At 65.9% G+C, this 55,876-nt stretch carries 54 protein-coding genes (2 of these 54 cut by a window edge); 24 read left to right on the top strand and 30 right to left on the bottom strand.

Annotated elements, in window-relative coordinates; genetic code table 11:
• The 5 genes from AC5P7S_RS02865 to AC5P7S_RS02845 all read left to right on the top strand — a co-directional run.
• Nucleotides 1-660: the 3' portion of an amidohydrolase family protein gene (locus AC5P7S_RS02865; RefSeq protein WP_095377938.1), read on the top strand. The gene continues 603 nt to the left of window position 1, outside the view; only the last 660 of its 1,263 coding nucleotides appear in the window; the start codon falls outside the window, past its left edge; its stop codon occupies nt 658-660.
• Nucleotides 661-685: 25 nt separating this feature from the next.
• Complete coding sequence (locus tag AC5P7S_RS02860) at nt 686-1,318, top strand: 2-hydroxychromene-2-carboxylate isomerase (RefSeq protein WP_065185376.1); 633 nt, start codon at nt 686-688, stop codon at nt 1,316-1,318.
• A gap of 95 nt (nt 1,319-1,413) precedes the next feature.
• Nucleotides 1,414-2,355, top strand: coding sequence for a DegV family protein (locus tag AC5P7S_RS02855; RefSeq protein ID WP_053501128.1), 942 nt, complete (start codon nt 1,414-1,416; stop codon nt 2,353-2,355).
• Nucleotides 2,356-2,432: 77 nt separating this feature from the next.
• The gene (locus AC5P7S_RS02850; protein WP_006469105.1) at nt 2,433-2,771 is read left to right on the top strand and encodes a hypothetical protein; all 339 of its coding nucleotides are present in this window, start codon (nt 2,433-2,435) and stop codon (nt 2,769-2,771) included.
• Nucleotides 2,772-3,016: 245 nt separating this feature from the next.
• A complete protein-coding gene (locus AC5P7S_RS02845; protein WP_095377937.1) occupies nt 3,017-3,583 on the top strand; it encodes a DUF3916 domain-containing protein in 567 nt (188 codons plus the stop codon).
• Between the two features lie 277 nt (nt 3,584-3,860).
• Here AC5P7S_RS02845 and AC5P7S_RS02840 read toward each other — a convergent pair whose 3' ends face one another.
• The 5 genes from AC5P7S_RS02840 to frmR all read right to left on the bottom strand — a co-directional run bounded on the left by AC5P7S_RS02840 (nt 3,861) and on the right by frmR (nt 8,142).
• The gene (locus AC5P7S_RS02840) at nt 3,861-5,306 is read right to left on the bottom strand and encodes a GGDEF domain-containing protein (RefSeq protein ID WP_095377936.1); all 1,446 of its coding nucleotides are present in this window, start codon (nt 5,304-5,306) and stop codon (nt 3,861-3,863) included.
• 186 nt (nt 5,307-5,492) lie between these two features.
• Nucleotides 5,493-6,323, bottom strand: a complete 831-nt coding sequence (fghA, locus tag AC5P7S_RS02835; RefSeq protein WP_095377935.1) for an S-formylglutathione hydrolase — start codon at nt 6,321-6,323, stop codon at nt 5,493-5,495.
• 22 nt (nt 6,324-6,345) lie between these two features.
• A complete protein-coding gene (locus AC5P7S_RS02830) occupies nt 6,346-6,690 on the bottom strand; it encodes a YqcC family protein (RefSeq protein WP_005419244.1) in 345 nt (114 codons plus the stop codon).
• Between the two features lie 8 nt (nt 6,691-6,698).
• Entirely contained in the window at nt 6,699-7,808 is a 1,110-nt protein-coding gene (locus AC5P7S_RS02825) for an S-(hydroxymethyl)glutathione dehydrogenase/class III alcohol dehydrogenase (protein ID WP_095377934.1), read from the bottom strand.
• A gap of 58 nt (nt 7,809-7,866) precedes the next feature.
• Nucleotides 7,867-8,142 carry a formaldehyde-responsive transcriptional repressor FrmR gene (gene frmR / locus AC5P7S_RS02820; protein WP_005411009.1) on the bottom strand — a complete coding sequence of 92 codons (276 nt, stop codon included), beginning with the start codon at nt 8,140-8,142 and terminating at the stop codon, nt 7,867-7,869.
• A 186-nt stretch (nt 8,143-8,328) separates the two neighbouring features.
• Here frmR and AC5P7S_RS02815 point away from each other — a divergent pair, with 186 nt between their 5' ends.
• The gene (locus AC5P7S_RS02815; protein WP_005419247.1) at nt 8,329-8,748 is read left to right on the top strand and encodes an Imm70 family immunity protein; all 420 of its coding nucleotides are present in this window, start codon (nt 8,329-8,331) and stop codon (nt 8,746-8,748) included.
• Nucleotides 8,749-8,757: 9 nt separating this feature from the next.
• Here the strand turns inward: AC5P7S_RS02815 and AC5P7S_RS02810 are convergent, their stop codons facing one another.
• Nucleotides 8,758-9,663, bottom strand: a complete 906-nt coding sequence (locus tag AC5P7S_RS02810) for a LysR family transcriptional regulator (RefSeq protein ID WP_005419250.1) — start codon at nt 9,661-9,663, stop codon at nt 8,758-8,760.
• A 128-nt stretch (nt 9,664-9,791) separates the two neighbouring features.
• On the opposite strand from AC5P7S_RS02810, the gene AC5P7S_RS02805 reads away from it, so the two are divergent.
• Complete coding sequence (locus AC5P7S_RS02805) at nt 9,792-10,895, top strand: alkene reductase (RefSeq protein ID WP_032954523.1); 1,104 nt, start codon at nt 9,792-9,794, stop codon at nt 10,893-10,895.
• A gap of 59 nt (nt 10,896-10,954) precedes the next feature.
• Nucleotides 10,955-11,371, top strand: coding sequence for a VOC family protein (locus AC5P7S_RS02800; protein ID WP_095377933.1), 417 nt, complete (start codon nt 10,955-10,957; stop codon nt 11,369-11,371).
• 12 nt (nt 11,372-11,383) lie between these two features.
• On the opposite strand, the gene AC5P7S_RS02795 is transcribed toward AC5P7S_RS02800, so the two are convergent.
• Entirely contained in the window at nt 11,384-12,079 is a 696-nt protein-coding gene (locus AC5P7S_RS02795; protein WP_005419258.1) for a DAPG hydrolase family protein, read from the bottom strand.
• 74 nt (nt 12,080-12,153) lie between these two features.
• On the opposite strand from AC5P7S_RS02795, the gene AC5P7S_RS02790 reads away from it, so the two are divergent.
• Entirely contained in the window at nt 12,154-12,816 is a 663-nt protein-coding gene (locus tag AC5P7S_RS02790) for a TetR/AcrR family transcriptional regulator (protein ID WP_032954519.1), read from the top strand.
• Between the two features lie 471 nt (nt 12,817-13,287).
• Here the strand turns inward: AC5P7S_RS02790 and AC5P7S_RS02785 are convergent, their stop codons facing one another.
• From AC5P7S_RS02785 to AC5P7S_RS02760, 6 genes are all read right to left on the bottom strand, one after another.
• Nucleotides 13,288-13,959 (bottom strand): DUF6624 domain-containing protein, encoded by a 672-nt coding sequence (locus tag AC5P7S_RS02785; protein ID WP_005419262.1) that lies wholly within the window; start codon nt 13,957-13,959, stop codon nt 13,288-13,290.
• Entirely contained in the window at nt 13,956-15,077 is a 1,122-nt protein-coding gene (locus tag AC5P7S_RS02780) for an MvdC/MvdD family ATP grasp protein (RefSeq protein WP_032954524.1), read from the bottom strand. The genes AC5P7S_RS02785 and AC5P7S_RS02780 overlap by 4 nt, the downstream gene beginning before the upstream one ends.
• 79 nt (nt 15,078-15,156) lie before the next feature.
• On the bottom strand, nt 15,157-15,339 hold the full coding sequence (locus AC5P7S_RS02775) for a hypothetical protein (RefSeq protein ID WP_495213594.1): 183 nt from the start codon (nt 15,337-15,339) through the stop codon (nt 15,157-15,159).
• 72 nt (nt 15,340-15,411) lie between these two features.
• Nucleotides 15,412-17,541 (bottom strand): peptidase domain-containing ABC transporter, encoded by a 2,130-nt coding sequence (locus tag AC5P7S_RS02770; RefSeq protein WP_197599284.1) that lies wholly within the window; start codon nt 17,539-17,541, stop codon nt 15,412-15,414.
• Nucleotides 17,538-18,818, bottom strand: a complete 1,281-nt coding sequence (locus AC5P7S_RS02765) for an HlyD family secretion protein (protein ID WP_005419270.1) — start codon at nt 18,816-18,818, stop codon at nt 17,538-17,540. The genes AC5P7S_RS02770 and AC5P7S_RS02765 overlap by 4 nt, the downstream gene beginning before the upstream one ends.
• Nucleotides 18,819-19,272: 454 nt before the next feature.
• Nucleotides 19,273-20,157, bottom strand: coding sequence for a LysR family transcriptional regulator (locus AC5P7S_RS02760; RefSeq protein WP_005419273.1), 885 nt, complete (start codon nt 20,155-20,157; stop codon nt 19,273-19,275).
• A 107-nt stretch (nt 20,158-20,264) separates the two neighbouring features.
• Here AC5P7S_RS02760 and AC5P7S_RS02755 point away from each other — a divergent pair, with 107 nt between their 5' ends.
• A complete protein-coding gene (locus AC5P7S_RS02755; RefSeq protein WP_005419275.1) occupies nt 20,265-21,323 on the top strand; it encodes an NAD(P)-dependent alcohol dehydrogenase in 1,059 nt (352 codons plus the stop codon).
• Between the two features lie 89 nt (nt 21,324-21,412).
• Here AC5P7S_RS02755 and AC5P7S_RS02750 read toward each other — a convergent pair whose 3' ends face one another.
• Nucleotides 21,413-22,777 (bottom strand): glutamate--cysteine ligase, encoded by a 1,365-nt coding sequence (locus tag AC5P7S_RS02750; protein ID WP_005419277.1) that lies wholly within the window; start codon nt 22,775-22,777, stop codon nt 21,413-21,415.
• A gap of 152 nt (nt 22,778-22,929) precedes the next feature.
• On the opposite strand from AC5P7S_RS02750, the gene AC5P7S_RS02745 reads away from it, so the two are divergent.
• From AC5P7S_RS02745 to AC5P7S_RS02735, 3 genes are all read left to right on the top strand, one after another.
• The gene (locus AC5P7S_RS02745; RefSeq protein WP_005419279.1) at nt 22,930-23,634 is read left to right on the top strand and encodes a VIT1/CCC1 transporter family protein; all 705 of its coding nucleotides are present in this window, start codon (nt 22,930-22,932) and stop codon (nt 23,632-23,634) included.
• Nucleotides 23,631-24,455 carry a helix-turn-helix transcriptional regulator gene (locus AC5P7S_RS02740; protein ID WP_065185384.1) on the top strand — a complete coding sequence of 275 codons (825 nt, stop codon included), beginning with the start codon at nt 23,631-23,633 and terminating at the stop codon, nt 24,453-24,455. Before AC5P7S_RS02745 ends, AC5P7S_RS02740 begins: the two co-directional genes overlap by 4 nt.
• Before the next feature lie 618 nt (nt 24,456-25,073).
• Entirely contained in the window at nt 25,074-26,045 is a 972-nt protein-coding gene (locus AC5P7S_RS02735; protein ID WP_095377932.1) for an MBL fold metallo-hydrolase, read from the top strand.
• A 73-nt stretch (nt 26,046-26,118) separates the two neighbouring features.
• Here AC5P7S_RS02735 and yihA read toward each other — a convergent pair whose 3' ends face one another.
• Nucleotides 26,119-26,721: a ribosome biogenesis GTP-binding protein YihA/YsxC gene (gene yihA / locus AC5P7S_RS02730; RefSeq protein ID WP_095377931.1), complete on the bottom strand. Its 603-nt coding sequence runs from the start codon at nt 26,719-26,721 to the stop codon at nt 26,119-26,121.
• A 156-nt stretch (nt 26,722-26,877) separates the two neighbouring features.
• Between yihA and AC5P7S_RS02725 the strand changes: the two genes are divergently transcribed.
• From AC5P7S_RS02725 to AC5P7S_RS02710, 4 genes are all read left to right on the top strand, one after another.
• Nucleotides 26,878-27,678 carry a c-type cytochrome gene (locus AC5P7S_RS02725; RefSeq protein ID WP_095377930.1) on the top strand — a complete coding sequence of 267 codons (801 nt, stop codon included), beginning with the start codon at nt 26,878-26,880 and terminating at the stop codon, nt 27,676-27,678.
• A 106-nt stretch (nt 27,679-27,784) separates the two neighbouring features.
• Nucleotides 27,785-28,435, top strand: coding sequence for a thiol:disulfide interchange protein DsbA/DsbL (locus tag AC5P7S_RS02720; protein WP_005419285.1), 651 nt, complete (start codon nt 27,785-27,787; stop codon nt 28,433-28,435).
• 106 nt (nt 28,436-28,541) lie between these two features.
• A complete protein-coding gene (locus AC5P7S_RS02715) occupies nt 28,542-29,378 on the top strand; it encodes a thiol:disulfide interchange protein DsbA/DsbL (RefSeq protein ID WP_095377929.1) in 837 nt (278 codons plus the stop codon).
• A gap of 53 nt (nt 29,379-29,431) precedes the next feature.
• Nucleotides 29,432-30,169, top strand: a complete 738-nt coding sequence (locus AC5P7S_RS02710; protein ID WP_005419292.1) for an endonuclease/exonuclease/phosphatase family protein — start codon at nt 29,432-29,434, stop codon at nt 30,167-30,169.
• Between the two features lie 82 nt (nt 30,170-30,251).
• On the opposite strand, the gene AC5P7S_RS02705 is transcribed toward AC5P7S_RS02710, so the two are convergent.
• Nucleotides 30,252-31,127: an EamA family transporter gene (locus AC5P7S_RS02705; RefSeq protein ID WP_080104349.1), complete on the bottom strand. Its 876-nt coding sequence runs from the start codon at nt 31,125-31,127 to the stop codon at nt 30,252-30,254.
• 72 nt (nt 31,128-31,199) lie between these two features.
• On the opposite strand from AC5P7S_RS02705, the gene AC5P7S_RS02700 reads away from it, so the two are divergent.
• The 3 genes from AC5P7S_RS02700 (at nt 31,200) to fhuE (ending at nt 34,656) form a co-directional block, all read left to right on the top strand.
• Nucleotides 31,200-31,682, top strand: coding sequence for an Lrp/AsnC family transcriptional regulator (locus tag AC5P7S_RS02700; protein ID WP_032954522.1), 483 nt, complete (start codon nt 31,200-31,202; stop codon nt 31,680-31,682).
• A 77-nt stretch (nt 31,683-31,759) separates the two neighbouring features.
• Nucleotides 31,760-32,311, top strand: a complete 552-nt coding sequence (locus AC5P7S_RS02695; protein ID WP_095377928.1) for a M23 family metallopeptidase — start codon at nt 31,760-31,762, stop codon at nt 32,309-32,311.
• A gap of 185 nt (nt 32,312-32,496) precedes the next feature.
• Entirely contained in the window at nt 32,497-34,656 is a 2,160-nt protein-coding gene (gene fhuE / locus AC5P7S_RS02690) for a ferric-rhodotorulic acid/ferric-coprogen receptor FhuE (RefSeq protein WP_095377927.1), read from the top strand.
• A 132-nt stretch (nt 34,657-34,788) separates the two neighbouring features.
• Here the strand turns inward: fhuE and AC5P7S_RS02685 are convergent, their stop codons facing one another.
• From AC5P7S_RS02685 to AC5P7S_RS02675, 3 genes are all read right to left on the bottom strand, one after another.
• Entirely contained in the window at nt 34,789-37,599 is a 2,811-nt protein-coding gene (locus AC5P7S_RS02685; protein WP_425520252.1) for a TonB-dependent receptor, read from the bottom strand.
• Between the two features lie 322 nt (nt 37,600-37,921).
• Nucleotides 37,922-38,089: a hypothetical protein gene (locus AC5P7S_RS02680; RefSeq protein WP_242441353.1), complete on the bottom strand. Its 168-nt coding sequence runs from the start codon at nt 38,087-38,089 to the stop codon at nt 37,922-37,924.
• A gap of 90 nt (nt 38,090-38,179) precedes the next feature.
• Nucleotides 38,180-38,587, bottom strand: a complete 408-nt coding sequence (locus AC5P7S_RS02675) for an ExbD/TolR family protein (protein WP_095377925.1) — start codon at nt 38,585-38,587, stop codon at nt 38,180-38,182.
• Nucleotides 38,588-38,737: 150 nt separating this feature from the next.
• On the opposite strand from AC5P7S_RS02675, the gene AC5P7S_RS02670 reads away from it, so the two are divergent.
• Together AC5P7S_RS02670 and AC5P7S_RS02665 are read left to right on the top strand one after the other, a co-directional pair.
• Nucleotides 38,738-40,723, top strand: coding sequence for a transglycosylase SLT domain-containing protein (locus AC5P7S_RS02670; protein WP_095377924.1), 1,986 nt, complete (start codon nt 38,738-38,740; stop codon nt 40,721-40,723).
• Nucleotides 40,724-40,849: 126 nt separating this feature from the next.
• Entirely contained in the window at nt 40,850-42,070 is a 1,221-nt protein-coding gene (locus AC5P7S_RS02665; RefSeq protein WP_005419308.1) for a multifunctional CCA addition/repair protein, read from the top strand.
• A 53-nt stretch (nt 42,071-42,123) separates the two neighbouring features.
• Here AC5P7S_RS02665 and AC5P7S_RS02660 read toward each other — a convergent pair whose 3' ends face one another.
• From AC5P7S_RS02660 to AC5P7S_RS02640, 5 genes are all read right to left on the bottom strand, one after another.
• The gene (locus AC5P7S_RS02660; RefSeq protein ID WP_005419309.1) at nt 42,124-42,558 is read right to left on the bottom strand and encodes an SseB family protein; all 435 of its coding nucleotides are present in this window, start codon (nt 42,556-42,558) and stop codon (nt 42,124-42,126) included.
• A gap of 87 nt (nt 42,559-42,645) precedes the next feature.
• The gene (locus tag AC5P7S_RS02655; protein ID WP_069139190.1) at nt 42,646-43,005 is read right to left on the bottom strand and encodes a helix-turn-helix domain-containing protein; all 360 of its coding nucleotides are present in this window, start codon (nt 43,003-43,005) and stop codon (nt 42,646-42,648) included.
• Entirely contained in the window at nt 43,002-43,304 is a 303-nt protein-coding gene (locus tag AC5P7S_RS02650) for a type II toxin-antitoxin system HigB family toxin (protein WP_065178056.1), read from the bottom strand. Before AC5P7S_RS02650 ends, AC5P7S_RS02655 begins: the two co-directional genes overlap by 4 nt.
• A 49-nt stretch (nt 43,305-43,353) precedes the next feature.
• A complete protein-coding gene (locus tag AC5P7S_RS02645; protein WP_069139188.1) occupies nt 43,354-43,692 on the bottom strand; it encodes a hypothetical protein in 339 nt (112 codons plus the stop codon).
• Nucleotides 43,689-44,732, bottom strand: a complete 1,044-nt coding sequence (locus AC5P7S_RS02640; protein WP_095377923.1) for a S41 family peptidase — start codon at nt 44,730-44,732, stop codon at nt 43,689-43,691. Before AC5P7S_RS02640 ends, AC5P7S_RS02645 begins: the two co-directional genes overlap by 4 nt.
• A 415-nt stretch (nt 44,733-45,147) precedes the next feature.
• On the opposite strand from AC5P7S_RS02640, the gene AC5P7S_RS02635 reads away from it, so the two are divergent.
• Nucleotides 45,148-45,582, top strand: a complete 435-nt coding sequence (locus AC5P7S_RS02635) for a hypothetical protein (RefSeq protein WP_005419314.1) — start codon at nt 45,148-45,150, stop codon at nt 45,580-45,582.
• 156 nt (nt 45,583-45,738) lie between these two features.
• Here the strand turns inward: AC5P7S_RS02635 and AC5P7S_RS02630 are convergent, their stop codons facing one another.
• The 6 genes from AC5P7S_RS02630 to AC5P7S_RS02605 form a co-directional block, all read right to left on the bottom strand.
• Nucleotides 45,739-48,765 carry an autotransporter family protein gene (locus AC5P7S_RS02630; RefSeq protein ID WP_495213593.1) on the bottom strand — a complete coding sequence of 1,009 codons (3,027 nt, stop codon included), beginning with the start codon at nt 48,763-48,765 and terminating at the stop codon, nt 45,739-45,741.
• 298 nt (nt 48,766-49,063) lie between these two features.
• Complete coding sequence (locus AC5P7S_RS02625; RefSeq protein WP_005419327.1) at nt 49,064-50,131, bottom strand: acyltransferase family protein; 1,068 nt, start codon at nt 50,129-50,131, stop codon at nt 49,064-49,066.
• Nucleotides 50,131-51,279 (bottom strand): N-acetylglucosamine-6-phosphate deacetylase, encoded by a 1,149-nt coding sequence (nagA, locus tag AC5P7S_RS02620; protein ID WP_095378298.1) that lies wholly within the window; start codon nt 51,277-51,279, stop codon nt 50,131-50,133. The genes AC5P7S_RS02625 and nagA overlap by 1 nt, the downstream gene beginning before the upstream one ends.
• A complete protein-coding gene (locus AC5P7S_RS02615; protein ID WP_005419331.1) occupies nt 51,279-52,307 on the bottom strand; it encodes an SIS domain-containing protein in 1,029 nt (342 codons plus the stop codon). The genes nagA and AC5P7S_RS02615 overlap by 1 nt, the downstream gene beginning before the upstream one ends.
• A gap of 7 nt (nt 52,308-52,314) precedes the next feature.
• The gene (locus AC5P7S_RS02610; RefSeq protein WP_005411045.1) at nt 52,315-53,382 is read right to left on the bottom strand and encodes a LacI family DNA-binding transcriptional regulator; all 1,068 of its coding nucleotides are present in this window, start codon (nt 53,380-53,382) and stop codon (nt 52,315-52,317) included.
• A gap of 39 nt (nt 53,383-53,421) precedes the next feature.
• On the bottom strand, nt 53,422-54,714 hold the full coding sequence (locus AC5P7S_RS02605) for a sugar MFS transporter (RefSeq protein ID WP_095378297.1): 1,293 nt from the start codon (nt 54,712-54,714) through the stop codon (nt 53,422-53,424).
• A 375-nt stretch (nt 54,715-55,089) separates the two neighbouring features.
• Between AC5P7S_RS02605 and AC5P7S_RS02600 the strand changes: the two genes are divergently transcribed.
• On the top strand, nt 55,090-55,876 hold the 5' portion of the coding sequence (locus tag AC5P7S_RS02600) for a glucokinase family protein (RefSeq protein ID WP_095378296.1). It continues 230 nt past the right edge of the window; the window shows 787 of its 1,017 coding nt (coding positions 1-787); it begins with the start codon at nt 55,090-55,092; its stop codon lies off the right edge, out of view.

Below are 55,876 nucleotides of genomic sequence, written 5' to 3'. Positions count from 1 at the left end.
ATGGTGGACGAGGCACGCGGCCAGGTCGCCGCGGACTCGCCGCATGCGCTGCTGACCCCGGCCGGGCGCCGCACGCTGGGCCGCTACCTGGCCGGCCAGGGCCGCATCGTGGTGGAGGTGGACCGCGCGGCGGACATCCGCCAGCTGCTGCGCTGGGCCGCCCGCGAGCAAGTGAAGATCGCCATCGCCGGAGGCACCGAAGCCTGGCAGCTGGCGCCGGAGCTGGCCGCCGCACAGGTACCGGTGTTCGTCGATGTGTTGTCCAACCTGCCGGCCAGCTTCGACCAGATCGGTGCCACGCTGGAAAATGCGGCACGCCTGCAGCGTTCCGGCGTGGCGGTCTCGTTCGTGCAGCGAGGCGACGCCTCGCACAACGCCCGCAAGATGCGCCAGCTGGCCGGCAATGCCGTGGCCAACGGTTTGCCCTGGGCCGACGGCCTGGCCGGCCTGACCCGGGTGCCGGCGCAGGCGTTCGGCGTGGCCGACCAGATCGGCAGCATCGAGCCGGGCAAGCGTGCCGACCTGGTGCTGTGGGAGGGCGACCCGCTGGACGTGGCGCACTATGCCGAACAGGTCTGGCTGGGCGGCCGGGCGATGCCAATGCGCTCGCGCCAGACCGAACTGCGCGACCGCTACCTGCAGCGCAACGCGCAGCCCTGACCTCCAGTTATCCAAGGAAACCCGCATGGCCACCCTGCGCTGGTACTTCGACTTCGTCTCGCCCTATTCCTACCTGCACTGGCAGAAGCTGAAGCAGCTGCCCCAGTTCGCACGGATCCAGACCGTGCCGATCGCCTTCGGTGCCGTGCTGCATCACCTGGGCAACCTCGGGCCGGCCGAGATTCCGGCCAAGCGCCGCTTCATGTACCGCCAGCTGCTGTGGACTGCGCAGGCCGAAGGAACACCGCTGCGGTTCCCGCCGGGCCACCCGTTCAACCCGTTGTCTGCCCTGCGGCTGTGCCTGGCCGCCGGTGGCAGCGTGCAGGCGGTAGACGTGCTGTTCGACTGGATCTGGCGCGACGGCAATGCCGCCGATAGCGCCGAGGCCCTGCGCGAACCGGCTGCGCGGCTGGGGATCGAGGATGTCGCCAGCGCCACCGCGGCCCCCGCGGTCAAGGAGCAGCTGCGGAGGAACACCGAGGCCGCCATTGCTGCCGGCGTGTTCGGCGTACCGACCCTGGCCATCGATGACGAACTGTTCTGGGGCAACGACGCCCATCCGTTGATGGCCGCCGTGCTGGCCGATCCCGCCCTGCTGCAGCAGCCCGAATGGCAGCGCCTGGCCGAACTTCCGGTGGCCGTGCAGCGCAGTCGCTGAACAGGGCCTGGCGCGCTTCCCTCGCGCGCCACGCCAGAATTTGAGATAGATTTCACGTTTCCGAACCTACAACCGCCCTGGAGGGGGAGCCGCGGATGCGCATCGGAATCGTCGTCGACTCGGCCTGCGACCTGCCGCAGGACTTCATTGCCGAGCACAACATCGTGCTGCTGCCGATCACCGTACGAATCGGTGAAGCGGTTCTGGCCGATCATCGCGATGAGCAGGCCACGCTGAGTTTCCTGCATGCACACGTGGCCGAGCACGGTGCCGAGGCGGAGACCATCCCCTTCAGTGTCAACCAGATCCGCGACCTGTTCCTGCAGCAGCTGGTGATCGATTACGACCACGTGTTCTGCATGACCATCACCAAGACCCGCAGCCCGATCCACGACAATGCGCTGCAGGCCAGCTTCGCCATCCTCAACGATTACAAGCCGGTGCGGCAGGCAGCGGGCTACAACTCGCCGTTCGCGCTGCGCGTGCTCGATACCCAGAACCTGTTCGCTGCGCAGGCCGTGACCGCAGTGGAGGCGGTTCGCCTGCGTGACAGTGGTGCCAGCGTGCAGCAGATCCGCGAACGGCTGGAAGAACTGGCCGGCAATGTGCACGGCTACATGATCACCCGCGACCTGTACTACATGCGCGCGCGTGCACGACACAAGGGTGACCGCAGCGTCGGCCTGCTCAGCGCCGCACTGGGCAGCGCGCTGGACATCAAGCCGGTGCTGCACGGCTACCGTGGCCAGACCGGGCCGGTGGCCAAGATCAAGGGCTTCGACAGTGCCGTGCAGAAGCTGTTCGCGGTGGTCAGCCAGCGCGTGCGTGCCGGGCTGATGACGCCGACGGTATGCGTCAGCTACGGCGGTGAGCTGGATGAGCTGCGCAGCCTGCCCGGCTACGCACAGATGAAGGAGGTCTGCGCCGGCCATGGCGTGACCGTGTACGAATCGGTGATGAGCCTGACCGGCATGGTCAATGTCGGCAAGGGCGCGGTCACGGTGGGTTTCGCCGATGGGCCACATCGGTTCGAGTGATGCCCCGACGCGGCGCGAATCTGCACACCGATTCCACCGTGGTTGTGCCAGCCTTGCCGCACTTCAAGGAGAACTTCATGCCTGCGCAGTACCACATCAGCCTGCCCGACCCGTCCAAGGCCCGCGGCAACGACCCTGACCTGTCCTTCCATTCGCAGGGCGCCGCCGGTTTCGCCGAAGAGCTGCAGGACGCCCTGCGCAGCGGCACGCTGTTCGAGCGCTGGAAAGCCAAGCAACCCGACCCGGATGCGGTGGAACCGCAGTGGGGCGTGACCGATCCGGACGCCACCGTGACCGGCGAGCAGAAGGACCTGCGCATCAACCTGGTCGCCACCACCCGTATCGACAGTGACGTGTTCAAGCAGCGCCTGCGCCTGCTGGCCGGCCACCACTGGGAACTGCGCGACGTGCGTTGAGGCACCCGCCCGCCGGGCATGGCCCGGCGCTACCGTGCCCGTGTCGTGATCGACCCGGTGCCGATGACCATGCTCTGGTAGACGCCACCCTTGGTTGGCGCTTGCACAAACGGCTGCCAACCAAGGTTGGCCACTACTGACGCGCCGCCGGACATGGCCCGGCGCTTCCGAGGGCTGCTCCGGTAGATGCCAACCCTGGTTGGCGCTTTCCAACCCGCCGCGCATGTGGCTGGCACACTGTGGGAATGAGAAACAGAGATGCCATCACCCGGCCGGGTACGCGCGGCGAGAAGAAGCTGCGCGATGCCCCACGCCGACTACGCGACCTGCAGCATTGGGCTGACTGCTTCAGTGGTGCATTTCCCTCGCCAGAGGAGTTGGGCAGTCAAGCTCGCTACTGGAACTACAAGGTTCCGACCCGAGCCGGTCTGATCGAAGGCCCGGCCACCACCCTGAGAATCCAGCGTGCCTGCGCCCAATCGCTCATCAGCGCCTGCGCAAATCTGATCCAGTCGCGGCCCGCTTCACAAGCTACTGTGCGGGTAACCTGCTGCATCGCCCAGCCAGGGATGTTCTCCAGCGAGATTTGCCTTTACCTGGACGAAGCGTACTTCCAGGGCCACGTCGCCTCGACAGCGGATGGCCAGGTCACCGCCATCACCTCGCGCAGTCTTTCCGCCGAATGGCAGCTCGTCCTACCCCAAGGCGTTGAGGAGCGAGGTGTGCAGGTCAGCATTCCTCCCACCGACCACGATGACGGTCTGGAACAGGAATACTGGTTCTACGGCGAGGTCGCCGACAGGCGTTGGTGAACGAGGACGCAAGCTCGTTCGGCGCTTCCGGGAGGCGCTGCCAACCAAGGTTGGCAACTACCGAACCGCCGGGTAGTGCCCGCCGCTACCCAGCGCGCGGTACAGCGCCATGCGCACGATCGCAGCCCCGGCCTGACTGTACAGCGCGATGTCCTTGGATGGCCGGAACCCCCAACAGGCTGGTCCTGTAGGACCAGCGGCGAGCTGGATTGGCCTGGCCGAACAGGATGAGGCGGTTTTGCGGCAATGGGCAGCAGCGCGTGACGGGCGGGTCTGCTCAGCAGTCCATCGTTCCGTGCGTGCTGCCCTCGTCGTCCAGCACGTGCGCATGCAGGATCACCTGATTGCGGCCGGCACGCTTGGCGGCATACAGGCCGGCATCGGCGTCTGCCAGCAACTGATCGGCACTGGCCAGCGCCGGCGGATGCAGGTAACCCACGCCGACGCTGATGCTGACCGGGCCTTCCGGCAATGGCAGCGCTTCGACCGCTTCGCGCAGGCGCTCGGCCAGCGCCAGCACGCCCGACAGTGGGCTTCCAGGCACGATGACAGCGAATTCTTCACCGCCATAACGCGCAACGCTGTCACTGCCGCGACCTGCGACGCCCTTCAGCACCCCGGCCACCGCCTGCAGGCAACGATCACCGGCCGGATGGCCGTGCCGGTCGTTGAAGGCCTTGAAGTGGTCAATATCCACCAGCAGCAGGCCCAGCTCGGTGCCGCTGCGCCGCGCGCGATTCCACTCGGAGGTCAGCCGCGCGTCGAACTCGCGGCGATTGGCCACGCCGGTGAGGCCATCCTGCCGCGCCAGTTGATCCAGCGCCGCCTGACGCTCCAGCAGATCGGTCTGCAGCAGGACGCTGCGCAGGCCGAAACCAAGGGTGGCTACGACGAAGCCCGCGACGGCCAACGGCCGCGCATGATCGACCACCAGCGTGCCGACCACCAGCAGCAGCAACGGCAGGATGATCGGACCGGCGGCCTGCACCGTCCTCGCCAGCCGCGGGTGTGCCGTGGTGCCTGTGTCCGGCGCCGTGTCCAGCGCCATGCAGGCGATCAGCAGAAAAGGTACGTCGATCAGCAGGTCGTTGAACGCACCGAATGCATCATCGGAGGTGTAGTGGTTGATGTAGTAGGCCACCAGCAGATAGGCCAGTGCGTACAACGCCAGTGCACGGAAGAACCTGCGCCGTTCGGGCACGTCGCCGGCCAGCCATCGCACCACGGCGAACGCGGCGATACACAGGTTCTGGATGTCGAACATGCGCTGCATGTTGGACATGGCATGGGCGTCGACCTCGACACGGGCGGCGAACGATGCGGTGTGCACGAAGAACAGCACACCCAGCAGCGCCGCCATCGCCGCATCGATCAGGCTGATGCTCGGGCGCTCGCGGCGTGCCCGGGCCAGGATGAACACCAGCGGCACGCCATACAGCACGTACAACAACAGGCTGACGCGTGGGGTGAAGTCAGCCCGGCCGGCGCCCAGCGCATCCACCATGTTGAACGTCATGCCACCGGCCCACAGCAGCAGTGCCATCGCGGTAGAACGCCAGCCCAGAGCGGCGCGGTCACGTTGCGCCCGCACCAGGCACGCGGCGGCGGCCAGCAGCGGTGCGCCGGTCAGGAACAGGAAAGAGCCCACGCCCGCCGGGCTCGGCCAGAACGCCACGGCCAGCCCATGGCAGAGCACGTACAGCAGCGCCAGCACTACCGGCATGCATCCCCCCGATCCGCAAGGCCGTCTGAGCGCACGATAGCGCGCCGGCACGCCACAGCGGCGTGATCCACTGCGGCAAAACGACACTCCGCGTGCATCACCATGGTAGTGCCGGCCGCTGGCCGACAATCCCAGGGAATTGCGGCTGCGGGTTGCCGGCCAGCGGCCGGCACTACCGGAAAGCCCTCAGGCGTGCAGGGCGCGAGCGTGGTGGGCGACGTGCTCGCCGATGAAGCTGGCGATGAAATAGTAGCTGTGGTCGTAGCCCGGCTGCAGGCGCAGGGTCAGCGGATGGCCGGCTGCGGCGCAGGCCTCCTGCAGGCGCTGCGGCTGCAGCTGGGTCTGCAGGAACTCGTCCGCCTCGCCCTGGTCGACCAGCAACGGCAGGCGCTCGCTGGCCGTCGCCAGCAACGCACACGCGTCCCACTGCGCCCAGTCGGCTGGGTTGTCGCCCAGATAAGCCGTGAACGCCTTCTGCCCCCACGGTACGTGGCTGGGCGCGACGATCGGCGAGAACGCCGACACACTGCGGTAGCGCCCCGGGTTGCGCAGCGCGATCACCAGCGCACCATGGCCACCCATCGAGTGGCCGCTGATGCCACGCGCCCCGGTGACCGGGAAGTTCGCCTCGATCAGCGCCGGCAGTTCCTGCGCCACATAGTCATGCATGCGGTAGTGCTTCGCCCACGGTGCACGGGTGGCGTTGAGGTAGAACCCCGCCCCCTTGCCCAGGTCATAGCCCTCGGCATCGGCCACGTCATCACCGCGCGGGCTGGTATCCGGCGCGACGATGATTACGCCGTGCTCGGCTGCATAGCGCTGCGCACCGGCCTTGGTGATGAAATTCTGCTCGGTGCAGGTCAGCCCGCTCAGCCAATACAGCACCGGCAGCTTCTGCGTTTCCGCCTGCGGCGGCAGGTACACGGCGAACTGCATGTCGCAGCCCAGCGTGGTCGAACGATGGCGGTAAACATCCTGCCAACCGCCGAAACAGGCGCGGTGTTCAATAAGTTCCATGGAACTCTCCTGCGTGCCGGCGTCAGCCGTCACGTGTGTTGATCAACTCATCCAGCTGCGACAGCAGGCGCAGCAGCGGTTCGACACCAGGCTGGCCGTCCAGGTTGCGGTACGCTGCGACCGCCACGTCACTGCGCGGTGGCCATTGGCCATCGGCGCGGGCTTCGTGCAGGCGCGGCAGGAACACCTGCGCCAGCCAGTGCTCGAACGGCATTTCATCAATGCCGAAGGGTGAGTCCACTGCGCGCGGCGGACCCACGACGCCTTCGACCCAACCCAGCACGCGCAACGCCTGCTCGATCGGATCAACCAGGGCCGCGCGCGGATCTTCCGCACGCGGCCTGCGCAAGGCATCGAACCAGCCCACGCTGCGGCTCAGTAATGGACCACCGAACGGATCGACTTGCCTTCATGCATCAGGTCGAAGGCATCGTTGATCTTGTCCAGGCCCATGGTGTGGGTGACGAACGGGGCCAGTTCGATGTCGCCCTTCATCGCATCCTCGACCATGCCCGGCAGCTGGCTGCGGCCCTTCACGCCACCGAAGGCGGTGCCCATCCACTTGCGGCCGGTCACCAGCTGGAACGGACGGGTGGAGATCTCCTGGCCCGAACCGGCCACGCCGATCACCACGCTCTGGCCCCAGCCACGGTGCGCGCATTCCAGCGCCGCGCGCATCACGTTGACGTTGCCGATGCACTCGAAGCTGTGGTCCACGCCCCAGGTGGTCATTTCCACGATGACCTGCTGGATCGGCTTGTCGAAATCCTTCGGATTGATGCAGTCGGTGGCACCGAACTCGCGCGCCAGCTCAAACTTGGACGGGTTGGTGTCCACCGCGATGATGCGGCCGGCCTTGGCCTGGCGCGCACCCTGGATCACCGCCAGGCCGATGCCACCCAGGCCGAACACCGCCACGCTGTCGCCTTCCTGCACCTTGGCGGTGTTGTGCACCGCGCCGATGCCGGTGGTGACACCGCAGCCGAGCAGGCAGACGTGTTCCGGGTTGGCGTCCGGATTGATCTTCGCCAGCGAGACTTCGGCCACAACGGTGTATTCGCTGAAGGTCGAGCAGCCCATGTAGTGGTACAGCGGCTCGCCGTTGTAGCTGAAGCGGCTGGTGCCGTCGGGCATCACGCCCTTGCCCTGGGTGGCGCGCACCGACACGCACAGGTTGGTCTTGCCGCTCTTGCAGAACAGGCACTCGCCGCACTCGGCGGTGTACAGCGGAATCACGTGGTCGCCCGGCTTGACGCTGGTCACGCCCTCGCCCACCTCCACCACGATGCCGGCGCCTTCATGGCCCAGCACCACCGGGAACAGGCCTTCCGGATCATCGCCGGACAGGGTGAACGCATCGGTGTGGCAGACACCGGTATGAGTGATCTTCACCAGCACTTCGCCCTTCTTCGGCGGGGCGACGTCGATCTCGACGATCTGCAGCGGCTGGCCGGGACCAAAGGCGACGGCGGCACGGGACTTCATGATGGCTTCTCCAGGGACAGGCAATGACAGGATGGGCGGCGCCATGTTGCGCCGTCGTTTATTTCAGGTACGAGCGGATCAACGCGCTCATGTCGCGCACGCGTTCGGCGCGTTGCTCGTCGGAGGCAGCGGGCTGGCCGAATTCCTCGCGCAGATGGGCCTCCATCACCTCGGACATCAGGCCGTTCACCGCGCCACGGATGGCGGCGATCTGCTGCAGCACCGGCCCGCAGTCGGCGCCGGCTTCCAGCGCGCGGTCAAGCGCATCGCACTGGCCGCGGATGCGGCGCACGCGGGCCAGGACCTTCTTTTTCTCTTCGGGGGAGTGCGGCATGGCGGAGCCACCTCGGAACTATACTGGGGGATAGTATACACAGAATCTTCAAAGTGACGGGAATGGCCCCTTTTGCTTCCGCAAGCGTTGCACTCAATCTATTGATATCAAACACTTACATTTCTTCAGTGTCAGCCACTGCCATCTCGGCCAAGCTCCAGGGTCGGCAGAATCAGGAACCAGGCAATGGGCATTGGCATCCAGCTCGGGCGCATCACCGATGAGATCGGTACCGGGGCATTTCTCTATGCCTTTTTCTCGACCATCGCCGGAAACCTGGAACCGGATGGCTGGGGAAGTCGCTTCCCAATCCTCATGAAGCAGCTATACGCCGGGGGCTTGCTGCAATCAGATGCTGCCGACGCGCTGGCCGAACTGCATATCGTCCGCCGCGAGCTGGCCGAGATTCCGCCGGCCCGTGTCATCTGGTCGTTCGAGGATCGAACCCAGCACCCACCTTGGGGAGACGATATCGCTCCCGATATCGACAGCCTGGCGACCTACTTCGTCACCGCACATGGGCGCGATCTGATCGTGCTTCTGGCTGAGGTGTTTGAAGCACTGCAGGAAGGCGAAGACACGTCCTTCCGGATCGTCAACTATTGATGCCTCGGCTCAATCAAACAGACCTTCTTCCGCCAACCGGGTCAACTCATCCACCACATAGCGCACCTTCGGCCGCAGGTGGCGGGTCGGTGGCCACAGCGCATGGATGTCGATATGCCGCTGCATGTCTGCGTCCAGCACCGAGTGCAGCGCGCCGGATTCCAGATGTCGGCGCACCAGTGAAATGGGCATCTGGCAGATACCCAGCCCGGCGATGGCCGCGTCGATCACCGCGTCACCGTCGTTGAGCTGGTAGGCCGCATTTGGAATGAAGGTTCCTTCCGCATCATCACTGCCGATCCGCCACGCCACCGGCTGGCCGTGGCGGAAGCCGACGATGCTGCGGTGCTGTGCCAGTTCCTCAACGGTGTGCGGGGTGCCATGTGCCTGCAGGTACGCTGGCGATGCACAGGTGACCAGCCGCTGGCGCCCCAGCCGGCGTGCCACCAGATGCTCGGCCTGGTGCAGCCCACCGAAGCGGATCAGCAGGTCGATGCCTTCCTCGACCGGATCGATGAAGTGATCGGTGAAGGTCATCGTCAACTGCAGGTCCGGGTACTCCCGGCACAGCCGCAGCAGCACCGGCAGCACCACCAGCCGCCCGAACGAGGACGGCATGTCGATGCGCAGCCGCCCGCTGGGCAGCCCGGCCGACCCCAGGCAGGCCTCGGCCGCGGAAATCTCTTCCAGAGCCGCCGCGCAGGAGGCGTAGTACGCCTCGCCATCGCTGGTCAGCGCAATGCGCCGCGTGGTGCGATGGAACAGGCGCACGCCCAGTCGCGCTTCGAGCCGCGCGATGGCCTTGCCCACCGCCGAGCGCGAAATGCCCAGCGCATCGGCGGCTTCGGTGAAGCTGCCCGAGCGTGCCGTGGTGACGAAGGTCACCAGGCCATTCAAGGATTCCAGTGGCAACATCTTTACACGCTCCATTGGGGACAAATAGTCCCGCTCAATGGGAAATCGAAGCGCTTTATGCACCCGCATGTCAACGCCATCCTGTGTCCATCGCGCCGCTGGCGCCTCCCCGCACCGAGATGACCGACATGACCGCCGCCCTCTTCCACCCCTTCGACCTGTCAGGCACCGCCCTGCGCAACCGCATCGCGATGGCCCCGATGACCCGTGCCCGCAACCCCGGTTCGGTCGCCAATGAGCTCACCGCGCAGTACTACCGGCAACGTGCCAGCGCCGGCCTGATCATCAGCGAAGGCACGCCGGTCTCGCCGCAGGGCCAGGGTTACATCGACGTGCCGGGTATCTGGTCGGCCGAACAGGTGGCCGGTTGGACGCTGGTCACCGAGGCGGTGCATGCCGCTCAGGGCACGATCTTTGCCCAGCTCTGGCACGTGGGCCGCATGTCGCATTCCTCGCTGCAGCCCGATGGTGGGCAACCGGTCAGCGCCGGCACGCGCCCGGTGGCCAGCGCACCGAAGAACACCTCGTTCGTCTATCTGGAAGACGGCAGCCGCGGCCACGCAGATCCCACCCCGGCACGTACGCTGGCCACCGACGAAATCCCCGGCATCATTGCTGACTTCGCACGGGGCGCCGACAACGCGATCGCCGCCGGCTTCGACGGCATCGAGCTGCATGCCGCCAATGGCTACCTGTTCGAACAGTTCCTCAACCCGCTCATCAACCAGCGCGACGACCGCTACGGCGGCTCACTGCCCAACCGTGCGCGGCTGATCCTGGAGACGGTCGATGCGATGGCCGAACGCATCGGTGCACACCGCATCGGCGTGCGCCTGGCGCCGAACAACCTCACCTTCGACATGCCGTTCTACCCCGACAACGAGGCCACCTATCTGTACCTGGCTGAAGAACTGGGCAAGCGCGGGCTGGCCTACCTGCACCTCAACGACAACCTGCAGCAGGGTGAATCGGTGCTGGGCAGCGCGTTCCTGAAGCAGTTCAAGCAGGCCTACGGTGGCACCGTGATCCTGGCCGGTGGCATGACCCGCGAACGCGCCCTTGAACTGGTCGAAGCGGGCACCATCGACCTGGCCGCGTTCGGCCAGCCCTTCATCGCCAACCCGGATCTGGTCGAACGCCTTCGGCACGACGTCGCGCTGGCCACGCCTGACCGCAGCACCTATTACGGTGGCGGTGAGGCGGGCTACCTCGATTACCCACGCGCACAGTAGATCCACGCCATGCGTGGATGGGGGCATACACTGCCCACCCGCATCCACCGGATCTGATCATGGACACGCCCACCGCAGCGTTCATCGTCAACCTCGACGTCCCCGACCTCGCCGCTGCCGAAGACTTCTACATGCGAGCCTTCGGCCTGCGCATCGGCCGCCGCCTCGGCCCGGACGCCGTGGAACTGCTCGGTGGACCCACGCCGCTGTATCTGCTGCAGAACGAGGCCGGCAGCGCCGCCACCGAGGACGGTGACGTGCGCGACTACGAGCGCCACTGGACGCCGCTGCACCTGGACTGGGTCGTGGATGACATCCAGGCCGCACTGGCCCGTGCGGTTGCGGCCGGGGCCACGCTCGAACAATCCGTGCGCGAACGTCGCTGGGGCAGCATTGCCGTGCTGGACGATCCATTCGGCCACGGCTTCTGCCTGATCCAGTTCAGTGCTGAAGGCTACGACGCGCTGGTCGAATGACCGGCGCGTCGTTCACCATGGCAGTGGCACCGCCTCGCCATTGGCGCGTTCGCCGTAGTACAGCGATGGCAGCAGACGCGAAAGGAAGCTGAACTCCGTATAGCAGTGCTTGAGCAGGCCAAGGCCGACCTCATCGCTGGCATCGCGGTGCGGATCGGCGCTGTCCAGGCCGAGCACAAAGCGGCTGCGCAGCACGCAGCCAAACGGCGTATCGCGCGCCACGTGCAGCATCTGCCCATCGCAGGGATCACCGTTTGCATCCAGGCGCACGTGGTCACCGAAGCCGATGCGCGCGGCGATCACCGCCGACAGGTCACCTGCATCCTGCGCCGCCTGCAGGCGCTCGGGCACCAGCAACGTGCGCGGGTCATGGAACTTCAGGCGTGCCGCCACCGGCGGGATGTCAGCCAGCGATTCCACCGCATGGATGCTGGCGCCGTGGTAGCTGCGCCCTCGCTGCCAGGCCGCGTCCCAGCCGCGGTGCTCGACATGATCGACCGGATGCCACCAGCGGATGTGCTGGGTGGTTTCGAAGAAGGTGAACCACCAGTCCAGCATGCGGCCCTTGCAGCCGTGCAGGTCGGTGCGCACCGCCACCAGCAGGGTGCCGTCTTCGCGACGCTGGATACCCGTCTCCAAGTGCATCGGTGCCGGGTCCAGCAGATCGTGGTGGTCCAGCCAGGCACGGGCGTTCACAGCGGTATCCATGGGGGTCTCCTGCGGTTGGGAGACTCGATAATACGGAAACGCTAAACGTTTCGCAATTGATCGGGTGCGGTAAGATGGGTGCAATGAACAGCACCGCCCTGCCCGATCCAGTCGCCCCCGCCCGCCGCCGTGGACGTCCCGCGCGACCGGAAGCCGAAGTCCGCCACGCCGTGCTGCAGGCCACGCTGGAGCTGCTGCTGGCACAGGGTTACGAGGCCACCACCATCGAAGCGGTGGCGGCGCATGCCGGGGTGGCGAAGAAGACCGTGTACCGCCACGCCAGCAACCGCGAGGAACTGGTCGGGTTGGCGGTGCGCGAATGGACCGATGGCTTCGCGCCGCAGCTGCAGCGCGATGCGCACGACACCGACGAGGTGCTGCCGTTGCTGCAGGACATCCTGCAGGCGGTGTGTGCGCAGGCGCTGTCGGCGCAGGCGGTGCAGGTGTTCCGGCTGCTGGCCACGGACTTTCCCGGCAAGCAGGCGCTGCTGCAGGCCTACCTGGACAACGGCATCGAGCGCGGCCGTGCGCTGCTGGCCGACTGGCTGAAACGGCAGCAGCAGCGTGGGCTGCTGCGTGAGGGGGATTCCGCGCGCATGGCGCGACTGATCCTGGCAATGGCCGTGGCCGAACCGCTGCGCGAGCGCGTGATCGGGGTGGTGGCCGAGGATACGCCGGTGGATGTGCACCTGCGTGAGTGCCTGGCGTTGTTGGCGCGGGTATTGCAGGGGCCGTAGCAGAACCCATCCACGCATGCCTGACAGCGGCGCTGCATCATCTACTGCAACTCACTCCCGCAACATGTCCATGAACGCGCGCAGCGCGCCGGCTATCTGACGCTGCTTCGGAGAACGCGACGCGCCCCGCCTCGTCAATCGAAACTGATGTTGACGTCACCAAGATCTCCGCCTTCGGTTGACAACCCTACACTGACCGTCGTTGTAGTCGAATTGGACCTTCCACCTCCAATACATGAAAGCACATTCATATCAATCTCCACGGCCATCTCAAGGCCTAGGGGCTTCAACTTCCTATCTCCGCTAGACATCCTCGTTCTCCCTTCCGTTCTTCATCAATGGATACAGCAGTTACGGAGAGCGCCGATGAGATTCAGCAAGCAGATTGATGGACCCGATCAGTCCAGTGCAAATATCGGCCAGTGCCAGCCGTCATCCTGCACCATCTGCGAACTGTTGAATTCCCTGCCTTCAACGGGCGCTTCTGTACAGCTGATCGCTGATACAGCGATAGTCCTCCAGGCTCATCAGACCAAGCGCAGTTCGCTCACGCTCGACCGATGCAGGACTATCCAACTTCAGTGGCTCGCCTGTTTCCAGAGACCGTAACTGGGTTCCGAAACGCTGGGGCTTACCGGAAGCGAGAAGCACTCTGTCTGAGAGGAGAGCAAACTTGCTCGCGTCCAGTTCACCTCGCTTCACCAAAGGCTCGAAATTCGCCAACGCTTTTGCTTGCAACGACGGATCATCATCTGCATGCTGAACAAGCAACCAGAGCGCAGCGAGGCCATCCCTCCCCACTTCCCCCACAGATGGGATTGCCACTGAATCACCAAGTTCCTGACGCAGATAGCTCAGGTGTCGCTCCTTCACCGGCATCAATGCAGTTACATCAATAGATCCGGACGCCAATCTCTCATAGAGTCTTTGGTCCTCATCCTGCAACGCCAGCAGCCGCTCCCGCCTAACGTTGTCCGACACTACAGAAGGCCCCACAGACAATGCGGCCCGCTGCTGAGCAACTTGAGCTTCAATGAAAGCCGCCGCCCCGGGGCACGCATGCATCGCCTGACTTAGGTCAACAGCCCAGACAGGGCTGCTGCTGAGCACAAGTACCCACCCCAACAGACCAAACCGCCTCATGCGGCCTCTGCTGCGCTCGTGTCCACACGAGTAATCATGCGGTCGCTTTGCCCGAAACGGCGCACCGCTGAACAAAGTTCAGCGCAACGATCACTGCTTTCGAAAGCAGCAAGATTCGCCACCGACGATGGTACAGCTTCGTACTCCATGGAACCGGCCAAGAGGAACCCCGCCATCTCTCCTAGTAGATTCATCTCGGGAATGTAGTCATCGATGAACAGGAACTGGCCACCAGTATTGATCTCGAAGAAGAACGTGTCCCCCCGGGAATCAACCGCCAAGTCCACACAACCATAGCGCAAATCCAATTTGTCCATCAGCAAACCGATCGCCGCCTGGGTCCGTTCATCCAGCTCATACCGATCCATGACCAACTCACCCGGCCTCACTGAACCCGGCCTCCAATCAAGTGGCGAAACACCATCGTGGCGAACAATTCTCGCGGTGAACATGCGCCGTCCAATCACTGTAACCCGCAGATCGAACACTTTGTCGACCACTGCCTGGTAGATCGCCGGGCAGACTCGAACGCCAGCATCATCAAGCGATCGATCTCGAGGAATGATCACGGGTCCGCATTGCCAGCCTTTCCGCTCCCTATCACTGGACCAGAAGTGTGGGGTGAAGTGCTTCACCAGAACCGCAGGCTGCCTTGTACGAAAGTCTGCGACTTCTACCGGATCGTTCGTGATCAAGGTATCTGGAATGCGAAAGCCGCAAGATAAAGCAACTTCAAGCTGGAGCCCTTTGGTTGAGGCGTCGGTAGGATGCCAGTCACCTATCGTGAGCGAAGATCTCAAACGAAGCGCCGCTGCCAATGAGCCGTGTGCGCTTTTCAGTTCATTGTCCACGAATTTTACGGAAGCCGGATCGAGATCAGCCAAGGGCTGGTACGGTACGGGCCTCCTGAACCACAGCGACTTCACATCGCGAACGGTGTCCCCACCTATCCTTAGAATGGATCCTGAGTCGCCGATCGTATGGACCATGACAGCCTCATCATGCATGCCGATCCCATCCCACAACAGAACGCGCGCACCGGCGCGTTCAAGCGCCCATGCCACGGACACGGCATGGATGTCCTCCGAATTTCCAATGATGACGTGAACCGGTTCCATCATTACAGCTCCTCAGTGTCCCCGCCCCCCCCCCACCATCTGGCAGGGGGAGTGCTTTTACCAAGAACTCAGAAAGCGATTACCAGTCGATACCGACGTTGACTTCCCAGTCGCCGCCGCTGGTAACTTTGCCGCCAGCACTGCCAGTCGATGCCGGAGCAGTCTCCAAGGCACCACCGCCGACATTCATCAACTCTTCGGTGCTCAGTTCGCGTGCCATTTCCAGACCCAGCGGCTTGATCGAAACGTTCTTGTCAGACATGGTCAGTTCCTTTTCTGGTTGCGGTGGTATTGAAATCCCCCCATCCGCAAGGGGAGCACGTCTACACAGGCATCATGCCCGCGAAGATCGTCTTGGTCCGCAGCTAACTCCTGCGGGAAACTCAATTACGCGATCAGCACTCCGAATGGTCTCCGGACGATGCGCAACGATAATTCGAGTAATACGCAGACCAGCGATGGCGCGGTTGACCTCCGCCTCACGATCAACATCGAGGTGACTAGTCGCTTCATCCAGGATCAGCACCCTGGGACGTCGGTACAGCGCGCGCGCGAGCAGAATCCGTTGCTTCTGACCACCGGAAAGCGCCGATCCCATATCCCCTACCAGGCTGCCGTATCCCATCGGCATGCGCACTATGTCCTCGTGAACGGCAGCCAAGCGCGCGGCCTGCTCCACTCGCTCGGGATCTGCCGAATGACTGAAGAATCCGATGTTGTCGGCAATTGAGCCAGCAAACAGCTGATCGTCCTGCATGACCGCACCAACGAAGCTTCGATATTTCTGAAGGCCAATATGCCTGATATCGATCCCACCAAGCAGAACCTGACCATCTTCAGGCTGAATCAAACCAAGCATGATGCGCGCCAGCGTCGACTTGCCGCAACCGGAAGGACCCACCAACGCGACCGACTCCCCCTCCTCGACATAGAGATCAAGCCCGTCGAGAACACGTGGCTCAGCGGGCGCGTAACGGAAACCAACTGATCGCAGTTGTAGCGAAAAATCTGGAATGCTACCGGCGTGCTCAGTGACCAGATCTGCCTCAGGCTCAGAGAGCACTACGTCTGCGACCCGCTCTGCATGCAGACCGAGCATGCGCCATTCCATGATCCGATCAATCAGCTGCGACACGCGCGTCGCGAAGATGTCTGCGTAGGCGACAAACGCAACCAGCATGCCTGTACTGAAGCTGCCGTCCAGAACCTGCGTCGCAGCAATCCAGATGATAAAAATTCTTGACGCCATAATCAGCCATTGGCGTACGGAATTGTAGATCACCCCGATCTTCTGAACCTCGACATCACGATTCGTCGTCGCTACAAGAACATTGGCAAATCTGGAACGCCTTTCGGCGTAACTGCCATTCAACTTGATTGATTGAGCTCCACGCACGGCTTCCATCAGCTCGGACTGCAGTCTTGCGGCTTGAACGACCTGCTCCTCCGTCGCCCGCCTCATCCATCCGAAAATTCCATAGCGCAATAGCAAGTAGATCGCAAAGAAGCCCACAACAACGGCGGTCAACTTGATGCTGTACACCATCAGGATTGCCAGGATTGCGAGCGACATCACTCCATCCAGAATGCCCTCGACAAACTGAGTGGATATAGTCCGCTGAATCGACTGCATAGATGCAAATCTTGACATGACGTCACCGACATGGCGCCTGGAAAACCATGACAACGGCAACTCCAGAAGCTTCCCGAAAACGCGGCCACTCCATTGCAGATTCAAATTGGCGCCAAACCAGACTACCGCCCAGCTCCGCGCGGCAAAGAAGACCACCTGGAACAGCGAAAGCAATATGAATGAAACAAACAGGACCGTCAGCAAGTCCCTATCGGCACTCAGAAGCACCTGATCCACAACCCATTGCGCGTAGAATGGCGCCGCGATCACACAAACTTCAAGAACTAATGCAAGCAGCGCGATGAATCCCAGCGCACGCTTGATTCCCGCAACTCTTCCCACCAGAGCAGCGATGGAAATATGTACGCGATCACTGATCGCCTCGAATGACGTGGATGGCTGAACGTCCAGAGCAATCCCAGTAAAGGACCGCGACGCCTCATCCCATGTCAGTGAACGGACTCCGAAACCTGGATCATGGATGACAATCCCGGATCGTGTGGCCTGCTTGAGGACCACAAAATGGTCAAGATCCCAGTGCAGAATACAGGGCCCCTGCACCCGCTTCAGATCGTTGAGCTCGATGCGCAGTGCTCGGGCGGAAAGATCCAGCGCCGCAGCCATCTCCACAAGTCGGGCAAGATCAACCCCCTTGAGCGATCCAGGGAATTTTCGCCGAAGTGCGAGCATGTCAACGTCATGCCCGTGATAGCGCGCGATCATTGCGATGCATGCAAGACCACATTCGGCTAATTCTGATTGCATGATCTGCGGCAGAACACCTCGTGTTCGACTCAGTAGGCGCAGATCGATAGGCGGCATGACCGTCATCGCGCTTCGCTACCATTTGCCATGCGCTTCTGCATCCCTGCCAGGGGATCAAGCAGCCACGACACGATCTTCCGTCGTTCAATCAGCAGATCTGCTTCGACCTGCATACCAGAGCGCAAGGCGAGATGGCCTCCACCTGCTGCGATGCTCTGGTCATCAAGGGCAACAACCACTTGATAGAGCGGAGCCATCTTCTCACGCTGACCGGGATTGTCAGTGAACACTGCTGACTCGGCCGCACGCAACCCTTTGGTCGAGACTGATTTTATTGTCCCCCACTGCTGTCCGAACTTCTGATATGGGAATGCGGGATAGCGCATGACAACGCGCTGCCCTGCCTGCAGAAGACCTACTGCGCGACTTTCAACGAACAGCCGTGCCTCAAGCGGCGAGCCCGGACGCACAATCTGGAACAAAGGTTGCCCCGCAACAACCGATACGCCATCAGCAATCAACAAATTGACGACCATTCCATCCCGGGCAGCACGAATAACAACTTCGCGCTGCGCTTCGTTCTTGGCCAACTCCTGTTCGAGGCCAATCAATGTCCGCTCGACTTCACTACGATCATTACGACTCTGCTGTGGATACTGTCGAATCTGGCTGTTTACCGTGGCCAGATCCTGGCCAGACTGAAGGCGCTCACGCTGCAACGAGGACAAGCTTGTCTTGGCCTGGACGACAGCAGCTTCCTGCTGTTCCATCTGCATTCCGGATACATACCCTTCCTTCACCAACGGCTTGAACCGTTCTAACCGTGCGCTGGCACTGGCTATAAGGCTTTGCTGCAACTCAATTTCTCTGTCGAACGCAGCAATACGTGAAGAGATATTGCGAGCACGCTGCCGCAACGCTTCCTGCTCCCCTTTCTGAAGCTGGACCTTATCGTCGATTTCTGCCCTAAGGCGCTCATGCTGCTGTTGCAGCTTCCGCCGTACCTCAGCATAGGCGCCGATGCCTCCATCACCACCGACGTCTAATGAAATACGCGCTATTTCCTGCCCGCTTTTCACCGCCTGCCCTTCACGGGCAAGAACATGCGTCACAACGCCTGAAACGCGCGACAGCGCGTTCTGCCCTTCATCCGAGGATGCAAGCTCACCGCCAACCCTCTCACGCCTGGTGTAGTCCGCAAAAAAAAGGACGGCGACGATGGCGGCAAGAAAAACCACACCAGCAATGGCGATCCATCGAACTGAAGGTGGCGTCGCGACGAGCAGAGCACCTCTCTGCTGCATTCGCTTTGCTGCAATGACTTCGTCCCTGAAAAGCGCCATTCGTACAGTCCATGCCGAAGGTTCGTATGGAGTAGATCAAGACACTCATGGCAAGTCAATACATCTTTTGATATTTGAAAGTGAACAATTTCCAGCAGCGCCGCTTACACCACGCGAGCTATGACGCGCGATGACGTCCATACATCTTGCCTGCTTCGCCCCACTTTGATCGTATGTGGGCTACGTTGCGAGCGATTCCCAACTCCGACAACGAAGGACTTGTTAGCCACTCTGCTTCAGTTCAAGCGGATATTTTCGAGTGACCTTCCGAGTACACGTCCTGGCCAGTACTGGAACCTAACCCTAACCCTCACTCGCAAACACAAACGCGCAGACAGGTGACCCGACCGGAAACGCGCTCGATAGCCGAGAGCGTGCTTGTGAATGCCAAGGTGAATCTGTCTCGGGATTCGCACATTGCATCCCAGCAAGAATCTCCTCCACGCCTTTCACATCACTCCCGCAGCATATCCACGAACGCACGCAGCGCACCAGGCATCTGCCGCTGCTTCGGGTAATACAGCGCGAAGCCGGCGAACGGTTCGCTCCAGTCTTCCAGCACCGCCACCATCTGCCCCGATTCGATGTAGGGCCGTGCGGTGTCTTCCAGCACATAGGCCAGGCCGATGCCATCGAGCACTGCGCCGACCACGGTGCCCTGCTCGCCCAGTGTCAGCCGCCCCGGCACGTCGATTTCCAGCGCCTGCCCAGCACGCTCGAACTGCCACTTGTACAGATGCCCGCTGGCGAAGCGGAAGCGGATGCACTCGTGTGCCGCCAGATCACGCGGATGCTGCGGTGCCGGCCGGCGCCGCAGGTACTCGGGCGAACCGACGATCAAGCCGCGCAGCGGCGGCCCCATCGGCACCGCCACCATGTCCTCGGGCACGAACTCATGCAGGCGCACGCCGGCGTCGTAACCCTCGGCGACGATGTCGACCAGGCCATCGTTCTCGGTCAGCTCCACCCGCACGTCCGGATGGGCGTGCAGGAAGCGCGCCAGCCGCGGCCCCAGCTGGGTCGCCACCGCCGCCCGCGTCGCATTGATCCGCAGCAACCCCGCCGGCGCAGCGCGGAACTGGTTCATCTCTTCCAGCGCGTCATGCACCTGCCCCAGCGCCGGCTGCAGGCGTTCCAGCAGGCGCTGCCCTGCCTCGGTCAGGGCCACGCTGCGGGTGGTGCGATGGAACAGGCCGACCCCCAGCCGTTCCTCCAGTGCGCGGATCGCATAGCTCACCGCCGAGGTCGACAGGGCCAGCTCAGCACCGGCACGGCGGAAACTGCGATGACGGGCAACCGCGGCGAACGCGGCCAGGTGGGTCAGGTTGTCAGTGGCCATGATTGTGCAGTTCCACTTGATGAATCATGCCGATATCCGCGCTTCTTGCCGCTGGGAACGGGGCGTATTGTAAAACGCCTTTCGACAAACCCTGCCAAGGATTCCCCATGTCCCTCGCCCGTGGTTACGCCGCCCATTCACATACCGACCCGCTGATTCCGTACGAGTTCGAACGCCGCGCGGTCGGCCCTGACGATGTGCGCATCGAGATCCTCTACAGCGGCATCTGCCACTCCGACCTGCACCAGGCCCGCGACGACTGGGGTGGCTCGATCTATCCGATGGTGCCGGGCCACGAGATCATCGGCCGCGTCACCGAAGTCGGCAGCAACGTCACCCGCTTCAAGGTCGGCGACCACGCCGGCGTCGGCTGCATGGTCGATTCCTGCCGCCACTGTGATGCCTGCGAGCACGACCTGGAGCAGTACTGCGCCGAAGGCGCGACCTGGACCTACAACGGCCGTGAACGCGAAAGCGGTGCACCGACCTACGGCGGCTATTCCGACCACGTGGTGGTCGAGCAGCGCTTCGTGGTGAAGGTGTCCGACACCCTCGACCTGAAGGCCGCCGCGCCGCTGCTGTGCGCCGGCATCACCACCTGGTCGCCGCTGCGCCATTGGAAAGTCGGCCCGGGCCAGAAGGTCGGCGTGATCGGCCTGGGTGGCCTCGGCCACATGGGCGTGAAGTTCGCCAAGGCGCTCGGTGCGCACGTGGTGATGATCACCACCACGCCTGAAAAGGGTGCCGACGCCAAGCGCCTGGGCGCCGATGAAGTGCTGGTCTCGCGCGACGCCGCGCAGATGAAGGCGCACGCTGGCAGCTTCGACTTCCTGCTCAACACCATCCCGGTCGGCCATGACACCAACCCCTACATGGGCCTGCTCAAGCGCGAGGCCACCATGTGCCTGGTCGGCGTGCTGACCGAGCTGGACCCGCCGCTGACCGGTGGCAGCGTGATCTTCGGCCGCAAGCACCTGACCGGCTCGGCGATCGGCGGCATGGCCGAAACCCAGGAAATGATGGACTTCTGTGCCGAGCACGGCATCGTCAGCGATGTGGAGATGATCGACATCAAGAACGTCAACGAAGCCTGGGAACGCATGGCGAAGAACGATGTGCGCTACCGCTTCGTGATCGACATGGCGACGATGAAGAACGCAGCCTGATCCAAGGCAGGTGTGAAAATGAAAATCCCCGGCAATGCCGGGGTTTTTTTCATCGCGTGCCGACCAAGGTCGGCACCCACCCAACATCATCAATACGCGAACTCGCGGAACACCGGATCGACATCGCCGTGCCAGCGGCCATGGAACAGCGCCAGCTTGCGCTCGGCCGGGGTCAGCCCGGATTCGACGATCTCCTGAAGCACGTCCAGGAACTTGCTCTCGTCCTGGCCATCGGCATTGCGCGCAGCACGGCGCTTGAGGCCTTCCACCGAAATATTCACCGCCTCGCGGGCCAGGTCGCGCACCGTGCCGTTGCGGAACGGCAGATTCATCGCATGCTTCGGTACACCATCGCGCAGCGCATGGCGCTCGGCCAGGGTGAAGTCGCGCACCAGGTCCCAGGCGGCATCCAGTGCGGTGTCGTCGTACAGCAGGCCCACCCAGAACGCCGGCAGCGCACACAGGCGGCTCCACGGGCCACCGTCGGCACCACGCATTTCCAGGTACTTCTTCAGGCGCACTTCCGGGAACGCAGTGGTCATGTGGTCCGACCAGTCGCGCAGCGTCGGCAGCGCGCCCGGCAGCACCGGCAGCCTGGCCTGCATGAAATCACGGAAGCTCTGCCCGCTGGCATCGTGGTAGATGCCATCGCGGTAGGAGAAATACATCGGCACGTCGAGCAGGTAATCGACATAGCGCTCGTAACCGAAGCCGTCCTCGAACACGAAGTCGAGCATGCCGGTGCGATCGACGTCGGTGTCGGTCCAGATGTGCGAGCGATAGCTCAGGTAGCCGTTCGGCTTGCCTTCGGTGAACGGCGAATCGGCAAACAGCGCAGTGGCAATCGGCTGCAGCGCCAGCGACACGCGGAACTTCTTCACCATGTCCGCCTCGGTCGCGTAGTCCAGGTTCACCTGCACCGTGCAGGTGCGGGTCATCATGTCCAGGCCCAGCGAACCGACCTTGGGCATGTACGAACGCATGATCTTGTAGCGGCCCTTGGGCATCCACGGCATCTCGTCGCGCTTCCACTTGGGCTGGAAGCCCATGCCGAGGAAGCCCAACTGCAGTTCGCCAGCCACCTGCGCCACTTCGTTGAGGTGGGTGCCGGTCTCCACGCAGGTCTGGTGGATGGTCTCCAGCGCCGCGCCGGACAGTTCCAGCTGACCGGCCGGCTCCAGCGTCACCGAGGCCCCATCGCGCAGCAGGGCGATGGTGTTGCCGTTCTCCTGCACCGGCTCCCAGCCGAAGCGGACCAGGCCGTTGAGCAGCGCTTCGATGCCACGCTCGCCCTCGAAGGTCGGCGGCCGCAGGTCATCCAGGCGGAATCCGAACTTCTCGTGCTCGGTACCAATGCGCCACTGCGCACGGGGTTTCTCGCCGGAGGCGATCACCTCCACCAGCTGCGAGCGGTCGGTAATGGGGGTATCGGCGACGTGGCTGGGGCTCGACAAGGGGGTGGCTCGCTGGACAGTGGCAGGGGATGTGGGGCCCGGGGCCTTCCATCGCAAGGGCGCACTATAGCGTGGCACCCCGTTGCGTCATGCGACGGTGACGGGTTTCAGCATCCTACCGACGCCCTCTTGACCCTCGTACACTCAACGACATGAGCCGCCATTCACGACATCCCGAACTGCACCGCTCCGAGCGCGTCGGCTGGCTGCGTGCCGCCGTGCTGGGCGCCAATGATGGCATCGTCTCGGTGGCCGGCCTGGTAGTCGGCGTGGCCGCCGGCGGCGCCTCCGCTACCACCATCCTCGCCACCGGCGTGGCCGGCACCGTGGCCGGCGCGATGTCGATGGCCGCCGGCGAGTACGTCTCGGTACAGACCCAGGCCGACACCGAGGACGCAGACCTGGCAATGGAAAAGCGCGAGCTGCGCGAAAATCCGCACAGCGAGCTGGAGGAGCTGGCCGCGATCTACCGCCACCGCGGCCTGGAGCCTGCGCTGGCACGGCAGGTGGCCGAACAGCTCACCGCCCATGATGCGCTGGGTGCCCACGCCCGCGACGAACTGGGCATCACCGATACCCTGCGCGCCCGCCCGCTGCAGGCAGCGCTGGCCTCGGCCGGTGCGTTCACCTGTGGCGCGGCGCTGCCGGTGCTGACCGCCCTGCTCGCGCCGGTCGACAGGGTCGCACTGATGACCACGGCCAGTACCCTGCTCGGCCTGTGCCTGACCGGCGCAGTGGCGGCCAGGGCCGGCGGCGCACCGCCGGTTCGCGGCGCGATCCGGGTGATGTTCTGGGGCGCATTGGCGATGGCCGCGGCGGCCGGCGTCGGTCGCCTGTTCGGTGCCCACGTGTCATGACCGCCATGCTGCCACCGGCCACCGCACTGCTGGCCGAGATGGCCAGCCTGGCCGGCTGCGCACGCGCCGAAGGTTATGCGTGCATCACCGCTCGGCGCGAACATGGCGCCAGCTCGGTGGAGATTCCACAACCACAGTTTGCGATCCTGCTGGAAGGACGCAAGCAGGTGCGTACCGCGCACCAGTCGCTGGAGTTCATGCCCGGCGACATCCTGCTGCTGACCCAGCGCTGCCGCATCGATGTGGTCAACACCCCCGACCCACGCAGTGGCCGCTACCTCAGCGCCATCGTGCCGCTGTGTGCCGAAGTGCTGGCGGCCGCACGCACGCTGTGGAGCGGGGAGCTTCCCGCCGCCGGTCATGCGATGGCGCGGCTGCCGTTGATCGATCATGGCGCGGTGCTGCGCCAGTGGCGGCAATCGCTGCAGGACGGCCGTTACAGCGAAGCGCGGCTGGCCCTGGCCTCGTTGGTACTGACCCTGTGCCGGCAGGGCCACGGCAACCTGCTGCTGCCGCAGGCGCCGAGCCTGGGCGAACAGATCCGCGACCGCATCGCCGCTGAACCCGCTCGCGACTGGCAATCGCGCGATGTGGAAGCGCTGTTCGCGCTGAGCGGCGCGACCTTGCGCCGTCGGCTCGCCGCCGAGGACACCAGCCTGCGCCAGCTGCTCACCGAGGCCCGGCTGGCGCATGGCATGCAGCTGCTCTACACCACCGACCTGCCGCTGAAGACCGTGGCCGCACGCGCGGGCTACCGCTCTGCGGCCAGTTTCAGCAAGCGCTTTGCCGAGCAGTACGGGCTGGCTCCCACAGACATTTGAGGGGGGTCGGCAGGGCTGCGCCCTGCACCCGCTACGAGCCAGAGCAACGGCCGAAGCAACAGCAACAGCGGCTATCCGTGGGACGGCGGAGCGGTGTGGGTGGGCAGGACACGCCGTAAACCCATCCATGGGGGCTCGATGGCGCCATCCATGGCGCCAACGGTCCTGCCCACCCACACCGCCCCACCTCTGACAGATTCCTGCTGCTGTTGGTAGGTGTCGACCTTGGTCGACACGATTTTTCTGTCAGATATCGAAATCGATCTGGGGTCAGATCCGTTTTCCTGCGGAAAACGGATCTGACCCCAAGAGCATCTCCAACAGTTCGCGGAAAACTGTCGAAGGCGGGGTGGGTCCGGTTGCGGGAGTGTCCGCGGCATGGATGCCGCGGCCAAGCCCCCATGGATGGGTTTACGGCGTCTCCCGCAACCGGACCCACCCCGCCATCCCACGGATAGATCGCTGTTGCTGTTGCTGTTGCCTCTGCGGGTGCAGGGCGCAGCCCTGCAGACAACACCCCCTTCCCTGAGCATTCCACGCAGTGGTTTGAGCGCCGTGCGCACGCCAGTCACGGCACGCTAGGCCAACGGAACCGCCCATCATCCACCGAGAACCCTCATGACCCTGCGCCAACTGCCCCTACGCACCGCCCTGCTGCTGGCCCTGTCCGCCCTGCCACTGGCGGCGCTGGCCGAAGCCACCTCGCCCGCGCCCACCCAGCAGGTGCCCGGCGTCTACCACCAGCGCGTCGGTGCGCTGCAGGTCACCGCCCTGTTCGACGGCGTGGTCGCGCTGGGCCGGCAGGAAGTGGTCGACGTGCCGCCGACACTGGTCAGCCGCCTGTTGGAAGGCCGCTACGTACCGGAAGACAAGAAGGGCCTGCAGACCGCAATCAACGCGTTCCTGGTGCGCCAGGGCAACCACCTGACCCTGGTCGATACCGGCACCGCACAGTGCTTCGGCCCCGGCCTGGGCCAGGTGCTGGGCAACCTGCGCGCCTCCGGCGTGGACCCGGCCGAGGTGGACGAGGTGCTGCTGACCCACGCCCATCCGGACCACCTGTGCGGGGTGCTCGATGCGCAGGGCAAGCCGGCCTACCCGAATGCCACGGTGTGGCTGTCCAGGGCCGATGCCGACTACTGGCTCAACCCGGCCAGCGAGGCTTCCGCGCCGAAGGGTGTGCGCTTCGCCTTCCCGCTGGCGCGCAACGCGGTGGCGCCGTACCAGGCCAGTGGCCACCTGCGCACGTTCAACCCCGGCGATGCCCTGCCCGGCGGCGCGGTGGCGATGGACACCCATGGCCATACCCCCGGCCACGTCTCCTACCGGTTCGACAGCCAAGGCCAGTCACTGCTGGTGTGGGGCGACGTGCTGCACTTCCATGCGGTGCAGTTCGCGCACCCGGAGGCCGCGTTCGAGGCCGATTCGGACCGCAAGGCGGCCATCGCCAGCCGTCGCGGGCTGCTGCAGCAGGCCACCGCCAACGGCTGGTGGGTGGCCGGTGCGCACCTGCCGTTCCCGGGCCTGGGCCATGTGCGCAGCGAGAGCCAGGCCTATGCGTGGGTGCCGGCGGAGTATTCGCCGTTGTGAGGGTGTGCCGACCAAGGTCGGCACCCACCCGATCGGGTAGCGCCCGGCTGCCAGCCGGGCGACCGGCAATACCTTATTCCAGCCCCAGCCAGCCGCCGATCACGCCGCGGGCTTCGTCCACGCCGGTGCGGTCCTCGCCGGAGAACACCTGCACGCTGACGCTGTCGCCGTAGGCCGAGTGCAGTTCCTTGCGCACCTTCTGCAGGGTCTGCATCTGCTGGCTGCGGCTGAGCTTGTCGGCCTTGGTCAGCAGGGCGTGCGCCGGCATGCCGCGCTGTACGGCATAGGACAGCATCTGCCGGTCGTAGTCCTTCAGCGGATGACGGATGTCCATCACCACCACCAGCCCCTTCAGGGCCTCGCGGGTGCGGAAGTACTTGTCGATGAAGGCCTGCCAGTGCGCCTGCAGGTCCAGCGGCACCTTGGCGTAGCCGTAACCGGGCAGGTCGACCAGATGCGCCTCCGGGGTGACCTGGAAGAACACCAGCTGCTGGGTACGGCCGGGGGTCTTGGAGACACGCGCCAGGGCGTTCTGGCGGGTCAGCGCGTTGAGCGCACTGGACTTGCCGGCGTTGGAGCGGCCGGCGAAGGCCACTTCGGCCCCTTCGTCGGGCGGCAGCTGCCGCACGTTATGGGCCGAAAGGTGGTAACGGGCGCGTTCGATGAGCAATGACATGTGCCTAGGATCGCATGTTGCGGCGCCGCGCGCCCGTGCCGGCGGCCTTTGCGGGCATTTTGCTGCACTGCTGCGTTGACCGTGCGCGGAAACGGCGTTGATAATCCGGGCGATGCCGGCCGCCACCGCCCGGCCCGGTCCATACGGAGCTTCAGCATGCGCCACGCTCGCGTTCTTGCCGTATCCGCCCTTGCCACTGCTGTAGTCGTTGCCGCTGCTGCGTTCGCGCAGACCACGTTGACCCCGCTGCCCGACAATGGGCCGATCAACACCGCCTCGCTGGAGGTGGATTTCAGCAAGACCCGCTGGGGCGATGCGAAGGCCGGGCAGACCAAGGCGACGGCCTGCGCGGCCTGCCACGGTGCCGACGGCAATTCCACGGTGGAGATGTACCCGTCCATTGCCGGCCAGAGCGAACGCTACGTGGCCCAGCAGATGGCCCTGATCGCCAACGGCCAGCGCAGTTCCGGCGCGGCGGTGGCGATGGTGCCGTTCGTGCAGAACCTCACCCCGCAGGACATGCGTGATATCGGCGCCTACTTCGCCACGCAGAAGGCCAACGCCGGCATCGCCGATGACACGGCGGTCGCCGACGGCCCCTACAAGGGCATGAAGTTCTACGAGATCGGCCAGCAGCTGTACCGCGGCGGCGATGCCAAGCGTGGCCTGCCGGCCTGCATGGCCTGCCATGGCCCCAGCGGTGCCGGCAATCCCGGCCCGGCCTATCCGCATCTCGGTGGCCAGCACGCCAGCTATGTCGCGCGCCGCCTGCAGGAGTACCAGGCCGGCCAGACCAACGAGACCGACAAGGCGCACTTCCAGATCATGGCCACGGTCGCGCAGAAGCTCAGCGAGCAGGAGGTGCAGGCGCTGTCGAGCTACCTGCAGGGCCTGCACAACAAGGCCGACGATGTGGCCACCACGGCCACGCCAACACAACCGGCTGCCGCCCCCTGACCACCACTGGTCGGCCCGGGCCGCGACGCCGGCCCACGGCTGCGGTATGTTTCCTTCACGCCGGCGGCTGCGCCGGCGTTGCTTTTTTCAACGGAGATGCGTGTCGATGAGGTTGATTTCCCGCCTGCTGTTGTCCGTGCTGGTGCTGCTGCCGCTGGCAGCCTGCGCCGCCACCCCCGCCAATGCCCCGCTGGTCGAGGGCAAAGACTACGAGCGCATCGCCCAGCCGGGCCCGTTCCAGCCGCTGGCCGGCAAGATCGAGGTGGTCGAAGTCTTCGGCTACACCTGCCCGCACTGCGCCCATTTCGAACCGCAGCTGGAAGCCTGGGCGGCCAAGCTGCCGGCCGACGTGCGCTTCACCCCGGTCCCGGCGGCCTTCGGCGGTGCCTGGGATGCCTGGGCACTGGCCTACTACGCCGCCGACGAAGTCGGCGTGGCCAAGCGCAGCCATGCCGCCGTGTTCAAGGCCCTTCACGAGCAGGGTTCGCTGCCGATGCAGAACGTCTCCGCCGATGAGCTCGCCACCTTCTACAAGGCCTACGGCGTGACCCCGGACCGCTACATCCAGGCCCTGCGCGGCGATGCCGTGCAGAAGAAGGTCGAGGCCGCGCGCGCGTTCGCCCAGCGCACCAAGATTCCGGGCACCCCGGCCATCATCATCAATGGCCAGTACCTGGTGCGCGGCAACAGCTTCGACGACCAGCTGCGCATTGCCTCGGCGCTGATCGCGCAGGCGCGCGCCGCCCGCGGCCGCTGAACCAACACCCACCACCGACACGGCGTTGTCGCCGCCGCGTGTCATCATTTCCCCTTGGCCGGCGCCTGCCGCCGGCCCCACCTTTCCAGATGCTGGAGACGTTTCCATGAAGATCCGTTACGCCCTCGCCCTCGCAGCGCTGCTGCCGATCCTGGCCGCCTGCAAGGCCGACGACGGCAGCACCAACACCACCGTGGCCCCCGCCGAACCGGCAGCAACCCCGGCCACGACCACCGAACCGGCTGCCGCACCGGCGGCGGGCAGCGAAGGCGCCGCGCCGGCTGCCGCTGAAGGCGAGAAGACTCCGGCCGAAGCAACTCCGGCCGCCGCGCCGACCCCGACCACCGCCGCACTGACCGGCCCGGCTCCGGTGGAAGGTGCCGACTACCAGGTGATCCCGAACGGCCAGCCGTTCCAGCCGGCCGCCGGCAAGATCGAAGTGACCGAGATCTTCGGCTACGTCTGCCCGGCCTGCGCCGCGTTCCAGCCGCTGGTCGGCCCGTGGAAGGCCGGCCTGCCCAGCGACGTGAACTTCGTCTACGTGCCGGCCATGTTCGGCGGCACCTGGGATGACTACGCCCGTGCCTTCTACGCCGCGCAGACCCTGGGCGTGCAGGAGAAGACCCACGAAGCGCTGTACGCCGCCATCCACTCGCAGAAGACCCTGAAGGGCGAGCGCGGCCGTGACTCGGTGGAAGACATCGCCAAGTTCTACGCCGCCTACGGCGTCGATCCGAAGCAGTTCGCGGCCACCATGGGCAGCTTCGCGGTGAACGCCAAGACCAACTCGGCCAAGCAGTTCGCCCAGCGCAGCCAGATCAGCGGCACCCCGTCGATCATCGTCAACGGCAAGTACCTGGTTAAGGGCAAGAGCTTCCCGGACATGCTGCGCATCGCCGACCACCTGATCGCCCGCGAACGCGGCGCGGCCCAGGCTCACTGATCCAAGAGAAGCATTTCCCGGCCGTGAATTCCCCCCGTACACGGACCCTGCGCTTGCTGACGGCCAACATCCAGGCCGGATCAAGTACCCGCCGTTACAGCGACTATGTGACCCGCAGCTGGTCACATGCGCTGCCGGCGGGTCGCAAGCGCAGCAGCCTGGACGCGATCGCCACCCTGGCGCGCGAACATGACATCGTCGGCCTGCAGGAGGCCGACCCGGGCAGCCTGCGCTCAGGCTTCACCAACCAGACCCATTACCTGGCCCAGCGCGCCGGCTTCAACTACTGGAGCCACCAGCCGAACCGGCGCATGGGCGGGGTCGCCTCCAGCGCCAATGGCCTGCTGAGCAAGCTGGAACCGGTGGAAGTGCAGGACCACGCCCTGCCCGGCCGCATCGGCGGGCGCGGCGTGCTGCTGGCCAAGTTCGGCGATGGTGCCGACGGCCTGGCGGTGGCGGTGGCCCATCTGTCATTGGGCGCGGGATCGCGGATGTCGCAGCTGGGCTTCATCGCCGAGCTGCTGTCCGACCACCCCAACGCGGTGCTGATGGGCGACTTCAACTGTCTGGCCGAACGCCCGGAAATGCAGGTGCTGTACCAGAAGACCCGACTGCAACCGCCCGGCTGCATCGTGCCGACCTTCCCCAGCTGGCGCCCCGACCGCGCCATCGACCACATCCTGGTCAGCAGTGGCCTGCAGACCCGCACCGTGGAAGCCGTACCGGCCGCGTTCTCCGATCACCTCGCCCTGGCGATGCAGATCGACGTCCCGGCCGACGCCCTGCGCTGAACCGCCCCCCTGGTAGGTGCGGACCGCTGGTCCGCACGCCGCTCTGGTGGGTGCGGACCGTTGGTCCGCACGCTCTCTGCCGCTACCCGGCCTGGACCACCGGCACCTTCAATCGCCGCGCGGTCATCGTGCTGCCCACCGAAGCCAGCACCGTGCAGCCGATCGCCAGCCACTGCAGCCCGTGCAGGTGTTCGTGCAGCAGCAGCATCGCCCACAGCGCGGCCACCGCCGGCTCCATGCTGATCAGGATGCCGAAGGTCTCCTTTGGCAGGCGCTTGAGCGCCATCATCTCCAGCGACATCGGGATCGCGCTGGAGACCAGCGCCACCAGCAGCCCGGCTGCCAGGATCTCTGGATCGAGCAGCGCGGCACCGGCATGCACCACGCCCACCGGCACCACCACCAGCGAAGCCGCCAGCAGCCCCAGCGACACCGAATGCCCGGCGTGCAGGTGTCCGGCACGCTTGCCGAATACGATGTAAAGCCCCCAACACGCCGCTGCGCCCATCGCATACAGCACGCCGGCCGGATCCAGCGCCGGGCCGCCGCCCAGCGGCAGCAGCAGCAACAACCCCACCACTGCGCAGCCCACCCAGACGAAGTCGATCGGTCGCCGTGATGACAGCATCGCCACCGTCAGCGGCCCGGTGAACTCGATGGCCACCGCGATGCCGAAGGGAATCGTGCGCAGGGCCATGTAGAACAGCAGGTTCATCAGGCCCAGGGTGAGCCCGTAGCGCAGGAGGGTGATCGCATCCGCGCGGCCGGTCTTCCAGCGCCACGGCCGCCAGAACAGCAGCAGCAACAGCGCCGAGAAGCCCACGCGCAGCGCGCTGGTGCCCTGGGCGCCGATCAGCGGGAACAGGTGTTTTGCGTAGGAGGTGCCGATGGCCAGCGAGGTGACCGAGCCAAGCACCGCCAGCGCCGGCAACATCGGCGCGAGTCGTGAGGTCTGCATGGGCAAAGTCTATTGCGCCCGCGCCGAGCACTTGGCTCAATTGACAGCCCGTTCGTGCAACTTCTGCTCACCATGGCTACCGCCCCCGTGCTCGACAGCTTCGACCGCGCCATCCTCGGCCTGCTGCAGCGGGACAACACCCTGCCGCAGCGCGAGATCGCCGAGGCCGTGCACCTGTCCACCCCAGCCGTGCAGCGCCGCATCAAACGCCTGCAGGACAGCGGTGTGATCGCGGCCAACGTGGCGGTAGTCGCCGCAGCCAAGGTCGGGCGACCGCTGACCATCATCGTCGAGGTGCGCGTGGTCAGCGAGCAGCGCGAACGCGTGGCGCCGTTCAAGCGCCGCGTGCAGGACGACCCGGCGGTGCAGCAGTGCTACTCGATCACCGGCGACGGCGATTTCCTGCTGCTGGTGTCGGCCGCGTCGATGGAAGAGTACGAGGCGATCACCGAGCGGCTGTTCGGTGGCGATGACAACATCGAGCGCTTCCGCACCTCGGTTGCACTGGGAACGTTGAAGCGCAGTTTCGAAGTGCCACTGGACCCGGTTCTGTAGCGCGGAGCCATGCTCGACTGCGCTTTGACCGCAAAGCAACAGCCGCCGAGCATGGCTCGGCGCTACAGTCGGAGACCATGAACACATCGCCCTCCCCCGCCCGTCGCCTGCGCCGCTGGCTGCTGCGCGGCCTGTGGCTGGTCATCGCGATCGTTGCCGCCATGGCACTGTGGAACAGCCCATGGGCCGCTGCACCGAAACTGCTGTGGGCACTCTCGCGGATGCCTCCGGCCACCGAGCTTCCGGTGCCGGTGGAAGGTGTGCGGCCCCGCCAGATCGCCGATACCTTCGGCGCCCCACGCGGCCGTGACCGCTCCCACGCCGGCATCGACATCTTCGCCAGGCGCGGTACCCCGGTGCGCAGTGCCACCGCCGGCGTCGTCGTGGATGTCAGCGACCGCGGCCTCGGTGGCCGCCAGGTGTGGGTGATCGGGCCCGGGCGCGAACGCTACTACTACGCGCATCTGGAGGGCTGGGCCGAGGGTCTGTCGCGCGGCCAGGTGGTCCAGGCCGGCGACCTGCTTGGCCACGTCGGCGACAGCGGCAATGCCAAGGGCACGCCGCCGCACCTGCACTGGGGCATCTACGGCGCCGACGGCGCGCGCGATCCACTGCCGCTGCTGCGCTGAACACCATATGCTGCGTCGAGTCCTGCGTGAGCGCCTCCCTCGTTCATGATTTGTAAATAGGAATAGTTCGTATTACCATTTCTTTCGTTTCCGGTGGTGCCAGGACGGCCTGCCCGCCCGTTTCCCACCCGTAGCGCCTCGCCTTCTGGATGCTGGCCGAGCGCGCGTGCTCGTCCAGGACCCCCATGAACCGTTCCGCCTTCCGTACCCCGCAGCCGCAACGGCTGTCCGTTGCCGTGCTCGCCGTTCTCTGCGCCGTGGCCCCGGCCGCCTTCGCCGACACCGCCGCCGATCCGACCACCCTCGACAAGGTGGTGGTCAAGGGCGAACGCGCCGAAGGCTATTCGGTGCGCCGCACCTCGGCCGGCACCCGCTTCGACCTGGCGCCGCGCGAGATCCCTCAGTCGATCAGCATCATCAGCCACCAGCGCATCGAAGATCAGAACCTGGACGACATCATCGACGTGCTGGCCAACACCACCGGCGTGACCAGCACCCAGTCCGACAGCGAGCGCACCGAGTTCTACGCGCGCGGGTTCTACATCGATGCCTACCAGTTCGACGGCCTGCCGACGCAGATGGTGCAGAACTGGAGCTACGGTGATTCCGGCCTGGATCTGGCGCTGTACGACCGCGTGGAAGTGGTGCGTGGTGCCACCGGCCTGCTCAGTGGTGCCGGCAATCCCTCCGCCTCGGTGAACCTGATCCGCAAGCACGCCGACAGCGCCGAACTGGCCGGCAGCGTGTCGGTGAACGTCGGCAGCTGGGGCCGCACCCGCACCACGGTGGATGTGGGCAGCGCACTGAACGCCAGCGGCAGCGTGCGCGGCCGCGTGATCGGCAGCTATCTGGACACCGACGGCCAGATGGACCGCTATAACCAGCGCAAGACGCTGGGCTACGCCGTCATCGACGCCGACCTGACCCCGGACACCCAGCTGAGCGTGGGCTACGACTACCAGCAGAAGCGCGCCAATGGCGCGACCTGGGGTGGCTTCCCGATGCTGTACTCCGATGGCTCGCGCACGGGCTACGACGAATCGTTCAACGCGAGCCCGAAGTGGACCTACTGGGACACTGCCAGCAAACGCGCCTTCGCCACCCTGCAGCACGCCTTCAGCAATGGCTGGAAGTTCAAGGTCGGTGCCACGCACGATGAGACCAAGGCTGACGACAAGCTGTTCTACCCGGCCTACAACGACTGGACCACGGGCGCATCGAACTTCGACAAGACCACCGGCGCGGGCATCTCGCCGTCCGCGGGCTTCTACAACACCGAGCGCAAGGTCACCGGCGTCGATGGCTACGTTGATGGTCCGTTCCAGCTGTTCGGCCGCGAGCACCAGTTCATGGCAGGCCTGAGCTACAACAAGCGCGAGTACGCCAACTACGGCGACTACCAGGTCGGCGGTGCCGGCCAGACTTGGGATCCGTTCGCAAGCTATTTGAACTGGACCGGCAACATCAGCGAGCCGAACTGGAACCCGCTGGCACTGGCCAGCGAGGGCACCATCACCCAGAAGGCCGGCTACGCGGCCGCGCGCCTGTCGCTGGCCGATCCGCTGAAGCTGATCATCGGCGCCCGCTACACCGACTGGAAAAGCGAGGGCGAAGGCGCCGACCGCGCGCACAAGGTCACCACGCCGTACGCCGGGCTGGTGTTCGACATCAACGGCACGTACTCGACCTACGCCAGCTACACCGAAATCTTCCAGCCGCAGACGCTGAAGGACCGCAACGGCAGCTACCTCGATCCGGTCGATGGCAAGAGCTACGAAGTGGGCGTCAAGGGGGCGTGGTTCGACAACCGCCTGAATGCCTCGCTGGCGGTGTTCCGCATCGAACAGGACAACGTCGGCCAGGCCACCGGTGAACCCGTGCAGGGCAGCCAGAACGAGTTCGCCTATCGCGCCGCGCGTGGCACGGTCAGCCGCGGCTTCGAATTCGAGGTGAACGGCGAGCTGGCACCGGGCTGGAATGCCACCTTCGGCGCATCGCGCTACGTGGCCAAGGACATCAACGGCGCCGACATCAACACCAACCTGCCGCAGACCGCACTGAAGCTGTTCACCAGCTACACCCCGCAGTCGCTGCAGGCGTTGACCGTCGGCGGCGGTGCCAACTGGCAGAACCGCATCTATTACGCCGCGCCGGTCGTCGGCCGCTTCGAGCAGGAAGGTTACGCACTGGTCAGTGCCTTCGTGCGCTACCGCATCTCGCCGGAGTTCAGCGTGCAGGCCAACCTCAACAACCTGCTGGACAAGAAGTACTACTCGCAGATCACCGGTTACGGTGCCTACGGCGATGGCCGCAATGGCTCGCTGACGTTCACCTGGGCATTCTGACCAGACGCGGGGTACGACCACCCCGCACCTGTAGCGCCGATCCCATGCCCGGCTCAGAGAATCAGCCGAGCGCGGGCTCGGCGCTACATCCGCAAGGCAGCGCCGGAACTGACCGGCGCTGCCCCCCTCACATCAGAACCGCAGGTCCGCGCGCAGGTACCAGTAACGGCCACGCGGGATGTCGTAGGTCGAGGCGTCATACCCGTTCAACGAGCACGACAGGCAGATCGGCGGATCCTTGTCGAACACATTGTTCAGGCCCGCGGTCAGCTGCAGCCCCTTCATCCAGTCGATCTTGTAGCCCACCTGCATGTCGTGGAAGGTGGTGGCCGAGAGCGTGTTGGTGCCGTCGGCCTGGTTGCTGCACACCGGGAATGCCACGGCATCGCCGCAGTTCTCGGTCAGCTCGGAGATGTGCCGCACCGTCCAGTTCGCACTCCAGCGGTCCATTGTCCAGGCGATGCTGGCGTTGCTGGTCCACTCCGGGATGGAGCTGTCGGCCACTTCCACGCCCGGCTTCTGCGGCTGCTTCTGCCCGGCCGCGCCGGTGGCTTCGTAACGACCGACGAACGTGTTCTTCCAGGCCAGCTTGAACTGGCCGAAGGAGGTCTGCGGCAACGTCCAGAACAGGTCCACGTCCCAGCCGTCGGTCTTGATCGAGCCCAGATTGGTCAGGCGGTTGTTGAAGCTGCTCACCGCACCCGTGCTGGCGCGGGTGATGCCATCGCAGTACACCGGGTCGAGCGTGTCCACGCACAGGTCCAGCTGGGTCTGCGCGTTGATGGCCTGGATCGCACCATCGATGGCGTGGCGGTAGAAGGTCACCTCCACATCGAAGCGCTCCGACCACGACGCGTTGTTGCCGAACCACGGGCTCCACACGAAGCCAGTGCTGAAGCTGCGCGAACGCTCCGGTTCCAGATCACGATTGCCGCCGGTGGTCACCGAGATCTGCGAGTTGGCCTGCTGGAAGCCGGCCGGCACGCCCAGCGCGGCACAATTGGCGGCACTGCCACGTGGCGGCGTACCGCCCAGGCCCACCGAGCATGGATCGAACAGCTGCAGGTCGGCACGTGCGGCCGAGCCGTACAGTTCGCCGATGGACGGTGCGCGGAAACCCTCGGCGTACGTGGTACGCAGCACGAAGTCATCGGTCACCTGCCAGCGCAGGCCGTACTTGGGCGTGAACTCGCCACCGAAGGTGGAGTAGTCCGAATAGCGGCCGGCCAGGCTCAGGTCCAGCTTCTTGCCCAGCGGCGAGTCGGCGAAGATCGGAACGCTCAGCTCCAGGTAGGCCTCGTTGACGTCGTAGGAACCGGAGGTCGGCTGCGACGGTACGCCGTTGTAGTGGCCGATCACGGTCAGCGGATCCGGCTGGTACCAGCCCTTGTACTTGCGGTACTCGTAACCGCTGGCGAACGATACCGGACCCGCCGGCAGGGTAAACAGGTCGCTGGACAGGTTGGCGGTGAACAGGCTCAGCTCGTTCTGGCTGCGGTCGCGCACCACCGGCTGGATCCACTTCAGCATGTCCGGGGTGATCGAACCGACGCCACCGAAGATGTTCAACGGCACGCAGCCCGGGGTTGCCGCGCACACCGCCGGGTCACCCAGGGCCATGTTGACGTTGTAGATGTTGTAGCTGCCGTAGTTGGTCTGTTCGGCCTTGTTCTTGCTGTACATGCCGTTGACGTCCCAGTACCAGCTGCGGTCGGCGGCCTGGAAGTTGCCGACCAGGCCGGTGGCCACGTAGGTGGTGTTGACTTCCTGCTTGAACACGCGCGCACCGCCTTCCACCGGGCGGCGGCCGATCAGGCTCATGTTGTCGCCGGAGACGAGATCGAAGCCGAACGGGTTGTACGGATTCAGGCGCGAGACCACGATGTTGTCGGCCAACGGATTGCCGGTGGCGCCATCGGGGCCGAAGAACAGCGGCTCGGGGCCGGCCTGGTTGGTCGACTCGCGGCGGTTGCCCAGTGCCTTGATGTACCACTGCACGTTGTCGGTGATGTCAAAGCGGAACTGGCCGAACAGGCCCTTGCGCTCGGACGGCGTGAGCACCATGTTGTATTCGGCGAAGTTGAAGCGGTCGGCGCTGGTGAAGCAGTGGTAGTCATCGCTGCGGTTGCAGCCGGCGCTGCCGTCGTAGCGCGGGTTGGGCACGCCACTGTTGGGCACGATGTCCTGCTCTGCACCGGTGTTGGGGTCGACGAAGGCGAAGCGGCCCTGTGGAATGCCGCCGCTGCCGAAGGCCAGGCCGGTGCCCGGAATCGGGAAGCGCGACTGCTCGCGATCCTTGGCGAATACCGGGTCCTGCTTGGTCCAGCTGGCGCCCAGGAACAGGCTGAAGCGATCACCGCTCTTGCCCCACGCCAGGTCCACGCCCTTCTGGGTGCCGTCGCCCTTGCTGTACTCACCATAGTTCAGGGTCACCTGCCCGCCATCGAAGTCGCGGCGGGTGATGATGTTGACCACGCCGGCGATGGCATCGGAGCCGTACAGCGACGACGCGCCGTCTTCCAGCACCTCGATGCGTTCGACGATGGCCAGCGGAATGGTGTTGAGGTCGGTGGCCGCACCGACGCCCGATGCGGACGACTCGTTGACCCAGCGGATGCCGTCAACCAGCACCAGCACGCGCTTGGCACCGAGGTGGCGCAGATCGACCTGCGCCGAGCCGGCACCCACGCCACTGCCATCGGGCGGGAAACCGAAGTTGCCGGACGAGTTGAACTTGGCGTTGAGCGCAGAGCCGGAACCGGTGAGCTGCTGCAGCACTTCGCCGATCGAGGTCAGGCCGGTGCGTTCGATGTCGCCACGGGTCAGGGTCTGGATCGGGACCTGGCCCTCGACTTCAGCGCGCTTGATGCGGGTACCGGTCACTTCCACCGCGTCCAGGTTGGTGGTGGATTGTGCAGCGGCACCCAACGGGGCCAGGGCCATCACGCACAGCGCGACGGCAACCGCCAACGGGCGGTGGTGCAGGTGATTCATTCGCTCTCTCTCCAAAGGAATGTCGGGACATGGACTGCCGCGCTCCCCCCTGCATGGCGGCAGCGTCTCCTTTGTAAACAAGCGGTAAAAATCACGGCGTGACGATCGACACCCTTTCACGCGGAATTGACGCAATTGACGGCCATTTGCGTCAAATGGGGGCCGTTTAGAACCGGACGGTACTGTTCAACGCCCTTCGCTATGGTGCCGGTGGCGACAGCGCGCGCCGAGATCCGCCACAGCTCATCAAGGGGCCTTGTCGATGCCGGCGCTAGTGGCCGGGCGCGTCGACGCGCAGCCATGCTGGCTGACAGCCAGCATGGCTGCGCGCCATATCTTCATAGTCGGTGTCGTCGGCGGTCGCCAGATGCACCGGGGAGCGATGCTGCTGCGGCATCTGCTGCGCCTGCACCAGCGGTGCCAGATTGGGAGTGGCCATCAAGGAAGTGGCGCGCTGTGTCCCGTATCGCATGCCGCGTTCCCCGGCAGGAAGCTCGGCCCCCCGATGGCAGACCGCCCGTTGCCGGACTCACCGCACGAAGGCGATGCGCTCCATGCCAGTCGCCTCGGCCGCAGCCAATATCCTCGCCATGCCTTCGTATTCGGCCGCGGGATCGGTGGCGATGCGAAGCTCCGGCAGGTTGCCGGCATGTTCTCCGGCCTGCGCCTGCAGACGCGGCTGCAGATCGCCGATGGCCATCGGCTGGCCATCCCAGCTCAGCTGGTTCGAGGCATCCAGGCGCAGCTCGATCGGCGGGGGCGGTTCGGGGCGATCGACCACGCGATCAGTGGCCTGTGGCAACTGAATGGCAATCGGCCGGGCCACGATCGGCGCGGTCACGATGAAGATGATCAAGAGCACCAGCATCACATCCACCAGTGGCGTGACGTTGATGTCCGCCAGCGGGCCGCTTCTTCCTGCGCTACTGAACGCCATGTGCCGCTCCCTGCAGCCGGGCCGTTCGCCCAAGGCCGACGTTACGACGCCTGCAACGCCGTGCGGCAGGGCCTGCGCGGATTCATTCAGCTGTCGTTGCCGACGCCGGGCGTGCACGCAATGCGAAACTGAATTCAGCCATTGCCCGCTATGCTGCCCGCTATGACCCGACGCACTTCGACCGCCCTGTCCCTGCTGCCCTTGGCCACCACGCTGCTGATCGGCTGCGCCAATGCCCAGTCCCTCGATGCCCAGAACGCGCAGCTGAAAGCCGCGATCGCAGCCGCCGAACGCGGCCAGTTCGATCCTGGCCAGGCCGCTGCGCTCAGCCGTCACCCGGCCTATGGCTGGCTGGAGTACGCCAACCTGCGCCGCAACATCGATACCGTCGATACCGCGCAGGCGCAGGCCTTCCTCAAGCGCTACGACGGCCAGGCCGTGGCCACCACCTTCCGCAGCGTGTGGCTGCCCTCGCTCGCACGCCGCCAGGACTGGCCGACCCTGCTGGCCAACTGGGCGCCCACCGACAACACCGGCCTGCGCTGTGCGCAGCTGACCGCGCGCCAGGTGACGGGCAAGGTCGATCCGCAGTGGATCAGTGAAGCGCAGGATCTGTGGCGCAAGAACGGCAAGTCGCTGCCGGACGGCTGTGATGCCGTTTTTGCCGTGCTGCAGGCACAGGGTGGCCTGAGCGACGCCCTGCGCTGGGAACGCATCGATGCCGCCGCCGATGCCCAGCAACCGGCGGTGATGCGCAGCGCTGCACGCGGCCTGCCTGCCGCCGACCTGGCGCTGGCGAACAATTACGCCGCCTTTGTCGACAAGCCCAATGCCAGCGCCCTGAACTGGCCACGCAACGAGCGCAGCCGGCGCATCGCCACCGATGGCCTGGCCAAGCTGGCCAAGGCCGACCCCGGCGCCACCGAGCAGCAGCTGCCGCAGTACGCCCAGACGCTCGGCCTGAGTGCCGACCAGCAGGGCCAGGTGCTGTACCAGATCGCGCTGTGGACAGTGGCCTCCTATCTGCCCGATTCGGCACGCCGCCTCAACGCGGTGCCGGAGTCGGCCTATGACGAACGCCTGCACGAGTGGCGCGTGCGCGAAGCGATGTCGCGCGGCGACTGGCCGGCGGCGCTGACCGCCATTCGCAAGATGGGCAGCAAGCAGCGCAGCGACCCGCGCTGGCGCTACTTCGAAGGCCGCATGCTGGAGAAGACCGGCCAGGCCCAGCAGGCGCAGCCGCTGTTCCGCGAGGCCGCGCGCGCGCCGACCTTCCACGGCTTCCTCGCCGCCGACAAGCTGCAGCAGGGCTACACCCTGTGCCCGTGGAAGCCGAACGACAGCGCACAGGCACAGGCGGTGATCGCGCGCGACCCGGCCATCCAGCGCGCGATGGCGCTGTACCAGATCGACCGCGCCGGCTGGGCCGTGGCCGAATGGAACAGCGCGCTGTCGCGCTTCGATGACACCCAGCGCCGCCTCGCCGTGCGCGTGGCGCAGGACAATGGCTGGTTCGACCGCGCCGTGTTCGCGCTCGGCAAGCAGCCGCAGGAACAGCGCCTGTACGACCTGCGCTTCCCGCTGCATCACGACGCCACCATCCGCCGCGAATCGGCACGCAACGCGATCGACCCGGCCTGGGTGGCCGCGGAGATCCGCGCCGAGAGTACCTTCACTCCGCGTGCGCGCTCGCCTGCCAATGCCATGGGCCTGATGCAGGTGCTGCCGGCCACCGGTGCCAGCGTGGCCAAGTCGATCGGCCTGACCGGCTACGGCGGCGCCGACAGCCTGTACGACCCGGACACCAACATTGCCATCGGCACCGCCTACCTGCGCCAGCTGATGAACAAGTACGACGGTCTGCCGTACGTGACCATCGCCGCCTACAACGCCGGCCCGACCCCGACCGCACGCTGGCAGGGCCAGCGCCCGGGCTTCGATCCGGACCTGTGGATCGAGACCATCAGCTACAAGGAAACCCGCGAGTACGTTGCCCGCGTTCTGGCCTTCAGCGTGATCTACGACTGGCGCCTCAATGGTGATGCCCTGCCGCTGAGCGACCGCTTGATGGGGCGCCTGGTGGACAAGCGCAAGAAGTTCAGCTGCGCGGCCGACGCCGAGCAGGGTGGCGATTGATCGCACAGCGTTCGTGCCGGCGGCTGGCCTCGATCGGAATATGCACCGCCTGGGTGCTGCTTCGGGGTGGCGCGGCCTGCCGTGATGGCTCTGTATTAGTAGTGCCGGCCGTGCGATCATTCCCCCATGAAGATCTATCTTGTCGGCGGCGCCGTGCGCGACCGCCTGCTGCAGCGCCCTGCCGGCGACCATGACTGGGTGGTGGTTGGCGCCACGCCCGCGCAGATGGAAGCGCAGGGCTACACTGCGGTTGGTCGTGACTTCCCGGTGTTCCTGCACCCGAACACGGGTGAGGAATACGCACTGGCGCGCACCGAGCGCAAATCCGGCCGCGGCTATCGCGGCTTCGTGGTGGATGCTGATCCGGCCGTAACGCTGGAAGAAGACCTGCAGCGCCGCGACTTCACCATCAACGCGATTGCCTGCGACGAAGACACCGGCACGCTGGTCGATCCCTACGGCGGTGTGCGCGATATCGAGCAACGCGTGCTGCGCCATGTCGGTCCTGCGTTCGTCGAAGATCCGTTGCGCGTGCTGCGCGCGGCCCGGTTCATGGCGCGCTTCGCACCGCTGGGCTTTACCGTCGCCGAAGAGACCATGGCGCTGATGCGCGAGGTCGCCGCCAGTGGCGAGCTGGACGCGCTGGTGCCCGAGCGCGTCTGGCAGGAACTGCGCAAGGCGCTGGTCAGTGAGCGGCCCTCCGCCTTCCTGCGCACGCTGCACGATGCGCATGCCCTGGGCCCGATCCTGCCCGAGCTGGAAGCGCTGTACGGCGTGCCGCAACGTGCCGAGTTCCACCCCGAGGTCGATACCGGCATCCACCAGGAAATGGTCAGCGACATGGCCGCGAAGCTGGCCCCCGGCGATGACCTGGTCGGCTTCGCCGCGCTCACCCACGACCTCGGCAAGGGCCTGACCCCGCCGGAGGAATGGCCGCGCCACATCATGCACGAGCAGCGCGGCATCAAGCCGCTGAAGGCACTGTGTGCGCGGTTGAAGATTCCCGCCGAGCACCAGCAGCTGGCCGAAGCGGTCTGCCGCGAGCACTTGAACGTGCACCGCATCGACGAACTACGCGATGCCACCGTGCTGGAACTGCTGGGCCGCTGTGATGCGCTGCGCCGGCCGGAACGCGTGGCCCGCATCGCGTTGTGCTGCGAGGCCGACAAACGCGGCCGGCTCGGTTTCGAGGATGCCGACTACCCGCAGGGCGAAACGCTCAAGCGCCTGCACCGGGCAGCGCTGTCAGTGCAGGCCAGGGATCTGGATACCACCCATCTGAAGGGCCCGGCCATCGGCGAAGCGCTGGCCAAGGCGCGGGTGAAAGCCATCGCCGCCGCCCGCTGAAGCACCTGGTAGTGCCGGCCGCTCCGCTGGCCGGCACCCCTAAATCGCTGGCTTCAATGCGCCATGCCGCGGGTGATCGCCGCCGCCCGCTGCTTCAGCTGGGCCACGGCATCGGGAATCATCTCCATGCCCACGTCCAGGCCCGGGTTCAGGACCAGGCCGACGCCGTCGCCGATACCGGCCAGCAGCGCGTGCACCGCGATCGGCATGGCATGCGCGAACTGCGGCAGCTGCTCGTGCCACAGGCCGGCACGCTCCGGCGCGGTGAACACCGCGAACATCGGCTCGCCGCTCTCGCTGGTCAGCACCAGCGGCGAGATGCTTTCGTCCCAGGCGCCATCCTCACCAATGGCCTTGTCCAGCAGCACGAACGCCGTCGAAGTCAGCAGGCCGTCGAGGAACTGCGCTGCGGTCAGCGTGCCGTCCTGGGCCTGCAGCAGGCGCACCTCGAGGTCGTTGAGGGGTTCGAACGGGGTGTCGTGGTCCATGGTCGGTTCCGGTACGTGGTTGCAGGCTGCAACTTTAGCAGGCCGGGAGTGAGGCACGGCAGCGTATCGGCAGGGGCACGCGGGGCTTCAGCGGCCGATGAGACTTTCTGCGGGAATGCCCAGGTTGCGGTGAAGCTTCCGGATCATTTCAAGAGTCAGACCGCGCTTGCGATTCAACACCTCATAGACACGGTTGAGCTGGCCGATGGAGGGCACCAGATCCTTCACGGTCAGACCGCCCTGCTCCATGCGGAAGCGGATTGCATCGATGGGATCTGGCGGCTCGATCGGGTAGTGCTTCGCTTCGTAGGCTTCAACCAGCGTTACGAGAATTTCAAATCGATCGCCATCTTCGCTGCCCGGCTCCGGCTCGTTGTCGACATAGGCCGAAATCATGCGCAGCGCGTTTTCGTAGTCGCTTTCCGTACGGATGGGATGGATGTTCATAGAAGCTCCACAGTGTCGGCGTCGATCCGGTCGTACTCGGCGTGGGTGCCAATGAACTTGATGTAGACCACTTGAAACCTGTAACCCACAGCGACGATGAGCCGGTAGCTGTTGCCTTTTATGTTGAACACCACACGACTATTGGCCACGAAACTTGCGCTTGCGTAACGTTGGCGTACGTCATGCGGTGTATCCCAGACGGCGTGCCTCACTTCGTCATACCAGGACCTCAGCGCTGCTTCCGAATCAGGGTGACGTTCCCAGAATCGTTTCAGCGTCGCCAAAGCAACCACTTTCATTCGGATATCCTAGTCCCAATTTGGGATATAAGCAACCGTGTCATCTCCATCAGCGGCCGATGTATCCGTGCCGCCACATCCATCCGGCCACCGCCAGCCCCGCCACCACCACCAGCATCAACGGCAGGCCGAAGCGGTGCCGCCACGGGATCGGCACCCCGCCCAGCTGCTGGTCCATGGTCTCGGTATCCAGCACCCAGCCGTGCTCGCAGCGGGTGCAGGCCAGCTCGTAGCGGCGCTGGTAGGTGAAGCCGAACAGCAGGTCGATGCGCGCCATCCTGTAGCGCAGCTGCGGGGCGAACTCGGTTTCCGTCTGGCAGCGCAGGCAGTGGTGGGCTTCGGTGGGGCCGACGATCAGCACCCGTTCCTGTTGGCCGATCAGGATCATGACCGGGTGCCTTGGCAGGCGGGCTGGGCCAGCAGCCAGGCTTGGGCGGCGGCCACGGTGGCGGCGTCCCCGTCGACGCGCTGGTCGGGCTCGATCTTCAAGCCATCACCACGATCATTGCGGTCCCGCATCACGCTGGTGGTCAGCAGCAGGCGACTGCCATCGGCAAGCGTGTGCACGACATTGCCAGTGGAGACACCCGCAGTAGGCTGACCGAAACTCCGCGTCTGCGGACGACCACGCCACGCCAGCACCGAGGCCTCGCCCGAACTGCCGGTGCGCGGCCCGAACAGCACCGCCACCGGCGCGGCGGGCTGCCGCAGCACATAGCCGGACTGGCCGAAGTCCAGCACCGACTTGCCTGCACGCTGTACAGCGGTCGCGGTCAACGTCCAGCGCTCCGGCCCCTGTGCGGCTTCGAACGCTCCCACATCTTCGTTGTTCACCACCGAGGTGCGCAGCAACGGTGCCATGCCCAGCAGCATCGGCCACATGTTGCCACCGCTGTTGTCACGCAGGTCGACGATCCAGCCACAGCGCATGCCGTCGTCCTTGCTACGGATTACCTGCTGCCACCGCGCGGCGCGCTGGATGTCCTGGCGGAATTTCTCCTGCGGCGTCGCGCCGGGCATAGGGGCATAGCCCTCGATGACCACCCAGCCGATGCGCGCATCCACCGCATCGACGGCCTTGGCCTGGTCCACGGCGGCGGCACCGGCCTGCTGCGCGCGCGCAAGGGATTCACGCTGGCGCTGGGTCGTGGTCCATGCACCATGGTGGCCGGTGCTGAGCGCAATGGCTTCGCGCAGAACGGCCAGCCGTTGCGCGGGGTCGCCCTGCGCCGATTGCAGGCGGATGCGGATGGCGGGCCAGTCCACCCGATCGCGATACAGCGCCTGGCGTTCAAGCAGGCTGAGGATCTCGGCCAGGGCCTCCGGCGAGGGCACCTCGACCGTGCTTGGCGTATCGGCCATGGCGCCGGTCGCCAGCAACACGAACATCAGCGCGCCGATGCGACGCACTCCCTTGCGAACCTGCATGCGACGCTTCCTTGTCGTTGAGTCAGGACCGCAGCATAACCGGGGCATGATCGCTTGCGCCACGCGCGAACTGTCGTATCCGGCCCGGTCGCTGATTGCAGCAAGGCGGCTTGCGTGCAGTCACCACATTGCAACTTTGCCCATGTCATCGCGGCGCACAACGCGCCAAGGTGGCCCCCGTCGGCGCTTCCTGCGCTGACCGGGATTGGCGTCCTGAACGAAGCTTTTCACGAGCGGGCTTGCAACGTCGTTGCCTGCCCGAACAATGCACCGTCCGTCGTTCTGCGGCGGGCGGTGCGTGGGGATCCCCGGATCCGCCGGCGTCATTCCTCGTGAAGAGCTTCACCGGCACGCCAACCCGCACCGCCCGCCACCTTGCATCCCGCAGGTGGCCTTGCCTTGTGAGGTTGCTGCCATGAACACGCCCTACCCCACCTATCCGCGCCTGCAGGCACTGCTCGGTGCTGCATTGCCCGACCTGCAGCTGTCCACTACGGCAGCCGAAGCGCTGGAAGATGCGCTCACCGAAGCCGACGAACAGGCGCCGCAGTCGGCGTTCTTCGCCCGGTTGCGCGGCATCGCACACAGCCACGGAGCCGACGGCCAGGCGTGGCGCGAGCGGCAACTCAGCGAGGCGCGCAGCCGGGACCTGGCCGAGGCAACGCGCTGCCTGGCGGCAGTGTCTGCGTGTGGGGGCGTGTTGCTGGCGGCGCAGTCGGCGCGCGAGATGGATGGTGCGCAGGCGCAGTGTCCACCGCAGGTGGAGGAAGGGCTGCTGCATGCGGTGGTGGTGCTGGCCGATCATGCCGGAGCGTTGGTGGAGCCGGATGCGTGCGCGCCGTTGTCGTAGAGCCGAGCCTACGCTCGGCTGCGCTGTGCTCATGGCGTCGGTGGGATTCGTGCCGACCAAGGTCGGCACCTACCAGAGCAGGTCATGGCGGCGGAAAGCACCGTGCCGACCAAGGTCGACACCCACCAGGGCGGGACATGACATCTACACCGCGCGCTACCAGTCCGCACGCAAGCCAATGTTGCCTTCGATGATGCGGCGCTTCTCGTTGCGGTCGCCACCCAGCTCGCGCGTATAGTCGGCCACGGCGTACGCACTGATGGTGCGGTTGAAGCGCCCGACCACACCCACGCCGGCTTCCAGCGCGCGTGAACGCTGCGAATTGATGATCACGTCGTCGTCGAAGCGGATGCGATCCTCGCCGGAACGACCATGCCAGTAATTCAGCTTGAAATACGGTTGCCAGCCGTTGTCGGCCAGCTGGTAATCGCCGGCCAAACGCAGGCCCACACGGCCGGTCCAGGCGTTGTCGTTGTCGAAGCGCACGCTCGATATTTCATCGCGACGGTCATCCAGCGAAGTGCGTTGCCAGATCACCTGCACCTGCGGTTCCAGCCACCATGCGGACTGCCCGAAGTGCAGCAGCGGCTTGCCAGCCTCCACCGACACACTGGTGCCGTCGCCGCTCAGGCCGAAGCCGAGCCCGCGCGAGGAACGCGCGCGGCCGTCGTAGCGGCTCTGCATCGCCACGGCGTCGATGTAGGCACCGCTGCTGTCGGTGAACGTCCAGTACAGGCCCACGTGCTTGTCGTCCAGGCGGTTCTGGCCCACCTGTACGTTCTCCCAGCCCAGTGCCAGGCCGGTGGTCTTGCCCTGCGCGCGGGTGCGGCCGACGAACACGCCGATCTGGTTGCGGTGGTTGTCCGACGCCGCAGCCCATACGTCGAGGCCGGCCTGCAGGCCCATCACGTCGCCATCAAAGCCGGGCTGTGCATCGCCCTTCCAATGGATCTCGCTGCTCTGCCCCACCAGGCGACCCCAGGCGGTGCGGAATGCGCCCTGGTTGTACAGCAGGCGCTGTTCGCCCTGCCGCTCGTGGAAGGTACCGAGGCTGGCCAGCGAGGTCTCGCGCAGCAGCGGCGGCACCACCGCGTAGGCGGCGGTCTCCACGCGGTACAGCGGTACCACCGCGCCTTCGGCCGGGCGTGCACCCGGCGTCGGCGGTGCACCGGTACCGGGCAATGCACCGCCGGCCACCGGCACGTCCGGCACCGCCGGATCGCTGGGCGGTGCCACCGGCGCCGGTTCCGGCGGCGGCGGCGGTGGTGCGGTCTCGCCTGCGGTCAGGTCCGGATCGATGGCGCCTTCGGGCGGCGGTGGCGGCGCCGGGGCAATGGGGGGCGGGGGTGCCACCGGCGGCGTCAGCGGCGGTGGGGTGGCGCTGCCACCACCGTTGGGTGCCGGCGTCGGGCCGGTCACCAGCGTCGAACGCAGGTACCAGTTCTCGCTGGTGCCGGCACTGACACCGCCCTTGAACAGGAAGTACTCGTAGGCACCGGCCGCGACCGGTGCAAACAGCGAGAACGCGCCCGGCGCGGTGCGGCCACCATTCAAGGCCTGCACCACCAGGATGCCGTCGGCCAGCGTGGCCGCGCCGCTGCCGCCGGCATTGAGTACGCCGATGCCGGTGGTGCCGGTGGCGATACCGCCATCGATCACCAGGCGATCGCTGGGCGAGTTGTCCGCGCCCAGCACGGTACGCAGGTACAGGCCCCCGCCGTCACCACGGTAGTTGCCACGCACGGTGAACACGTCGCCGGCGCCGGTACCGGTCAGGTCGATGCGCCCGGCATTGACCATCTCCACCAGTGCAGCACTGTTGAATGGGCGGATGGCATGGCCGCCACTGCCCGCGTAGACGGTGCTGGTGTCGTCCACCGTGAGCGTACCGGTGCCGGTTGCGCTGTCGCCCAGCACCAGGTCGCCATCGAAGCTCAGCTCCGTGCTGTTGGCCAGGCTGATCGCCTCCCAGTTCTGGAAGCGGCCCACGCCTGCGGTCTTGACGTTGCTCAGGTTGAGCTGGTCGATGCCACTGCCCCCGTCGAACAGCGGCACCGCACCCAGGTTGCCTTGGTTGAGGTTGCTGAGGTTGGCCACGTCGTTGTCTGGGCCCATGTCGATCGCACCGTAGACAATGCCACCGCCGCTCCAGTTGAAGGTGTCATCGCCGGTACTGAGCAGTATCTGCCCGCGCACGGTACCATCGGTGATGGTCACGCTGTCGTTGCCGCCGCTGACGCTGATGTTGCCGCCGATGTAGGCCGTGCCCGAAATGATGATGGTGTCGGTGTCGAAGCCGGTCACCACATTGCCATCCACTGTGCCGCCGGACTGGTCCCACAGGTTCTTGTCCAGCTTCATGTTGACGCGGCCGATGCGGCCACCGGTCATCCACGCCTGGTCGCCATCCTCGAACGCGCCGATGATGCGGCCACCGCTCATGCGGAAGGTATCGATGTTGTCGCCCTGCTGCAGCGCGCCGATCGTGCCGCCACTCATGACGAAATCATCGCGGCCACTGCCCTGCGCCACCACGCCGGTGACGGTGCCGCCGGTGACGGTCATCTGGTCATCGCCGCTACCCTGGTCGATGCTGTCGATGGTGCCATTGCCCAGCAGCAGCACATCGTTGCCATCTCCTTGCAGGACGCCGCCGCTGATGCTGCCGGCCTGCATCTCGAGGCGGTCGTTGCCCGAATCGAACTGTACGCCAGTGCGCCCGCTGATCGTTCCACGGTTGACCAACACGCTGTCGCCGGCGCCAACGAACTGCAGCGCGATGTTGTTGCCGGTGCTGATGCTGCCCGAATTCTCGACACGGCTGCCGCCACCGAGCTGGACCGCCACACCCCCCACCGAACTGATCGTGCCGAGGTTGGACAGCAGGTGCCCGCCGGCCCCGACCAGCGAAATCGCACTGCCACCACCGCTCTGCTGCAACTGGGCACCGCTGGCGACGTTGACGGTGATGCCCGCTTCGCCGCTGGCTGTGATAGGCACCGTCTGCGGATTCGGCGCGTTGGCATCGCAGGTGACCGTCTGGCCGGTGACCGGCGCGACGGTGCTGCAGCCAGCCCAGGCGGCGCTGGCGGTCAACAGCACCATGGACGGGACAGCCAGTGCCTGAAGCACGGAAACGGTGAGGCGGCGCGGACGGAAAGCGCGCGGGACGGCACGGGTCATACAGTTCTCCTGGACAGGGAATCAGGAACTGCAAATGCACACTGCTGCGTGTGCAGTCTGGCGTGATGTGAACCGTTTCGATAGGTGAACTTGCGTGCGGGAAATCACATTTCGGATGTGAAATCGCCGGGCCCTCACGCCAATGTGATGTGGCTGAAATCGTTCATTTTTCCGGCATCCGGAATCACGCGCAAAGCATCCACGCATGGCGTGGATCTACTGATCCTGCATCGCCAATCGATTCAATCGTGGCACCTGGTAGATCCACGCCATGCGTGGATGGCGTTGGCGGATGGGGTCAGATCTTCAGGTAGATCTTCCGCCGGTCCAGCCACCGTGCCACGCCCCACCACAGTGCGACGAACGCCAGCGCCTGCAGCATCGATGCCAGCTCGAGCGCCTGCGGCATCGCGGCGGCCAGCTGCTGCCAGATCCAGCCCCAGGCGCCGGTCGCCATCAGCACCACCGACATCACCGATGCCCCCAGGTACGCAGTGATCGCGTTGACCCCGAAGCGCCGGCCCAGCGCCGGCCATCCCTTCAGGTCTATCAGCACGTGGCCCAGCCACAGCGCCAGCGCGGCCAGGCCACCGGTCCACAGCACGTAACTGGGCGTCCACAGCTGCTTGTTCAACGGCAGCACCCCGGCCAGCAACAGGCCCAGCACGGCGGTCGCCACGCCCAGCCCGGCCAGTGCCGTCGAACGCCCGCTGCGCAGCAGGCCACCGGCCAACAGGCCGAGCACGGTACTGGCCAGCGCCCCCAGCGTGCTCAGCAATCCTTCCGGGTCATGGCCCTGCCCGGTATCGGCGTGCCACTGGTAGATCCACGGTGCGAACAGCGTGGTATCCAGGCGGCTGGCCGGATTGGTCCACTGCGCCAGGTCACCGACGCCCAGCAGCAGCACCGTGTACCCCACCAGCAGTCCAACAAGCATGCCGGCCTGCATGCGCGGCCGTGCATGCACCGCCAGCACGCCCACCAATGCCGCGCACACGGCGATCCGTTGCAGCACTCCCCAGATGCGGAAGTGGTGCGTATGCAGCGCCCACCAGATCAGCAGGTGCAGCAGCACGCCGGCCACCAGGATGCGCAGCGCGCGCTCCAGCACGCCGCGCGCCAACGCGGGTCGCGCCGCCGCATCCCGCGCGCGCGGCGCCACGCTGAAGGCCATCGACACGCCCACCAGGAACAGGAAGAACGGGAACACCAGGTCGGTGGGCGTGCAGCCATGCCATTCCGAATGGCGCAGTGGTGCGAACACCGCACTCCAGTCACCCGGATTGTTGACCAGCAGCATCGCCGCCACGGTGATGCCGCGCAGGGCGTCGATCGAGCCCAGACGGCGTGGCGGCGTACTGTTCATCAGGCGGCCTCGTACTGTCCGGCAATCCAGGTGCCACGTACCTGCAGGGCGTCATCCAGCAGCACCAGGTCGGCCTGGTAGCCCTCGGCGATGTGGCCCAGGCGGTCGTCGACATTGAGGAACTGCGCCGGGTAGGTCGAAGCCATGCGCGCGGCTTCGGCCAGCGGCTGGCCGAGCAGCTGCACGGTGTTGCGCACCGCCGTGGCCATGTCCAGCGCCGAGCCCGCCAGCGAACCGGCGGCATTGCGCACCACGCCGTCGATGGCGGTGATGGTTTCGCCGTACAGCACGTAGCTGGGATCATCCGCACCGACCGGCGGCATCGCATCGGTCACCAGCAGCAGGCGACCGCGCGGCTTGGCCGCCAGCGCCACCCGCAGGCTGGCCGGATGCACATGCACGCCATCGACGATGATGCCGATCCAGCTGTCGCGGTCTTCCAGCGCAGCGCCCACCGCGCCAGGCTCGCGGCCCTGCAGCGGCGACATCGCGTTGTACAGATGGGTGAAGCCACGCACGCCAGCATCCAGGCCGGCGCGGATCTCTTCGTAGGTGCCTGCGGTGTGGCCGGCGGCCACGATCACGCCACGTTCGACCAGCGCGCGGATGGTCTCCAGCGGCACGCGCTCCGGCGCCAGCGTCAGCAGGGTCACCCCGTTGTCCAGCGACGCGGCCAGCGCGATCTCTTCTTCGTCCGGCACGCGGAACTTGCTGGCATCGTGTGTGCCCTTGCGCGTCGGCGCGATGTAGGGCCCTTCGAGATGGATGCCGATCACGCCCGGCACGCCCTGCGCGATCGCCTCGCGCATCGCACCGATGGCTTCGCGCATCACGCCCACGTCATCGCTGATCAGCGTGGGCAGCATCGCGGTGGTACCGAAGCGGCGGTGAGCCTGCGCGATGGTACGCAGCGAGGCAACATCGGGCGTGTTGTTGAACAACGCGCCGCCACCGCCATTGACCTGCACGTCGATGAAGCCGGGCAGCAGCCAGCCGCCGCCCAGGTCCACCTGCTCGGCAGCATGGCCAAGCTGTGGTGCGGCGTCGGGCAACAGAGCGGTGATCTGCCCGTTTTCGATCACCACCGCCAGGTCATCGCGGAAATCATCGCCGGCGAGAATGCGGGCGTTGCGCAGCACCGTTGCCATCACACCGTCTCCGTAACCTTGTTCAGATGCGGCGGCAGATCCGGGTTGAAGCCACGACGCAGCGCCAGCGCATTGATCGCGCGATAGAAGCTCTGCACGGTCAGCAGCGGTGCGCACAGCGGGTGCGGTGCGGCCGCCACCGGCAGGTTGCCGCCGGCCCCGGCCAGCCACACCTGCGCGCCCCGTGCAGAAAATTCCTCGACCACCGCGCGGGTGCCGGCGCCGGTTTCGTCGGGCTGGGCGAAGGCCAGCACCGGGAAGCCGCGGTCGACCAGCGCCATCGGGCCATGCTTCACTTCGGCCGAGCTGTAGGCTTCGGCGTGCAGGCTGCAGGTTTCCTTGAACTTCAGCGCCGCTTCCTGCGCCGCGCCCAAGCCCAGGCCACGGCCGAGCACGAACAGGTTGGTGGCCTCGACCAGGCCTTCGGTCACCGCACTCCAGTCGCACTGCCAGGCTTCACGCATCGCGTCCGGCAGCAGGTCCAGCGCGTTGCGCAGGCTGCTGTCCTGCTTCCAGTAGGCGGCCAGCTGCAGCAGTGCAGCCAGCGAGGCCAGGTAGCTCTTGGTCGCCGCCACGCTCTTTTCGGCACCGGCATGCAGCGGAATGACCGTGTCGGCCAGCTGCGCCAGCGGCGAATCCTCGACGTTGACCAGCGCGATCACGCGTGCGCCAGCGGCCTTGGCCGCCTCGGCGTTGCGCAGCAGGTCCGGGCTCTTGCCCGACTGCGAAATGACGATGAACAGCGCACCGCGCAGCTGCAGCGGTGCGGCATAGACCGACCCCACCGACGGCGAGGCCGACGCAACCACCAGGCCCAGCTGAGTTTCCAGCAGGTACTTGCCGTAGGTGGCGGCATGGTCGGAGCTGCCGCGTGCACAGGTGACCACGAACGGCGGCGGCGCCGCGCGCAGGCTGGCGGCCAGGGTTTCCAGGGTAGCGTGGTTGCGCGAGAACTGGCGGGCAACCACGTCGGCCGCTTCGGCGGCCTCGGCGAACATCAGGGTGGACGTGGGGTCTGACAGCGACATGGCGGGCTCAGGCAGGATCGGAAGGAAGGGGGCGTGCGCCGGCCGGGCGCATCGGCGCGGTCGAGCCGCGCACCACCAGCTGCGGCACGAAGCCCTGGTTGTGCAGCGGTGCCGGCGCATCGTCGTAGGCGTCGCTGCGCAGTTGTGCGATCAGCAGGCGCGCGGCGTGGCGGGCGATGTCCTCGGTGGCCTGCTTGGCGGTGGTCAGCGGTGGCCACGACTGGCGCGAGAACGGGCTGTCCTCGAAACCGGCGATGGACAGGTCGTAGGGCACGTTCATGCCGGCCGACTTGGCGGCGGCCAGCACGCCGGCAGCGATTTCGTCGTTGGAACCGAAGATGGCGGTGGGCGGTTCGCGCAGCGCCAGCAGGCGGCGCGCCCCACGGAAACCATCGTCGAAGGTGTAATCGCCCTGCACCACCAGGTGCTTGTCCACGGTCATGCCGTAGTCCTTCAGCGCCGCTTCGTAGCCGGCGTAGCGTTCGCCCGAGGAGCGGTGCGAGCTGCCGCCCCAGAGGAAACCGATGCGCTGGTGACCGAGCTGGATCAGGTGCTCGGTGATCTCGTAGGCGGCCTCGCGGTCGTCGACGAACACGCAGGCGCCGTCGGCCGGGTCTTCGGTGGCGGCGATGATGCGCACCAGCTTGATGCCACGCGCGGTCAGCGCCTGGATCAGGTCGCGGCGCTCGGACATCGGTGCGGTCAGTACCAGCCCGGCCAGCCGCGAGCGCTGCACCCAGTCGGCCAGTTCATCGGCCAGCAACGGCGAGCTCGAATCACAGGGATGGATCTGCAGGCCGAAACCGGTCTCGCGGCACGCGGCCAGCACGCCGTTCTGCACGCCGATGATGTGGTACGGGTTCGGGTTGTCGTAGACCAGCCCGATCACGAAGGTAGTGCCGCTGCGCAGGTTGCGCGCGGACGGATCGGGCTCGTAGTCGAGCTCGGCGATGGCACGCAGCACCCGCGCACGGGTGGCCTGCATCACCGAGGGCTCATTGTTGATCACCCGCGAGACCGTCTTCAGCGAGACCTTGGCCTTCTCCGCAACGTCCTTGATGGTCGCTCTGCGCATGGGTTTTCCCTGGGGTTGGCTGCCGTCCATCATCGCCGATCAGGCCTTGTCCTGCGGCAGGCCGGCACGATGGCCGATCACCGAGTAGAACAGGATGTACAGGTAGCACGGCACCATCAGCAGCACGAACACCAACTGGAAGTCGATGTGCTGCTTGAGCACGGCGAACAGCTGCGGAATGATCGCGCCGCCGGCGATGCCCATCACCAGCAGGGCCGAGCCGGTCTCGGTGAAGCGGCCCAGGCCGCGGATCGCCAACGGGAAGATGGCCGGCCACATCATGGCGTTGGCAAAGCCCAGCAGCGCCACGAAGGCCACCGAGACGTAGCCGTGCGTAGCCCAGGCGCCCAGGCAGAACACCACGCCCATCACTGCCGAAATGGTCAGGTAGCGCGACTGCGAGACCAGGCCGGGGATCGCCAGCAGGCCGACCACGTAGCCGGCCAACATCGCAGCCAGCGTCAGCGAGGTGAACATCTTGGTCTGGTCCAGCGGCAAGCCGAAACCGTGACCGTAGGTTCCGATCGCATCACCGGCCATGACTTCCACGCCTACGTACACGAACAGGCACAGCACGCCCAGCCACAGATGCGGGAACTGGAAGATGCTGCGGCGCTCGGCCGTTCCCGGTGCACCTGACGGCGTTGCATTGGCTTCGGAGGACTTGATCTCCGGCAGAGGCGAGAACAGCACGGCCACCGCCAGCACCACCAGCAGCGCGGCCATCGCCAGGTACGGCGCATGGATCTTGGCGGCGAATTCGTTGAGCAGCGCGACCTTGGTGACCGCGTCGGCGGCCTGCACCTGCTTGTCCAGATCGCCGATGCCGTGCAGCACCAGGGTGCCGATCAGCACCGGCGCCAGCATGCCGGCGATCTTGTTGCAGATGCCCATCAGCGCGATGCGGCGTGCCGCCGTTTCAATCGGGCCGAGGATCGAGATGTAGGGGTTGATCGCGGTCTGCAGCAGGGCGAGGCCGCTGCCGATCACGAACAGACCGCCGAGCGCGCCCGGGTACCAGCGCTGGGTCGCGAACTCACCGAACAGCGCGGCCCCCCCGGCCATCACCAGCAGGCTCAGGCTCAGGCCCTTCTTCATGCCGGTGCGGCGCAGGATCCAGGACGCCGGCAGGGCCAGGAAGAAATAGGACAGGTAGAACACCATCAGCACCAGGAAGGCACCGACCTCGCTGAGTTCGAAGGCCAACTTGACGAAGGTGATCAGCGGGCCGTTGAGCCAGGTGAAGAAGCCGATCAGGAAGAACAACACGCCAACGATGGCGATGGAGGTGGCCACGTTCGGGCGCGCGCTTGCAGCGGGGACGGCGGACATCAGGAGGGCTCCTGCGGCGACGGCCGCAGAACGCGGCGTCGGAGAGTGGCTGGGAACAACGTTGTCACATTCTTTCGATGGACAACGGCGGTTTGTCAACTTCCATGCACGCCTGCCTGAACCTCGTGCTGCACTGCGCAAGTCCGCCGCGGTACGCCCCGCTGAATGCGCGGCAGGCCTAGAGCCCCGTGCACCAATGGTTCCCACGTGAAACCCGCACTCACACCGTGTAAACGTTTACTGCGCGCCGCATTCGTTGCGACGCAGCAACGAAAGTGTCACGAACTCGTTGACATCGTTGTCAGCGCGGTTACAGACTCCGCCCCAATCGCCGCCCCCGATCCCCGGGCCGGCCCACCTGCAGCAGGAGCCCGCGTGATCGCCAGCCACCCCGCCCCGTCGCATGTCCTGTCCCGCGTCGCGCCCTCGTTCCTGGCCGCCGACGTCGGTGGCACCCATGTGCGCGTGGCCCGGGTCCAGGCCAGCGGTGACGCCGCCCATCCGGTGCAGGTGCTGGAGTACCGCAAGTACCGCAATGCCGACCATGCCGGCCTCAGCGCGATCCTGTCCGACTTCCTGGGCGAAGGCCCGCGGCCCACGCATTGCGTGGTTGCCAGCGCCGGCTATGCCCGCGAAGACGGCACGGTGATCACCGCCAACCTGCCGTGGCCGCTGTCGGCGCGCCAGGTGGAAGCCGAGGTCGGCCTGCAGCGGGTCTACATCGTCAACGATTTCGAAGCGGTGGCCTACGCCGCCGCGCAGGTGGACGCCAGTGGCGTGCTGCACCTGTGCGGGCCGGAGACCGCCGCGCGTGGCCCGACCCTGGTGGTCGGCCCCGGCACCGGCCTCGGTGCAGCGCTGTGGATCCCCACCGCGCACGGCCCGGTGGTCCTGCCCACCGAAGCCGGCCAGCCGACCCTGGCGGCCAGCACCGAACTGGAAATGGCCATCGTCCGCCACATGCAGCGCGACCGCGCGCACGTGTCGATCGAGCATGCGATCTCCGGCCCCGGCCTGATGAACCTGTACCGTGCGGTGTGCGCGCTGCAGGGGCAGGCGCCGACCCTGGCAAGCCCCGACGCAGTCACCGCTGCGGCCATGGCCGATACCGATGCGCATGCGCGCCAGGCGCTGGATGTGTTCTGTGGCCTGCTCGGCAGCA

The organism is Stenotrophomonas sp. YJH_SMC_32 (genome assembly GCF_059369975.1).
Note: the sequence above shows the minus strand (reverse complement) of the source record. Positions and strands in the feature narration are given on the sequence as shown.

Bases quoted from the DNA above. Each gene is read 5' to 3' on its own strand.
- AC5P7S_RS02640 (WP_095377923.1), bottom strand. From the start codon at position 44,732: ATGCAGGTTCGCAAGGGAGTGCGTCGCATCGGCGCGCTGATGTTCGTG.
- AC5P7S_RS02740 (WP_065185384.1), top strand. From the start codon at position 23,631: ATGACCGCCATGCTGCCACCGGCCACCGCACTGCTGGCCGAGATGGCC.
- AC5P7S_RS02745 (WP_005419279.1), top strand. From the start codon at position 22,930: ATGAGCCGCCATTCACGACATCCCGAACTGCACCGCTCCGAGCGCGTC.
- AC5P7S_RS02670 (WP_095377924.1), top strand. From the start codon at position 38,738: ATGCTGCCCGCTATGACCCGACGCACTTCGACCGCCCTGTCCCTGCTG.
- nagA (WP_095378298.1), bottom strand. From the start codon at position 51,279: ATGGCAACGGTGCTGCGCAACGCCCGCATTCTCGCCGGCGATGATTTC.
- AC5P7S_RS02720 (WP_005419285.1), top strand. From the start codon at position 27,785: ATGAGGTTGATTTCCCGCCTGCTGTTGTCCGTGCTGGTGCTGCTGCCG.
- AC5P7S_RS02855 (WP_053501128.1), top strand. From the start codon at position 1,414: ATGCGCATCGGAATCGTCGTCGACTCGGCCTGCGACCTGCCGCAGGAC.
- AC5P7S_RS02765 (WP_005419270.1), bottom strand. From the start codon at position 18,818: ATGGCGCTTTTCAGGGACGAAGTCATTGCAGCAAAGCGAATGCAGCAG.
- AC5P7S_RS02660 (WP_005419309.1), bottom strand. From the start codon at position 42,558: ATGGACCACGACACCCCGTTCGAACCCCTCAACGACCTCGAGGTGCGC.
- AC5P7S_RS02695 (WP_095377928.1), top strand. From the start codon at position 31,760: ATGAACACATCGCCCTCCCCCGCCCGTCGCCTGCGCCGCTGGCTGCTG.
- AC5P7S_RS02715 (WP_095377929.1), top strand. From the start codon at position 28,542: ATGAAGATCCGTTACGCCCTCGCCCTCGCAGCGCTGCTGCCGATCCTG.
- AC5P7S_RS02805 (WP_032954523.1), top strand. From the start codon at position 9,792: ATGACCGCCGCCCTCTTCCACCCCTTCGACCTGTCAGGCACCGCCCTG.
- AC5P7S_RS02705 (WP_080104349.1), bottom strand. From the start codon at position 31,127: ATGCAGACCTCACGACTCGCGCCGATGTTGCCGGCGCTGGCGGTGCTT.
- AC5P7S_RS02760 (WP_005419273.1), bottom strand. From the start codon at position 20,157: ATGGCCACTGACAACCTGACCCACCTGGCCGCGTTCGCCGCGGTTGCC.
- AC5P7S_RS02825 (WP_095377934.1), bottom strand. From the start codon at position 7,808: ATGAAGTCCCGTGCCGCCGTCGCCTTTGGTCCCGGCCAGCCGCTGCAG.
- AC5P7S_RS02800 (WP_095377933.1), top strand. From the start codon at position 10,955: ATGGACACGCCCACCGCAGCGTTCATCGTCAACCTCGACGTCCCCGAC.
- AC5P7S_RS02610 (WP_005411045.1), bottom strand. From the start codon at position 53,382: ATGCGCAGAGCGACCATCAAGGACGTTGCGGAGAAGGCCAAGGTCTCG.
- AC5P7S_RS02785 (WP_005419262.1), bottom strand. From the start codon at position 13,959: ATGAGGCGGTTTGGTCTGTTGGGGTGGGTACTTGTGCTCAGCAGCAGC.
- AC5P7S_RS02775 (WP_495213594.1), bottom strand. From the start codon at position 15,339: ATGTCTGACAAGAACGTTTCGATCAAGCCGCTGGGTCTGGAAATGGCA.
- AC5P7S_RS02680 (WP_242441353.1), bottom strand. From the start codon at position 38,089: ATGGCCACTCCCAATCTGGCACCGCTGGTGCAGGCGCAGCAGATGCCG.
- frmR (WP_005411009.1), bottom strand. From the start codon at position 8,142: ATGCCGCACTCCCCCGAAGAGAAAAAGAAGGTCCTGGCCCGCGTGCGC.
- AC5P7S_RS02630 (WP_495213593.1), bottom strand. From the start codon at position 48,765: ATGACCCGTGCCGTCCCGCGCGCTTTCCGTCCGCGCCGCCTCACCGTT.
- AC5P7S_RS02635 (WP_005419314.1), top strand. From the start codon at position 45,148: ATGAACACGCCCTACCCCACCTATCCGCGCCTGCAGGCACTGCTCGGT.
- AC5P7S_RS02725 (WP_095377930.1), top strand. From the start codon at position 26,878: ATGCGCCACGCTCGCGTTCTTGCCGTATCCGCCCTTGCCACTGCTGTA.
- AC5P7S_RS02675 (WP_095377925.1), bottom strand. From the start codon at position 38,587: ATGGCGTTCAGTAGCGCAGGAAGAAGCGGCCCGCTGGCGGACATCAAC.
- AC5P7S_RS02790 (WP_032954519.1), top strand. From the start codon at position 12,154: ATGGGTGCAATGAACAGCACCGCCCTGCCCGATCCAGTCGCCCCCGCC.
- yihA (WP_095377931.1), bottom strand. From the start codon at position 26,721: ATGTCATTGCTCATCGAACGCGCCCGTTACCACCTTTCGGCCCATAAC.
- AC5P7S_RS02845 (WP_095377937.1), top strand. From the start codon at position 3,017: ATGAGAAACAGAGATGCCATCACCCGGCCGGGTACGCGCGGCGAGAAG.
- AC5P7S_RS02615 (WP_005419331.1), bottom strand. From the start codon at position 52,307: ATGTCGCTGTCAGACCCCACGTCCACCCTGATGTTCGCCGAGGCCGCC.
- AC5P7S_RS02735 (WP_095377932.1), top strand. From the start codon at position 25,074: ATGACCCTGCGCCAACTGCCCCTACGCACCGCCCTGCTGCTGGCCCTG.
- AC5P7S_RS02755 (WP_005419275.1), top strand. From the start codon at position 20,265: ATGTCCCTCGCCCGTGGTTACGCCGCCCATTCACATACCGACCCGCTG.
- AC5P7S_RS02650 (WP_065178056.1), bottom strand. From the start codon at position 43,304: ATGAAAGTGGTTGCTTTGGCGACGCTGAAACGATTCTGGGAACGTCAC.
- AC5P7S_RS02795 (WP_005419258.1), bottom strand. From the start codon at position 12,079: ATGGATACCGCTGTGAACGCCCGTGCCTGGCTGGACCACCACGATCTG.
- AC5P7S_RS02655 (WP_069139190.1), bottom strand. From the start codon at position 43,005: ATGAACATCCATCCCATCCGTACGGAAAGCGACTACGAAAACGCGCTG.
- AC5P7S_RS02665 (WP_005419308.1), top strand. From the start codon at position 40,850: ATGAAGATCTATCTTGTCGGCGGCGCCGTGCGCGACCGCCTGCTGCAG.
- fhuE (WP_095377927.1), top strand. From the start codon at position 32,497: ATGAACCGTTCCGCCTTCCGTACCCCGCAGCCGCAACGGCTGTCCGTT.
- AC5P7S_RS02780 (WP_032954524.1), bottom strand. From the start codon at position 15,077: ATGGAACCGGTTCACGTCATCATTGGAAATTCGGAGGACATCCATGCC.
- AC5P7S_RS02850 (WP_006469105.1), top strand. From the start codon at position 2,433: ATGCCTGCGCAGTACCACATCAGCCTGCCCGACCCGTCCAAGGCCCGC.
- AC5P7S_RS02860 (WP_065185376.1), top strand. From the start codon at position 686: ATGGCCACCCTGCGCTGGTACTTCGACTTCGTCTCGCCCTATTCCTAC.
- AC5P7S_RS02625 (WP_005419327.1), bottom strand. From the start codon at position 50,131: ATGAACAGTACGCCGCCACGCCGTCTGGGCTCGATCGACGCCCTGCGC.
- AC5P7S_RS02605 (WP_095378297.1), bottom strand. From the start codon at position 54,714: ATGTCCGCCGTCCCCGCTGCAAGCGCGCGCCCGAACGTGGCCACCTCC.
- AC5P7S_RS02700 (WP_032954522.1), top strand. From the start codon at position 31,200: ATGGCTACCGCCCCCGTGCTCGACAGCTTCGACCGCGCCATCCTCGGC.
- AC5P7S_RS02685 (WP_425520252.1), bottom strand. From the start codon at position 37,599: ATGGCCCTGGCCCCGTTGGGTGCCGCTGCACAATCCACCACCAACCTG.
- AC5P7S_RS02645 (WP_069139188.1), bottom strand. From the start codon at position 43,692: ATGATCCTGATCGGCCAACAGGAACGGGTGCTGATCGTCGGCCCCACC.
- AC5P7S_RS02840 (WP_095377936.1), bottom strand. From the start codon at position 5,306: ATGCCGGTAGTGCTGGCGCTGCTGTACGTGCTCTGCCATGGGCTGGCC.
- AC5P7S_RS02815 (WP_005419247.1), top strand. From the start codon at position 8,329: ATGGGCATTGGCATCCAGCTCGGGCGCATCACCGATGAGATCGGTACC.
- fghA (WP_095377935.1), bottom strand. From the start codon at position 6,323: ATGGAACTTATTGAACACCGCGCCTGTTTCGGCGGTTGGCAGGATGTT.
- AC5P7S_RS02810 (WP_005419250.1), bottom strand. From the start codon at position 9,663: ATGTTGCCACTGGAATCCTTGAATGGCCTGGTGACCTTCGTCACCACG.
- AC5P7S_RS02770 (WP_197599284.1), bottom strand. From the start codon at position 17,541: ATGACGGTCATGCCGCCTATCGATCTGCGCCTACTGAGTCGAACACGA.